We start from the raw sequence: 55136 nt of genomic DNA on the forward strand, positions 1-55136 counted from the left end.
GCCCAGCTGATCATTTCGCTCGACTACAACATCGTGTACGTGGCGTTGCCCGAGATCGGCGGCTCCCTGGCCTTCTCGGCGCAGACGCTGCAGTGGGTGATCAGTGCCTACGCGGTGGCGTTCGGCGGATTCCTGCTGCTGGGCGGACGGGCCGTCGACCTGTTCGGGCCGCGACGGATCTTCGTGCTGGGCCTGGTCCTGTACGCCGTGTCGTCGCTGGCGGGCGGACTGGCTACCGCGCCCGTGCCGCTGGTGGCGGCCCGCGCGGTACAGGGCCTCGGCGGCGCGCTGCTGTTCCCCGCGACGCTGACGCTGGTCACCACCGGTTTCGCCGAAGGCCGGGAACGCAACCGGGCGTTCGCGGTGTGGGGCACCGCCGGAGGCAGCGGCATGATCCTCGGGTCGCTGCTGGGCGGTGTGCTGACCGACGCGTTCGGCTGGGCGGCCGTCTTCTACGTCAACGTGCCGCTGGCGTCCGCGGCCGCCCTGCTGGCCCTGCCGCTGATCCCGCGCGGCGCTCCGCGGACGGACGGCGCGCGGCGGTTCGATCTGGGCGGGGCACTCACCGCGACCGCCGGCATCACGCTGGTGGTGTTCGCCCTGGTGCAGGCGCCCGAGGCGGGCTGGGACGCACCGACCTCGGTAGGAGCCGCCTCGCTCGGCCTGGCGTTGCTGGCGGCGTTCGCAGCAATCGAGGCCAACGGCACCGACCCCCTGCTGCCGCTGCGGCTCCTGCGCGGCCGCGACCTCGGCACCGGCGTTCTGGTCACCTTCCTCTACATGGCGACCTTCGGCACCCTGCTGTACTTCCTGACCGTCTACTTCCAGGTGGTACTCGGCTACGACGCGCTGCGCACCGGACTCGCGTTCCTGGTCCCGATGGCCGCTATCGTCGCCGGCTCCCAGCTCGCCGGCCGACTGGCGACCAGTCGCGGTACCCGCACCACGCTGATCGCCGGCCTGGTCGTTGGCGGCCTCGGCACCGTCGTCGTCGGCACCGCCCTGACCACCGGGGCCTCCTACCTGTCGCTGCTGCCCGGCCTGATCATCCTCGGCGTCGGCCAAGGCGCCGGCTACACGCTGATGTTCGGTGCGGCCACGGCAGGCACCCCCGCCGATCAACAGGGCGTCGCCTCGGCGGTCGCCTCCACCACCCAGCAGATCGGCGGCGCCGTCGGCCTGGCCGTCCTGGTCGCGATCGCGGGCGCTCACAGCGCCGGGCTCACCGGTTCCGCCCTGCGCGCCGCCACCACCGACGGGCTGCGCACCGCCGTCTTCGTCGCGGCCGCCGGGATCGCCCTGACCGCCCTGACTGCCCTTGGCTTCTCCCCGGCCCGACGGGAGGCTCCCGCCGCCGAAGCCGCCGAAGCCGCCGAGCGCGTCGCCGTCTGACACGCCACCACGACCCGTCACATGAGAAAGGCACATCGTGAACCCTCTGTATGCCCTGCGCACCGTCGTTCGCGGCCGGGTGTGGCTGCCCGGCGACCCCGGTTTCGACGCCGCCCGCCGTCCATGGAACCTGGCCGTCGAACAACCGGTCGGGGCTGTGGTCGAGGCCGCCGACGCCGACGACGTCGCCACCCTCGTCCGGCACGCCCGCACCGCCGGAGTCCCCATCACCACCCAACCGAACGGACACGGCGCCACCGGTCGTACCGACGGCACCATTCTGTTGCGTACCCGGCGCCTGGACACCCTCGAGATCGACCCGGCGACCGCCCGCGCACACGTCGGCGCCGGCGTGTCATCGGGCCGAGTACAGGCCGCCGCCGCGACGCACGGACTGACCGGACTGCCCGGCAGCTCACCGGTCGTCAGTGTCACCGGCGTCGCCCTCGGCGGTGGTCTGAGCTGGTTCGGGCGCGCCCACGGCTGGGTCGCCGACAGCGTCACCGCGTTCGACGTCGTCGACGCGGAAGGCCGCCAGAGGCGCGTCACCGCCCGCACCGACCCGGACCTGTTCTGGGCCCTGCGCGGCGGCGGTGGCGACTTCGCGATCGTCACCGCCCTGGATCTGGCCCTTCACCCGGCACCCCGTCTGTACGGCGGCCGCGTCCTGTGGACCGCCGAACACGCCCCGGCCGTACTGGATGCCTACCGGCGGATCACCGCCACCGCGCCGGACGAGCTGACCGTCTGGCTCGACCTGCTGCACTTCCCCGGCTCCGCCCCGATGGTCGCCGTGGACGCCACCCACCTCGGCGACGAGGGCGAGGCACGTAAGCTGCTGACCCCGCTGGACCGGCTTCCCGCGCCGCTGGCCGACGGAAGGCGGGTCATGGCAGTCTCCGAACTCGGGACGATCACGGCCGAGCCCACCGATCCCGGCGCGGGCCTCTCCCGCGGCGAACTGCTCACCGAGTTGGACGACACAACGGCCAAGACCCTGCTGGCCGACCCGATCGCTCCCCTGCTGAGCGTGCAGATCCGGCACCTCGGCGGCGCGTTCACCCGCCCGTCCGACAGCCCGCACGGCCCGTTGACAGAGCCCTACGCGCTCTACCTGTTCGGCATCCCGGGCACACCGGCGCCGGCCGAGGCCGTCGCGGCCAGACAGAACGCGCTCGCCGACGCTCTACCCGTCAGCGGCCGCAAGCCGTTCAGCTTCCTCAACCCCGGGGAGACCGCGGCAGACGCCTTCTCCCACACGGCACTGGGGCGCCTACGCGACGTCAAACACCGCCACGACCCACACCACCTCTTCCGCAGCAACTTCCCCGTCCTCACATGAACGTTCCCGCCACACCGCGACCCCCGGGGATTGGCGTCAGACTGGGCCCTACCGGGTGCTTAAGCGGCTGGGCGGGGGCCGGATGGGGCGGATGTTCCTTGGCCGTTCCCGTTGTGGCCGACTGCACCCCCGAACAGCAAGAACGGGAGCGCAGGCCCCGGCCTCGACCGACTGAGACATCTCCACGATCACGCCGGAGAACACCGCTGCATAGGCCGAGGCGGGGATCAGCACTACCATGAGCGAACGATCAGACAGACGTTCGTCTCACCGTTCCGTCCCCTTGGGACGGACAAAGGCCAGCGTCAATGAGAAAGGGACACGACGAAATGCGAGTCTACAACCGGCTCGCAGCTGGGCGAGTCGCACCGAGATAATCGTCGCCGGGGTAGCGGTATCGCTCCACGCGCACCTTCTCGCCGGCCGCGGTGCGTTGATCATATGTCCGCTGCCGATGTAAAGCCCGACATGGTGCACGTTCGACGGGGTTCCGTAGAAGACGAGATCTCCCGGCAGTAGTGGCGCGTCAGCCGGTACCCGCGGTCCTGCGTTGTACTGATCCTGCGCTACCCGCGGCAACGTGATTCCCGCCGCAGCGTACGCTGCCTTGGTCAACCTCGAGCAGTCAAAACCGCCACTGACCAGTGGCTCTCCCGAGGGAAGTTCAGTCAACGAGGGACCGTTGCCGCCCCACTCATAGGGGAGTCCGAGCTGGCCTTGGGCGTAGTTGATCGCCTGCAGGGGCGGCGGCGGTCGGAGTGGTGTCGGCGCCGAAGCCTGTGTCGCTGGTGTACGTCTGGGCGTGGGTGAGGACTTGTGAGACGTACGAGTCGTCGGGGTTGTAGGTCTTGATGGCGCCGGGGATGTTCTTGCCGGCTCGGGTGCCGGAGTCGCATAGGTACGCGGCGGCGGCGTAGATCGCGTCCTGCTTGTTGTACGGCGAGGGCGGGGTGGCTCCGCCCTTCGGCGGCGGGTGTTTGGCGATGACGCTCTGGAAGGTGGGTAGCAGGAACTGCATGGGCCCGCGGGCCCCGGCCTCGATTTTAGTGCCCCTGGGGACGCCGGGAAGTGTCGAGCGGCCATGGTCCGATTCCCGCTTGCCGATGCCGGCCAGGACGGACCAGTCCAGGCCGGGACAGGTGGCGGCGGCGTCCATGTAGAGGGAGAGGTAGTCGGATGGGATGTCGGTGAGTACGGCCCTGCTGGGCTTGCTGCCGCTGCTGCCGAAGGCGGACAGCAGGCCGCCGGCCCCGGCGCTGCCGAGGACGGCGACCAGCATCAGCAGTCCCAGGGCCGCGGCGGCGATCTTTCCCATGGCCGCTCACCCCTGTGGGCGACGGTCCGGCGGGCCGGGCGGGAGCGGGGACGGCGGCAGGAGCCCGTTGACCAGGTCGCCGTTGGCCTCTGCTGGGTCGCTCGATGAGTTGCCCAGCGGTGGCAGTTGCGGCCAGGCGCGGGTCAGTTCGGCGAGACGTAGGCGTCGGGTGGAGGGCTGCCGGACGTCCAGCGGCTGCCAGCGGGCCGCCGTGGGGTCGTTGTCCTGGCCGTCGAGGAAGTCCGCGCTGGAGGTAGCCACCGGTACCAGCGACGGATCGTCGAGATCGGCCAGAGCGGCTGCCAGCGCGCGGCGAACCCGTGCCTCCCGGCGGGTCGTTGGCACCCAGACCAGAACGGGCGTGGTGATGCCGGTGGTGGCGGCCAGCTTGGCGTAGCCGGCGAGTTTGCGGCCGAGGCGGTCCGGGCGTTCGGTGCCGAAGTCGAACTCCAGGAACCACTCCAGCGCCGCAGGCGTGGGGCTGTTCTCGTGCCAAAGGCCGTAGACGTCGGGGCGGACGATGTCGCCGAAGTGCCTGGCGCAGCGGGTCTCCGACCACCAGGCGGTGAGTCGGCCGGACGTGTCCGGGCGGCGGGAGCGGGCGACGAGGGCGCGGAAGAAGCCGTTGGTGCCGACGGTGTGGGCCAGGTGCAGGGAGTAGGCGATGCCGGTCGCCCGGTCGAGCCGGTAGTCCAAGTCCCGCAGTTCCAGACCGTCCTCGCGGGCGAGCAGGGCGGCCCCGGCGAGGTCGAGGACGTAGTGCATGGGGGCGGTGCCGTAGGTGACGAAGGGCTGGAACCGGTCGATCAGCCGCCACCGGTACAGCCGCAGCAGCCGCATGTTGGCTGCCCGTACCGACGGCCAGGCCATCTCGACGATCTGGTGGGTGGTCAGGACCCGGTGCTCGTAGAGCATGCGGGCTAGCCACCGGTCCCGCTCGGTCAGGCGGGTGGCGAGGTGGGCGACGTAGCCGCTGGTGATGGAGGTGCGATGGCTGGGGCGTTGGGGCTGGTGCCCGCGCAGGGAACGCTGCGGTGTGGGGTTGGTGATCAAGGCGGTGCACCTCCGGAGAGAGGCAAGGGATCGGGTCGTGGAGTGGCGGTCCGGCTGGCCGCCGCACGCGATGGGCGGCGGGCGGGAGTCCGGGCGCTCAGGTGGGGCGGCGCGGGTCCGTCGCCTGCTCGCCGGTCGCCTTGCGGGTTGAGGCCGGCTGGAGGCGGGCGTTGCGGCGGGCGGCGGCGCGGATCTGCTTGGCCCGGCCCGGGACCGGCGGCGGCAGCGGTTCGGTGACCGCGGTGAAGGCGGGGGCTTCAGCACCGTGCAGCACCGTGCGGATGACGGCGTGGAAGGCGTCGAGGTTCGACAGATCGTGCGCGGTCACCCGGGGCTCGGTGTGGCGGGCCAGGTGGCGGGCGTCCTCGGGCGATGCGTTGAAGAAGATCTTGGTGCGGGCGTTGGTGCTGACGCCCTCCTCCAGTTCCTTGGGCAGCTGGCGCAGGTACTGATGGGCGAGCGTCATGGACAGCCGGTAGCCGCGGGCCTCGGCGAGCATGTCCTCCAGCGCGTAGGGCAGGTTGAGGAAGTTGTGCGCCTCGTCCAGGTACATCCCGGCGTCCGGGCGCTGGCCCTGGGAGATGTGGGCGCGGCGGGTGGTGGCCTGCCAGGTGCGGGCGACCACGATGGAGCCCATCAGGTGGGCGGTCTCGGTGCCCAGGGCGTCCTTGGCGATACGGACCAGGCAGATCCCGCCGTCGAGGACGGTGGCCATGTCGACGGTGGAGGTCCCTCCGGCGAGGGCGGCGCGGACGAAGGGGCGCAGCAGGAAGCCGCGGAGCTTGTTCATCAACGGGGCGGTGACCTGGGCGCGGGCCGGGCCGGACAGGGCGTCGTACCAGGACCAGAAGCCCCGCAGGACGTCGTCGTCGATCTGGTCGACGGCGCGCTGCCGAAACGAGGGGACCGCCAGCAGTTTGGGCAGGTCGGTCAGGACGGGGATGCCGCCCTGGGCCCGCAGGGTGAGCAGCCCGGCACGCAGGATGTCGTCGGTGCGCGGTCCCCAGGGGGCTCCGACAGCACGGCCGATCCGTGAACTCCTCCGCAACGCGGACGAGTTCACGGATCGATCGCCGCGAGCCCGGCAGGCCGATCTTCAGACCTTCGTCAATTAAGCCCGCGTCAGGCCGTATTGAGCCGACGCCGCCGCAGAACAAGATCCCTCGCATATCCCATGTCCCCGCCGGGACACGGGATATCACCGGTGTGGAATAGCGTAGATCGCTACTGCTAGTGTTCATTCAGTCACAGTAGGCAATCAGCCTCGACGTACATGTAGTGAAAGACCGAGGGTTCCATGCGCAAGCTTCAGCAGGTCATGATCGTCGCGGCGGCGGCCGGCAGCCTGACCGCCGTCGGTGCCGGTGCCGGTGCCACGGCCGCCTACGCCGACGGTGGCGGGCACGGCCACAAGTCCGACCGGCCGCACGTGTCCCACAAGCAGGCCCCCACCCGGGCGCAGGTGTCCGTCACCGACCTCTACCGGCCGTACCAGGAGTGCAGCCCGCAGACGGTGGCCGAGGGCGACCTCCCGATCGGCCTGCTCGGTCTCGCCGAGACCTTCGACACCACCTGCGGCCAGTTCAACAACGCCTTCACCGACTGAGATCGGCGGCACAGTCGTGCACGACGCCTTCGCGGGCCCCGACGCACCAGTGCCTTCAGCAGGCCGTCCCTTCACTTCGTAAGCGAATTGGACCCCAGCGCCCCGGACATCTGCCGGACGCCGGGGTCCGCCTCTCCGACACCCCAGGACCCGGCGCGGCCGGTTCACGGCGCCCGGGGCACCCCTCACCAAGGAGACGCAACACATGTTCAACGGAAAGAAGATCGCGGCCGTCTCGGGGCTTCTCGGCGGCCTCGCCATGACCTTCGTCGGCGTCAACCAGGCATACGCGGCAGGAGGCCCGGGCGTCTGCTCACTCGACGCCGAGGGCAACATCGTCTGCACCCAGCGGATCGTGGGCCAGACGCCCGAGGGTGACGGGTTCACCGTCCGCCGGAGCGTGAACTGCCAGCCGACGGAGCCCCTGACCCTGCCCGCTCCCGGCCTGCTGAACAACGGGCAGACACGGATCGGGCCGCACATCACCTGTTCCGGCCCGACGCCCGAGGCGCCGGCCGCCGACAACAGTGACAACATCACGCCGCTGCAACGCCTGCTGGGCGGCTGAACCCGGGCTGACCTCCCGTCAGCCTCCTCAACTCACCAGCAGCGGATGGCCGGACCAGGGCGACCTGGTCCGGCCATCCGCTGTTTCGGCAAACGGGTGACCGCGCCCCACTGCCCGTGACTCCCCCTCGGGGAACCGTCGTTGCCACAACAACACCGACTCTCTCACCCCTCTCCAAGTCCACGGCAACAGGCGGACGAAAGGGGTGCCTCGGCATGAGCCGACACGACACACAGAAGGGCAATAGATCCCAAATTGCTACGGTTCGCGTGTATATGCTCACACTAAGTAGTCAAGCCAGGGCTTCACGCCCCGGAAAGAAAGGGTCAATTCAATGCGCAAGTTTCAGCGCGTTGCGGTCGTAGCCGCAGCGGTCGCAGGGCTGTCCGCCTTCGGTGCCGGCGCCGGCACGGCCTCCGCCCACGAGGGCGGCTGGGACGGACCGGACATCACCGCGGTGGCCACCTCGCAGGCCAACGCCGTGGCCACGTGGGGCGCTCCGCACGGAAAGCACTCCGCTCCGCACCGGGCTGCCGCGCCGGAGGCCGCTCCCCAGGCCGCGCCCCAGCCTGCTCCACAGGCCGCCCCCCAGGCCGCTCCGTACGCTCCCCAGTACGCCGCGCCGGAGGGCTTCGGCGAGTACTCCGCTCCTTACATCGCCAAGTAAAGAAGCGCCGAGGGTTCGATGCGCGAATTTCAGGGCACTGCGATTGTCGTCGTGACGACGGCGGGGCAGGTGGCACCGCATTCCGCACCACATTGAGCCCCCAGGCCGTTTCGCAGGCATATCGCCTCGGAGCGTCACGGCAGGCGCATCGAATTCCATCGGAACACTTTATGCACATCGCACGATGTGAAGGCAGCCCGGACGCGCGGCAGACCCACCAGGGTGCGCGCCCGGGCTGCAGCAATGCCATCGCCGGACGCAGCTGATATCGCGCCGGGCGATGGCTCTGGCATTTCGGATCCGCAAAGGAACGCAGCACATGATCGGTCGACAGAAGATCGCAACCATCTCGGGGCTCGTCGGAACCCTCGCCGTGATCTACGGCGGCGCCGGGCAGGTGTACGCCGCAGTGCCCTCGCATGATTGCAAGACCTCCGCCCAGGGTGACATCACGTGTGTTCGCAAGAGCGAGACCGCCCGCAAGGGCAAGGACGGCACTGTCGTCCAGCAGAAGCACGACTGCTCGACGGTCGAGCGGCCGCGCCTGGTGTTCCCCCAGCACGGGATGGGGAACAGCGGCACCACGAGGGTCGGGCCGGTCGTGGACTGCTCCAACAAGGTGGAGCTGCCCAAGGGGTTCAAGCTGCCTAAATTCGATTTCTGAAGCGCGATCGAAAAATGCCGGACCGGGATTGCTCCCGGTCCGGCATTTTTCAGGGGAAGGGATCAGCCCTTACTGCCCTTACTTGCCACCGAAGGTGTTGTTGCAGCCCATGGACGAGCCCAGGCCGGTCTCCTGCGCGCCCGGGTTGCCCTCACCGTTCAGCAGGTTGCCGGCCGCACCGTCGAGGATGCCGACCTGGCCGAGGATGCTGACGTTGGCGTCGTGCGACCTGCAGGTCGTGCTCTGCGCGACGTTGAGGGTCGGGCTGCTCTTGCGGCCTTCGTGGTGGCTGCCGTGGTGGCCCCGATCGCCCGAACTCCAGCCGCCCGGGCCCCCGTCGGCGTGGGCGGTACCGGCGCCCAGGAGCCCGACGCTCCCGAGGGCGGCGACCAGAACGGCGGCCTTGCGGAGCTTGTGCATGTTCATCTCCGATGGAGTGAAGTGGTGCGATCTGTAACAGATCGACTTCGTACGGTTACAGAGGGTAATAGGAAGAATTTTGGAGCACTCAGCGGCACGCCGAATTCAGGGAATTCTCACCGCCTTGGCCGATGCCGGAGAATTCCCTTTACTCAATAATAAATAGCAATATCAGTGCGCCACGGAAAAGGCCCCGGCACCGAGCCTGACGCTCGGTGCCGGGGCCTGTTTTCCGGCTGTCGGCCGCCTGTGCGACCGTCGCGCGATTAGAACGCGCTGTTGTTGCAGCCCATGGACGAGCCCAGGTGGGTGTCCTGACCACCGGCGTTGCCCTCGCCGTTGAGCGCGTTGCCCAGCAGGCCGTCGAGGATGCCGACCTGGCCGAGAACGTCGAGGTTCAGGTCGTGCGACTTGCAGTTGGAGCTCTGCAGGACGCTGAACTTGCCCCCGTCCTTCTTGCCGTGACCGTCCTGGCCGTTGGCGCTGGCGGTGCCGGCGCTCAGGATCCCGACGCTGCCGAGGGCGACGACCACGACGGCGGCCTTGCGAAGCTTGTGCATGTCATCTCCGGTGGAGTGAGAAGTGGGTGCGATCTGTGAAAGATCGACTTCGTACAGTTACGGGAGATTAATACGAAGTATCCCAAGATGCCCGGCGACGCGCCGGGTTTCGTGATCGCGTGGCGGAAGCACCCTGACGCCGCATCAGATACGAACGGGCCCTTGACGAGGTCGATCCTCGAAGGGCCCGTTGCGGGTCGATCAGCTGCCGTTCGGTCTGCTCAGGCGGACGGCCGGCGTTGCTGCCCTAGCGCGTGGTGGTGGCGCGGGCGTGGGCGAGGGAGTTCGCCTGGCTGTTGGTCTGACCGCAGTCGATGCCGCGGTTCTCGGCGGCGGCGAGTACGGCGACCGGAACAGCCGCGTTGAGCAGGGACTGCGGGCTGCACTCCTGGGACGGGCGGAAGAGGTTGGTCTGGCCCACCTCACCCTGTCCCGGGCCCGTGTGCGGGGCCGCCTGCGGGGAGATGTTCGGGCTGAGCTTCGGGTTGAACTGGGGGTTGACCTGCGGGCTGACATCGGCGCCCCGCGTCGGGAGCGCCATCCGCCGCGGGGCCGACGAGCCGGAGTTCTGCGACGTGGCCTGGGCGGAGGTCATCGAGGTGGCCTGGGCGTCCTGCTGCGAAACGGGCGGCGGAGCACCGTTGTACGCCACAGGGGCGGAGTGGCTGGGGCCGGCACCGACGGTGGACAGACCTCCGGCTGCTGCGACGACGAGCGCGACCTGCTGAAGCTTGCGCATGAAACCTCGGCCCTTCATTGACCTGTGCACGGAACGTATTGCGTTGCTGATGACCAGTGCGGCTGTTGCTGGAACGAGCCAAGTGCGGCGTCAGTCACGTGAGTCGGGGTGTGGTCACCCATTTGCTGCGACCAAAAAACAGAACCGATAATCCGACCGATGGCAAATGAGTGACGGCGTTTCTCACCCCGTGACCAGGCCGGGGGAAATTTCGTTGCCAGCTGAGAGAGGGCAGCGATCATGAATTCAGAGAGGGCAGTTGGGATCGGCTGTCGGCTCCAGCGTGAAGTCCACATGACAGCCCAGGAGTTACCCCTGTTAGGGCGCAGCACGAACATCAGACTGAGCGCACGCAAGACTGCACTGAATACAACGGATTTTCCCTGTACAGGTAATGAAGGGCCGAGGGGTTCCATGCGCAAGCTTCACAAGGCCGCGCTCGTCGTAGCAACGGCCGGCGGTCTGTCCGCCATCGGCGCCGGCGTCAGCCATGCCGACTCTCCCGGGTACGGCGGTGTCAGCGCGGCGCCTCCTCCCCCGTACTACCCGGCACCTCAGTACTACGCCCCGGCGCCCGCGCCCCAATATCAGGCGCCTCCGCCGCAGTACTACGCACCGGCACCCGCCCCCCAGTACCAGGCGCCTCCGCCGCAGTACTACGCGCCCGCGCCCGCCCCCCAGTACCAGGCGCCCCCTCCGCAGGCCACGGCGGTGGCCCGTTCGCAGGGCACGGCGGAGGCCAGCGGTCCGCATTCCTACGCCCAGCCGGCGCCCCAGTACGCACCTCCGGCGCCTGCCCCGCAGCACAGCGGCCAGGCCTCCGCCGTTGCCGCGGCGACCGGCAACGCGCACGCCTCCAGCTCGCCGCACGGCTCGCAGCACGCCCCCGCCCGGCAGCCGGAGGTCGTGCCGCAGGTCTCCCCGCAGACGGCGCCGCAGGTCACTCCGAAGGTGGCCCCGCAGCTCGACGTACCCCAGTTCTTCGAGCCGGAGCCCGCGCCTCGCGTCGCCCCGCAGGTGAACCCGCAGTTCAACCCTGAGGTGAACCCGCTCATCAACCCGCTGATCGCGCCGACCGGCGGCACACCGCAGGTGCCCGGGCTCGGCCTCGGTCAGGTCGCGGCGCCGCCCGTGGGTCAGTTGGGTCTGCCCCGACTCGGCTGATCGCCTCACCGCAGTTCGTCATTCCGCCCGTTCAGTTCATCCGCTCGTTCAACGGAGAAGAAATGCGCAAGCTTCAGAAGGCCGCTCTCGTGGGCGCCGTCCTCGGCAGTGTCGGCTCCTTCGGCGTCAGCCCTGCCGTCGCACACGGGCCGGGCAACGACTTCGACGTCAACCAGAGCATCGAATGCCGCTCGCACGACATGAACATCGACATCCTCGGCAGCATCGGCGCCATCAACGGCGCGCTGGGCAACGCGCTCAACGGCGAGGGGAACCCGGGTGCGCAGCCCACCGACCTCGGTTCGGACATGGGCTGCAACAGCGAAGCGTTCTGAGCAGACGGTTCGAGGCGATCGGCCTCGCAGTCCAACGCCCGCACCATCACGGTGCGGGCGTTGGACGAGGAAGGGTATGGCGACCTATCGCATGAGACTGTCCTGTGCCGACGAGATGCTGCTGTTCAACGGGTGTCCGGGAGTTGTCGGTCTGGCGGCGGTCTTCGCCGGTGAGCAGCCCGATGTGGCGCAGGTGCGGGCGCGCGTCACCGAGCGGTGGGCAGGTCTGGAGCGGATGAACTGTGTGCTCGACCGTCCGCAAAGCAGCGGCGGGCGCGCGCGGTGGGTCGTACCGGGGCCGTTCGACCCCGATGTCCATGTCGTCCTGGCTCGGCACAAGTTGGACGACCTGTGGGCGCGGAGCGTGGACCAGCCGCTGGTCGGCGGGGTGCCGCCCTGGCGGCTGTACGTGGTTCCGGACGCGGCGTACGGCGGTTTCGCCCTGGCGCTCGTGGCGCAGCATGTGCTGCTGGACGGGCGCTCGCTGGCCACGTTGATGCGTTCGTTGATGGACAGTCCCAAAGCGGTGAGGGCGTCTGCCCGGCCGGCGCCGCTGTCTCGTGCCGGGCTGCGAGCGGTGGGCCGGGAACTCAGGGTGATGACGGCCGTGGGACAGGCCCTGCCGATGCCGTCGCCGGGGCGGACGTACTCCTCGGTCGCGGTGAGCGCGCTGTCGGCGCACACGGTCCGGGCCGCCCGTCGGCAGCCTGCCGACGGGCGGGGCTCGACGCTGAACGAGCTGCTGGTGGGCGCGGTGGCCGGGGCGATGCGGGATCGGTACGGTCCGGTACGGCGGTGGCGGCAGCGGGATGAACCCGTGTACACGGCCGTGCCGTGTGATCTGCGCAGCCGGGCCGATCCGGGCGAACTGGGCAACGCCCTCACGGTGATTCGGGTGCCACTGCCCGTCGACGTGGACGGGCCCGTGGCGCGGCTGCGGGCGGGTCAGGCCGCGCTGGCCGCGGTTCCCGCACGGGCCGCCGTGCACGCCACGGTGCTGTTTCCCGCGGCTGAGGCGGCACGGCGGACCGGCCCTTGGGTGACCAGGCTTCTCACCAACCGTGGTCGCCACTCCTGCTTCGCGGCGACCGCGACGACGGCCGTCAAGTGGCCCGGCGGATCGAGCACGTTCCAGGGCCACGCGCTCGTGCGCACTGTGGGGCTGCCGCCCCTGCACCACCCGGGCACCGCCAGCTTCGCCCTGGCCCAGGCAGGGGACGCGGTCACGCTGACCGTGGTGTGCAACCTGCGCCCGAACGACGCGAGACGGCTCGCCGACGCGGTCGTCACGGAGTTTGAGACATGGGCTCGGACGGCGACGCCATCACTGTGAGCAACAGGAAACGGAGACAGTTGCATGGACGTGGAACACGTGGACGTATGGGAAGCGCTGCGCCCGCTGTGCGCGCGGGTGATGTCGGTGCCGGTGGAGGCGGTCGTGCCGCAGGCCCGGCTCGTCGCCGATCTGGGCGCCGACAGTCTGGACATCACCGAGCTGCAGGCGGCGTCGGAGGACGAGTTCGGGGTGTCCCTGCGTGGAACCGACACCTCCGGGGTGTCCACCGTGGGTGATGTCGCCGACCTCATCGTGAGGCTGCGCACCCACGCCGGCAACGGCCCCCTCGCCGCCCGGTGACGCCCCGCCACGCCGTCGCCGTCACGGGCCTGGGGGTTCGCTGCGCGGCCGGAGCGACGCCGGCGGCGCTGTGGGCGAGTCTGGTGGAGTGCCGTTCGGCGATCTCGCTGCACGCCTTCGACGACGAGGGAGCCGTCGTATATCCGGCGGGTCCGATGAGCGACTTCGACCCGAGTGGACAGCTGACGCCCAAGGAGGTGCGGCGGGCCGACCGTTCGGTGCAGTTGGCGGTGTGTGCTGCCGTGGACGCCGTGGAGGATGCCGGAGGGCTGCATGTGCCGGCCGAGCGGCGGGCCGTGGTCACCGGGACCGGCTACGGCGGGGTGATCAGTCAGGAGAACGGCATCGGGCGGCCCGATGTGCTGTACGCGTCGCGGCTGATGCACAACGCGGGGGCGTACTGGGTCAGCGCCAAGCTCGGTATCACCGGCCCCAGTCTGACGGTCTCCACCGCGTGTGCGTCCGGGACGCATGCGGTGGGTGAGGCGCTGCAGATGATCCGGGTGGGGGGCGCGGACGTGGTGGTGGCGGGGGGGCACGAAGCTCCGCTGACTCCTACGACCGCGCTGGCCTTCGGCCGGTCCGGCGCGATGGTCACCGAGTGCGAGGATCCCGCGGCCGCGTCACGGCCGTTCGACGAGGGGCGGCGGGGCTTCGTCCTCGCCGAAGGGGCGGCGTTCCTGGTGCTGGAACGGCTGGACCTGGCCCGCGCGCGGGGCGCCCGGATCTACGCCACGCTCACCGGGTACGGACGCACCTCCGACGCCTACCACCTCACGGCACCGCATCCCGACGGCGCCGGTGCCCGGGCGTGCATGGAGCAGGCGCTCGCCGACGCGGGCACGACGGCCGACGCCGTCACCCATGTCAACGCGCACGGCACCGGCACCCAGTTGAACGACCTCGCGGAGGCGCAGGCCATCACCGCCCTCTTCGGTCCCGGTGGGGTGCCCGTGACCGCCCCCAAGGCGGTGACCGGCCATGCGCTGGGGGCGGCGGGAGCGGTGGAGGCCGTGATCGCGGCCTGGTCGGTGCGTGAAGGGCTCGCGCCGCCGACCGCCCATCTCACGCGGCTGGACCCCCGATGCGAACTGGACGTGGTCACGGCCGAGCCACGCAAGATCCCGGACGGCCCGGTGATCAGCAGCAGTTTCGCGTTCGGCGGCCACAACGCCTGTGCCGTGTTCGACTCACCCGACGGTTGATCACCCAAGGCGGGGGCCCGGGCAGCTGCACCACCAAGGAAAGAGGCTGTGGAACATGAGGCTGTCGGCCTTCGACGAGGGGCACCTCCGCAATGGGCTGCCGGGGACGATCGGCATCGCCGCGGTGTTTCCCGGAACGCCGTTCGACCTGGAGCAGGTGCGGTCCCGTGTCCGCGGGCGATGGGGCGATCTGGACCGGATGAGCCAGGTGCTGCAGCCTCCCGCCGGGCCGGCGGCGCTGTCGGGCCACCGGTGGTCGGCCGCCCGGCCCTTCGATCCCGCCGCGCACATCACCGCCACGGACCAGGACCTGGACTCTCTGCTGACCGTCGGCGTCGGGCACCCGTTGCCGCCCGAACGGCCCCTGTGGCGGCTGCTGGTGGTCCCGCACGCCACCCCGGCGGGCGAGCACGCCATCGTGCTGCTCGCCCATCACGCGCTGCTGGACGGCAGATCCCTGGAGACGCTCTTCCGGATGCTGATGGACGACGCCGCACCGCCGTCCACGCTCGGACCGGCTGCGGCAGCGGGGCGCCCGCGCATCAAAGCGGCCACCGTGTTCCGGGAGTTGCACCGCATCGGGGTCCCCAGCCAGCCCCTTCCGCCGGCGCCCGCCGACGGCATGCGGCCGTCGGTGGCCATGGTCGGACTCGACCCGCAGACCATGCGCACGGCCCGCCGCCAGCCGTCCGGCGGGCGGGGAGCGACGCTCAACGAGCTGCTCCTGAGCGCCTACGCCGGCGCCCTCCGCGCCTGCTACGGGCCCCTGCGGTCCTGGCCGAAGGGACCGACCCCCCTCTACGCCACGGTGCCGGTCGACCTGCGGACCCGGCACAGCGCAGGGCAACTCGGCAACGGCGTCACCGTCCTGCGCATCCCGTTGCCCGTCGACATCGCATCGCCGGTGGACCGTCTGCAGGCGTGCCAGGATCTGGTCGCCGCGCTGCATCACCGCTGCGACGCCCACCGCGCGATCCTGCCCGCACTGCAGGCCTCCGCGCGGACCGTGCCGTGGCTGGCCGAGGTGATGGCCAAGCGCCTGGCGCGCCCCGAGATCACCACCAGCCTGTGCACCGCGTTCAAATGGCGGGACAGCCCCAGCCAGTTGTACGGCCGTCCCCTGGCGCGCATCGTTCCGCTGCCGCAGCTGTCCCCGCCGGGCACGGCGAACCTCTGCCTCGTCCACACCGCCGACGCCTACACCCTGACCGTCGTCAGCCATCTGCGTGCCGGTGACGCCGAGATGATCGGCGCTGCCGTGGCCCGGGAGCTGCAAGCGGTGGCGGCGTCCGGCGCCCCCGCCACGCGTCGTACGGAGCCGCGGCTCAGCGCCCCGACTCACGCTCCGCCCGCTGCCACGCCGCCTCCCGCAGCAGCCGCAGACCGTTGAGGCCGACCAGCACGGTCGACCCCTCGTGCCCCAGCACACCGAGCGGCAGCGGCAGGGTCCCCGCCAGGTCCCAGGTCACCAGCGCCGCGATGAACACCCCGGCGACCACCAGGTTCTGCACCACCAGCTGCCGCGCCCGCCGCGAAAGGGCGATCACCGCGGGCACCGTGGTGAGTTCGTCGCGGACGATCACCGCGTCCGCCGTCTCCAGCGCGAGATCCGAGCCCGCGCGCCCCATCGCGACGCCGGAGTGGGCGGCGGCGAGAGCGGGGGCGTCGTTGACGCCGTCACCCACCACCATCACCGTGCGGCCGGCGGCCTCCAGCTCCTTGACCGCGGCGACCTTGTGCTGCGGGAGCAGCCCGGCTCGTACGTCGTCGATGCCGACCTCGGCGGCCAGGTGGGCGGCGGCGCGCGGGTTGTCGCCGGTGAGCAGCACGGGCTTGGTCCCGGTGAGGGTCGCGAGGGAGGTGATCGTGGCCGCCGCGTTCGGGCGCAGGCGGTCGGCGATGCCCAACACCCCGGCCGGGGTGCCGTCGACCGTCACCAGGACCGCCGTACGGCCCTCGTCCTCCAGTCGTGCGACCAGGGCGGCCGTGTCATCGGTGTCGTTCAGCAGGCGCGCGGGGGCGCCCACGGCGACGATGCGGCCGTCGACTGCGGCGGTCACCCCGACGCCCGGTGTGGAGTCGAAGTCCTCGGTCTCCGGCAGCGTAAGGCCGCGTTCGCGGGCCGCGGCCACGATGGCGCGGGCCAGCGGGTGTTCGCTGGGGTGCTCGGCGGCTGCGGCCAGGGTGAGCAGGGCGGATTCGTCGAGGCCGGAGCCCGGCAGCGGGGTTACGTCCGTGACGCGCGGGGTGCCCTCCGTCAGGGTGCCCGTCTTGTCGAGGGCGACCGTGTCGACCTGGCCCAGGCGTTCCATCACCACCGCCGACTTGACCAGCACGCCGTGGCGTCCGGCGTTGGCGATCGCGGACAGCAGCGGCGGCATGGTGGCCAGGACGACCGCGCACGGCGAAGCGACGATCATGAAGGTCATCGCCCGCAGCAGTGAGCCGGTGAGCGCGGCGCCGAGGGCGAGCGGGACGAGGAAGACGGCGAGGGTCGCGGCGACCATGCCGACCGAGTAGCGCTGTTCGACCTTCTCGATGAACAGCTGGGTGGGGGCCTTGGTCTCGGAGGCCTCCTCGACCATCCTGACGATCCTGGCGATCACGGAGTCGGAGGCGTCCCGCTCGACGCGGACGCGCAACGCACCGGTGCCGTTGAGGGTGCCCGCGAAGACCTCGTCGCCGGGCTCCTTGGCGACCGGCAGCGGTTCGCCGGTGATGGTCGCCTGGTCGACCTCGCTGGCTCCGTCGAGCACGCGGCCGTCGGCGCCGACGCGTTCGCCGGGGCGTACGAGGACGATGTCGCCGACCGTCAGTTCCTCCACGGAGACGGTCTGTTCGCCGCCGTCGGCGGTGAGGCGGGCCGCGGTGGCGGGGGCCAGGTCGAGCAGGCCGCGGACCGAGTCGGCGGTGCGGGCGGTGGCCAGGGCCTCCAGGGCGCCCGAAGTGGCGAAGATGACGATGAGCAGGGCGCCGTCCATGACCTGGCCGATGGATGCGGCGCCGAGGGCGGCGACGATCATCAGCAGGTCGACGTCGAGGGTCTTGTCCTTGAGTGCCTTGAGGCCTTCCCAGCCGGGCTCCCAGCCGCCGGTGGCGTATGCCAGGGCATAGAGCGGGCCCCAGGTCCAGGCGGGGGCGCCGGCCAGCTGGAGCGGCAGCGCGAGCAGGAACAAGGCGGTGGCCGCGGCGGCCCAGCGGGCCTCGGGGAGGGCGAGGACGCGGGTGCGGCGGCGTATGGCTTCCTGTGGCCGCGTCGGCGAGGTCCGGTCCGCCGTCGGCTGGGTGAGGGTGGAGGGCATGGGCGCGGGTGTCCTTCACGAGGGCATGACGAGTTGGCGGTCGGCCATGAGTCCGGCGCCGCTGCTTTCACCGTACAGGATTAGATGAAGACCCATTCATACGTTCATGGATGGGCGTCCGTAGGATGAAGGCCATGGGCCACGGAACGGACGCCAAGACCTCTGCCACGTCACGGGAACGCCTCGAAGCCGTGGGCGCCGCGGACGTCGCCACCACGCTGCAGGCCCTCGCCACTCCGTCACGCCTTCGGATCCTGGCCCGGCTGCAGGAGGGCCCGTGCGCGGCCACCGAGCTCGCGGACGCCGTGGGCATGGAACAGTCCGCCTGCTCGCATCAGCTGCGGCTGCTGCGCAACCTGGGGCTGGTGACGGGTGAGCGGCGCGGCCGTTCCGTGATCTACGCGCTCTACGACAACCACGTAGCCGAATTGCTCGACCAAGCCCTCTACCACGTGGAGCATCTGCGGCTGGGGTTGCGGGACACTCCGGCGGGGGTCCTCGAAAATTTCGGCGAAGTTCACACCGGTCCAGGTACTGACAGACCAGGTGAACGCCAGGTACCGTCCTGACCCAGTTCACCTATGTGGACTACACCACAACGGAACCACCCGTAGTGGCACCACCTTCCTACAACGGATCGTCCGGCACGTTCCTGCCGGTAGAAGGGGGCCCATTCACCATGGCCACTGTCTCGTTCGAAAAGGCGACCCGGATCTACCCGGGCACCGAGAAGCCCGCCGTCGATGGTCTGGACATCGAGGTCGGGGACGGCGAATTCCTCGTCCTCGTCGGTCCCTCCGGCTGCGGCAAGTCCACCTCGCTCCGGATGCTCGCGGGGCTCGAGGACGTCAACTCCGGCGCCATCCGCATCGGCGACCGCGACGTCACCCACCTCCCGCCGAAGGACCGGGACATCGCCATGGTGTTCCAGAACTACGCGCTCTACCCGCACATGACGGTCGCCGACAACATGGGCTTCGCGCTCAAGATCGCGGGCGTCAACAAGGCGGAGATCCGCCAGAAGGTCGAGGACGCGGCGAAGATCCTCGACCTCACCGAGTACCTCGGCCGCAAGCCGAAGGCCCTCTCCGGCGGTCAGCGCCAGCGTGTCGCCATGGGTCGCGCCATCGTGCGTGAGCCCCAGGTGTTCCTCATGGACGAGCCGCTGTCGAACCTCGACGCCAAGCTCCGCGTCTCGACGCGTACGCAGATCGCGTCGCTCCAGCGCCGCCTCGGCATCACCACCGTCTACGTCACCCACGACCAGGTCGAGGCCATGACGATGGGCGACCGGGTCGCCGTGCTGAAGGACGGTCTGCTCCAGCAGGTCGACTCGCCGCGCAACATGTACGACCGCCCGGCCAACCTCTTCGTCGCCGGCTTCATCGGCTCCCCCGCCATGAACCTGGTCGAGGTCCCGATCACCGACGGCGGTGTGAAGTTCGGCAACAGCGTGGTGCCCGTCAACCGCGAGGCGCTCAGCGCCGCCGCCGACAGGGGTGACACCACCGTGACCGTCGGTGTCCGCCCCGAGCACTTCGACATCGTCGAGCAGAACGGCGGCGCCGCGGCGTCCCTGGCGAAGGACACCGAGGACGCCCCGGCGGGCCTCGCCGTCTCCGTGAACGTCGTCGAGGAGCTGGGCGCCGACGGCTACGTCTACGGCAGCGCCAAGGTCGACGACAACCTGAAGGACCTGGTCGTCCGCGTCAGCGGGCGTGCGGTGCCGGAGAAGGGCGCCACGCTGCACGTCGTGCCGCGGCCGGGCGAGACCCACGTGTTCTCGACCTCCACGGGCGAGCGTCTCTCCGACTGACGCCTTCCGCCGAGGACAGGAAGTACAACCCCGGGTAATTCACCCAGGTTGACGAAGAGGGCCCCGCAGAGCGCTGCGGGGCCCTTCTCGTTGTCGACAAATACCCCGGCAGACCGGTCATTTCGAGCGCCGTACGTCAACGCCGTACCCGATTCGAGGCACTTCTCTATCCCCCGAACCGGTGACTGAATGTCGCCAAATCATTACCGGACGCTACCCTCACTCGCGTGAAGCACTCCACTACCCAACAGACGCGACGCGGCCGGGGCCCCGCCCGCCGGATCGGCCGCTCCCTCGCCCTCGTCCTGCCCGTCGTCCTGGTTCTCTCCGGGACCCTCGCGGTCACCCGAGTCAACTGGTCGGGGACCTCCTCGAACTCGGTGCTCACCGCGTCCTCCGAGGACCTGGCCGCGCCCGCCAAGAAGCGCGCCCCCCAGGACGTGCTGCGCCGGCAGCTCCTGACCGAACTCCAGGAGAAGGACCCGGGCATCGCCCTCACCCACCTCCAACAGGTGGTCAACGAGCGCCCGTCGCTGGCCAAGCACTGCGCCTCCCTCGCCCGCGACCTCGGCCGCGCCGCGGTCCGCGTCTACGGCGCGAACCGGGCCCAGTCCTTTTCCCGCCCGGTCTGCGACACCTCGTTCGCCTCGGGGGTCGCGGGCGCGCACAGCTGAGAGTCAGTGGTTGCCGCCAGAAGCGGCCGGCGGGACGCGACGTACAGTTCGGTCATGACCGATCCGAACGTCGCGTCCCGCCCCGTTCAGGCCGTCGTCCTGGCCGGGGGCCAGGGCTCCCGGCTGCGCCCCTACACCGACGACCGGCCCAAGCCGATGGTCGAGATCCCCGGTACGGGGACGCCGATCATCGGCCATCAGCTTGTCTGGCTCGCCGAGGAGGGCGTCACGGACGTGGTGGTCAGCTGCGGCCACCTCGCCGACGTCCTGCAGAAGTGGCTGGAGTCGGCGGAACTTCCCGTGCGGGTCACGACCGTCGTCGAGACCGAGCCGCTCGGGCGCGGCGGGGGCCTCAAGTACGCCGCCGCGCACCTTCCTCATCCGGAGCAGCACTGGTACGCCACCAACGGCGACATCTGGACCCGGTTCTCGCTGCGTGACATGGCCGACTTCCACGCCGAGCGAGACGCCATAGCGACGCTCGCGCTGGCCCGGCCGCGGATTCCGTGGGGGGCCGTGCAGACGGACGGGTTCGGTCACATCACGGACTTCATCGAGGCGCCGCCGTCGACGTTCGAGATCAATGCGGGGGTCTACGTGTTCTCTCCCGAGTTCGCCGGGATGCTGCCGGAGCGGGGGGATCATGAGCGGACGACGTTTCCGCGGTTGGCTCGGGAGCGGCGGCTGGCGGGGTTTCCGCTTCCGCAGGGGGCGTATTGGCGGGCCATTGATACGGCGAAGGACTTGACCGAGGCTGCGGAGGAACTCCGTGGGCTGCGGGGTGGGGGCGTCTAGGTCTTCGGTTGTCTGCGGGTCGGTGAGGGCTGAGCGCGCAGTTCCCCGCGCCCCTGACGGGGCGCTGCAGTCCCCGTACGTCAGTGGGGTCCCGCACGTGTCCGTGCGGGACCCCACTGACGTCGTAGCAGCCGGTGAGCTAGCCCAGCAAGCCGCCCACCAAGCCCGGTTCCTCGGGGGTGGAGTCCCCGCCACCGCCGGCGCCGCCCGGGGAGCCCGTGGTGCCGCCCGAGGTGGGGCCGGTGCTGGTGCTGGGGGCCTCGTCGGCGGGGGAGGACTGTTGGGGTGGGGCCTGGCCGGCTGTGCCCTGGGTTTGGCTGGGGGAGCCGGGGACGGTGCCGGTGTCTCGGGTGGCGCCGGGGGTGGCTGCGGCGCCGGAGGGGCTGGCCGTGCCTGAAGTGGCGCCCTGGGTGGGTGGGTTGGAGGCGCTCGGGGTGCGTTCCTGGGCGCTGGTGCCGGGCTTCTGCGGGAGCGGGGAGCCCGGGAGTTCGTTGCGGGGTGCCTCGCCGGGGCCGGGAACGACCACACGGTCGGCGTCGCGGACGGCGCCGCCGAGCAGGGAGCCGACGAGCAGGGTGAGCCCGATGACGACGGTGGTGACGAGGGCGCCGCGGCGCAGGACGTACTGCCGCAGCTCCCAGATGTCGGCGCGGGGGCCGAGGCGGCGCCAGGCGCTGCCGCCGAGACGGCCGTCGATGGAGTAGACGGGGGCGCCGGCGATGATCAGCGGGGACCAGGCGGCGAGGTAGATGATGTCGGGGGCGTCGTAGGCGGGGACGCTCTTCCAGCTGACGGTGACGAGCAGCGCGGCCGACAGCAGCGCCCCGACGACCGCGGCGACCCGCTGCCAGCAGCCCAGGACCGTGAGGACACCCACGATGACCTGGAAGAAGGCGATGACCAGGCCGGAGCCCACGGGGTGTTCGAGGGCGAACTGGCGCAGCGGCTCGGCGACTTCCCACGGGTGCAGGGTGTTGAGCCACTTGGTCATGGAGCCGCGTTTGCCACCGTCGAAGTAGACGGGGTCGCAGAGCTTGCCCATGCCCGCGTAGATGGAGATGAAGCCGAGGAAGATGCGCAGCGGGAGCAGTACGACGCCGAGGTTCATCCGGCGGCCGGGGTAGTAGGCGTGCCGGGCCGGGTCGTCGCCGTGGCGCTTGCTCGGCGCGTCGGTGTCCGGCTCGTCGTCCTCGTAGCCGTAGTCCTCGTCGAACCGCTCGCGCTCGTAGGCGGGTTCGTCGTAGGCGCTGCCGGCCGAGCGCATCTGGGGCAGGAGCCGGGTCTCGCCGGCGTCGGGGCCGCGCTGGGCGCCGACGATCGGGGTTTCGAGGGTCTGCTCCGTGAGGTCGTCGCCGTAGCCGTGCCGGTAGCCGCCCTCGTCGATGCGCGGGATGACCTGAGTGGCTCCGGCGGCGTCGGAGGCGGGCTCCTCGCCGTGCCGGACGCTGCCGCCGCGCACCGCCTGGAGCAGCCGGTGCGCGCCGGTGTCGTCCGGGTCGGACTTCCCGCTCCAGACGACGGGGGCGCGGCGGCGGGTGCCCGGGGCGGAGGCGGCGGGGATGCGGGCGGTGTCCTCGGTGGCGCGCAAGTGCCGTGCGACCCGCGGGGATTGAGTCCGCCGGGTCGAGGCTCCCAACTGCACGCGGAAGCTCACATGATTGACGATGACCTGCGCCGGATCGCTCGGCACCTTCACCATGCTCAGCGCGGGAGCGTCGTCGTATCCCGACGAGCGGTCCCCCGTGGGTGTGCGGGGTGTTCTGGTGTCCACACTCAACTAACCGAGTGACATGGAGTTAGGACACTGCTTTGACTCGCCGGAAGTGTCCGGACCGCGTCAAGGTTGTCCTGGACGCCAGGATTACCCCGCACGGGCGAGCCCGTGGACGGGTGTTCAGCCCCGGCGCCGGGCCGCCTCGTACAGCACGATGCCCGCCGCCACACCGGCGTTGAGCGACTCGGCGCCGCCCGGCATCGGGATCCGTACGCGGAAGTCGCAGGTCTCGCCGACGAGTCGGGACAGGCCCTTGCCCTCGCTGCCGACGACGATGACGAGCGGGCCGCCCAGGGCCTCCAGCTCGCCGATTTCGGCCTCGCCGTCGGCGGCGAGGCCGACGACCACGATGCCCGCCTTCTTGTACGACTCCAGGGCGCGGGTGAGGTTCGTGGCGCGGGCGACCGGGGTGCGGGCGGCGGTGCCCGCGGACGTCTTCCAGGCTCCGGCGGTCATGCCTGCCGCGCGGCGCTCCGGTACGACGACGCCGTGGCCGCCGAAGGCGGAGACGGAGCGGACGACGGCACCGAGGTTGCGCGGGTCGGTCACGCCGTCGAGGGCGACGATGAGCGGGTCCTCGCCCGCGTCGGCGGCCTCGGCGGCGAGGTCCTCGGGGTGGGCGTACTCGTACGGCGGGACCTGGAGGACCAGGCCCTGGTGGTTGAGGCCGTTGGTCATACGGTCCAGCTCGGGGCGCGGCGCCTCCATGAGGTTGATGCCGCCGCGCTCGGCCGCGAGCTGGAGTGCCTCGCGGACGCGCTCGTCGTTGTCGATGAACTGCTGGACGTACAGCGTCGTCGCGGGCACGCCCTCGCGCAGTGCCTCGAAGACGGGGTTACGGCCGACGACCAGCTCGGACGTCGACTTGCCGCCACGGCCGCGGGGCGCGGGACGCCGTACCGACTGCTTCGCCTTGGCGCTCGCGACACGGTTCTTCTTGTGGCCCTTGCGCATCTCGGCGGGCGGGGTCGGTCCCTTGCCCTCCAGGCCCTTGCGCCGCTGGCCGCCACTGCCGACCTGCGCGCCCTTCTTGCCGGACATGCGACGGTTGTTGGCTGCCATGACCTACCTGTCTGTTCTCGGAGCACGCCGGAGCATGCGTATGTGCGTATATGCAGTGTGCCGCCCGGACGGCCGGGCGGCACAATCGATCAAGAAAGGCTCAGCGCGGACCGAGCGTCCAGCGCGGGCCCGTCGGGCTGTCCTCGATGACCAGGCCCGACTGGTTGAGCTGGTCGCGGATGGCGTCGGCGGTGGCCCAGTCCTTGCGGGAGCGGGCCGCTTCACGCTGGTCGAGGACCAGGCGTACGAGGCTGTCGACCACGCCGTGGAGGTCTTCGCCGCGGTCGCTCTCGCCGGCCCAGTGCGGGTCGAGCGGGTCCAGACCGAGGACGCCGAGCATGGCGCGGACCTCGGCGAGGCGGGCCACGGCGGCTTCCTTGTCGTCGGCCGCGAGCGCCGAGTTGCCCTGCCGGACCGTGGTGTGGATGACGGCGAGCGCCTGCGGGACGCCCAGGTCGTCGTCCATCGCCTCGGCGAAGGCGAGCGGCACCTCGGGGGCGGGGTCCACGGCTCCGCCGGACAGGTCGACGACGCGCTGCACGAAGCCCTCGATCCGCGCGAACGCCGACTCGGCCTCGCGCAGGGCCTCCTCGCTGTACTCGATCATCGAGCGGTAGTGCGGGGTGCCGAGGTAGTAGCGCAGGACGATGGGCCGCCACCGCTTGACCATCTCGGAGACCAGCACCGAGTTGCCGAGCGACTTGGACATCTTCTCGCCGCTCATGGTGACCCAGGCGTTGTGCAGCCAGTACCGGGCGAACTCGTCGCCGTAGGCCTTGGCCTGGGCGATCTCGTTCTCGTGGTGCGGGAAGATCAGGTCGAGTCCGCCGCCGTGGATGTCGAAGGCGGAGCCCAGGTACTTGTGGGCCATCGCCGAGCACTCCAGGTGCCAGCCGGGGCGGCCGCGTCCCCACGGCGTCTCCCACGTCGGCTCGCCGGGCTTCGCCGCCTTCCACATGGCGAAGTCACGCGGGTCCCGCTTGCCGGTCTCGCCCTCGCCGGAGGGCTGGAGCAGGTTGTCCAGCTCCTGGTTCGACAGCTGGAGGTACTCCGGGAAGGACCGCACGTCGAAGTAGACGTTGCCGTCGGCCTCGTAGGCGTGTCCGCGCTCGATGAGGCCGCGCATCATCTCGACCATCTCGGTGATGTGACCGGTGGCGCGCGGTTCGTACGTCGGCGGCAGGCAACCGAGCGCCCGATAGCCGTCGTTGAACGCCCGCTCGTTCTCGTAGCCGATCGACCACCAGGGGCGGCCCTGGTCGACCGCCTTGGTGATGATCTTGTCGTCGATGTCCGTGACGTTCCTGACGAACGTCACGTCATAGCCGCGGTACTCGAACCACCGGCGCAGGATGTCGAAGTTGAGCCCGGAGCGGATGTGCCCGATGTGCGGTGCGGCCTGCACGGTGGCGCCACACAGGTAGATCGAGACACAGCCCGGCGTGAGCGGGGTGAAGTCACGGATCTGCCGGGCGCTGGTGTCGTACAGGCGAATAGTCACGGTGTCCAGGGTAGTAGGCGGTGAGGGGTGTACGGGAACGTTGTCGGGTGCGGGTCCGTGGGGGCTGGTCGCGCCCACGCGGCGGAGCCGCACATCGATACAGCCCCGCGCCCCTGAGTCGGACCAGTCAGCCCTTCTTGACCACCAACGCCGTTGCCACTGCCATCAGCCCCTCGCCCCGCCCCGGAAACCCGAGCCCGTCCGTCGTGGCCCCCGACACCGACACCGGTGCTCCCGCCGCCTCCAAAAGGATCTTCTGCGCCTCGTCCCGGCGCTTGCCGATCTTCGGTCTCGGCCCGACGACCTGGACGGCGATGTTGCCGATCCGGAAACCCGCCTCGCGGACGATGCGGGCGGCCTCTGTGAGGAGGGTGATTCCGGAGGCGCCCGACCACTCGGGGCGTCCGGTGCCGAAGTGCTGGCCCAGGTCGCCCAAGCCGGCGGCCGAGAACAGGGCGTTGCATGCCGCGTGGGCGACGACGTCCGCGTCGGAGTGTCCGGCCAGGCCCGGGCCCTCGCCCTCCCACTTCAGGCCGGCGCACCACAGGTCGCGGCCGTCCTCGAAGGCGTGGATGTCGGTGCCGATGCCGACCTGGGGAAGCGGTGCCTCAGAAGCCATCGTTCAGCCTCCTGCGGGCGAGGACCGCCTCGGCGAGGACGAGGTCCAGGGGGCGTGTGACCTTGAAGGCTTCCTCGTGGCCGGGCACGACGACGACCCGCGACCCCAGTTGCTCGACCATGCTCGCGTCGTCGGTGACGTCGTCGGTCACCGTCTCGTGCGCCCGGACCAGCGTCGCCCGGTCGAAGCCCTGCGGTGTCTGCACGGCGCGGAGACGGGAGCGGTCCGGCGTGGCGACGACCGGCTCGGGGTCGCCGGGCGTCGGGGCCGGCTCGACCTGCTTGACGGTGTCGGCGAGCGGAAGGGCGGGCACCACCGCCGGCGCGCCTTCGCGTACCGCCTCGATCACGGCGTCCACCGTGTCCACGGGGACGAGCGGCCGGGCCGCGTCATGCACCAGCACGATGTCGTACTCGGGGGGCAGGGCGTCCAGGCCCAGCTTCACCGACTCCTGGCGGGAATCGCCGCCGGGCACGACGAGGAAGTCCGTCCGCTCCGGCAGCGCATGGGCGTCCAGCATGGACTTGACCTCGGCGGCGCCGTCCGGCGGAGCCACGACGACCACGAGGGAGACGGCGCGGGACGCGGCCATCGCGCGCACCGCGTGGATCAGCATGGGGGTGCCGCCCAGCGCACGGAGTGCCTTGGGGGCGCCCGGACCAAGGCGTACACCCCGGCCGGCGGCAGGAATCACCGCGGCAGTGCGTGCGGACGCGGGCGAAGGGCGCGAATCGTCAGACATCGGTTCCTGTCAGGTTTGTGTGCTCGGCCTACTTGGGTATGGCCACACCGTGCCGGGCGCGACGCCTTGACCGGAACCCTTCCGTGACCCTGGTCGAGCCAGCTGCCCGGGCCCGGCACGCCAAGTACGGGGGTCCCCTTCCCCGGCGTATGGAATGCGTACAACATCACCGCACGGTGTCTGCGGTAGCGCTGGGCGCGAACATGCCGCAGCGCCCGGCGACAGGAGATACGTCATCGGGCACCGCGGCATTTCCATGTACTGAGGCAGTACGGCGTGGTTGTCGCCTGCGTCAGGACGCGAGGACCTCGTCGAGCAGGGCCTCGGCCTTGTCCTCGTTCGTGTTCTCCGCGAGGGCGAGTTCGCTCACCAGGATCTGGCGGGCCTTGGCGAGCATGCGCTTCTCGCCGGCGGAGAGTCCACGCTCACGCTCACGACGCCACAGGTCACGTACGACTTCCGCGACCTTGATGACATCGCCGGAGGCGAGCTTCTCCAGATTTGCCTTGTAACGACGAGACCAGTTCGTGGGCTCCTCGGCGTACGGCGCGCGCAGCACCTCGAAGACCCGGTCCAGCCCGTCCTGACCGACCACATCACGCACGCCGACGAACTCCGCATTGTCCGCTGGCACACGCACCGTCAGGTCACCCTGGGCGACCTTCAGCACCAAGTAGGTCTTGTCCACGCCTTTGATCTGGCGAGTTTCGATGGCCTCGATCAGCGCGGCCCCGTGATGGGGATAGACCACGGTGTCGCCAACCTTGAACGTCATGTGACAGGTACCCCTTCCGTGGCTATCCAGAGTAACACGGAAACGGCGGGTTCTGAATGGCGTTTTCGCAGGTCAGGGCATATCTCGGGGCTTGACAACAGCAACAGGAACGTGCTTCGCGGGCCGAGCGGAAGAAGGTATTCGCAGGTCGGAGCGGCTCTCCGGGGGAAGTGAAACGCGCACGTTACACACATCCGGAGCCACCTCCAAGTGGACGAACGTCCCTATATGTCCGGTTCCAAGTGATCGACTTCCGCTACTCCGTTCGGTGCCTGGGGTGGGGTACGTGACGAATCCGGAATTGATCACAGGAATCACAGGAGACCGGCTCGGACGGTCGGTGATCAATTATCAGGGCGGCCGTGCATTCCTTCACGGAAAGTTTGCGCACCGGTGGTTCAACTGTGCCGACGCTATGTCGGCGCGTTGTCGAGGCGTTGTCAGCCGATCGATCTCGGCCACTTATGTGAATGGCCGACGAGCGCCGGTGCAAAGTGACTCGTGAGTCACTTCCGCGGGTACGCCGACTGCCGCCCGGTGAGGGAAGCGGCGCCCTTGGGGAGGGTCGGGTGCGGTCGCGCGGGAACGGGTCGGTAGCCTAAGGCCGCTGACAGACACTTAGGGCGGCTTTACGCGCCCGCCTCGTTCGAGTCAAGGAGTTGCCGCCGCCGTGAGCAGCAGCCTTCGACGCGGCGCCCTCGCCGCCGCCGCCATCGCGTTCTCGATCGCCTCGCTCTCCGCGTGCGCGGCCGGCAACAACGCCCAGACCCTGGAGGTCAAGCCGGACAACGCCGCCACGACCGTCGGGGACATCAAGATCCAGAACGCCGTCGTCATCACCCAGCCCGACGAGGAGTCGACCGGCCCGGCAGCGGTCGCCGCGACCCTGTTCAACAGCGGCGCCAAGGCGCAGACGCTCGACTCCATCACCGTGGACGGCGCCGGCCCCGCCAAGCTGACCGCGGCCAAGGGCAAGAACCTGTCCATCCCGGCCGGAGGCTCGCTGGTCCTCGGCGGTGAGAACAACGCCTCCGCCGTACTCACCGGCAGCCGCGAGGCCATGAAGGACGGCGACGCCCAGAAGGTCACCTTCACCTTCTCCACGACCGGCGACGTGAGCCTGGAGGCCTTCGTCGTCCCGGCCGAGAGCTACTTCTCCAGCTGGGGCCCGACCGAGGTCCCGGCAGCGCCGGGCGCCTCCCCGACCGCCTCCGAGAAGCCGGGCGAGGGTGCCTCCGGCTCGCCCACCGGGTCGCCGACCGGCAACGCCACCCCGACCGACGCCGCCTCCGCGAGCGCCACGCCCACCGGGTCCGCCTCGAACGAGGCCGCCGGCCACTGAGCAGCCGTACGAGAAACGAAGGGCGGGACCTCCAGCGAGGTCCCGCCCTTCGTCGTCGTACCAACGCGGTTTACGGCTCGAACTTGTAGCCCAGACCGCGCACCGTCACCAGATACCTGGGCGCGCCCGGGTCCGGTTCGATCTTGGCGCGGAGGCGCTTGACGTGGACGTCGAGGGTCTTGGTGTCGCCGACGTAGTCGGCGCCCCAGACACGGTCGATGAGCTGCATACGGGTGAGGACCCGGCCGGCGTTGCGCAGGAGCATCTCCAGGAGGTCGAACTCCTTGAGGGGGAGGTCGACCTTGGAGCCGGAGACCGTCACGACGTGGCGGTCCACGTCCATGCGGACCGGGCCCGCCTCCAGGGCGGCCGGGGTCACCTCCTCCGGCTCGCCGCGGCGGCGCAGGACGGCCCGGATACGGGCGACCAGCTCGCGCGACGAGAAGGGCTTGGTGACGTAGTCATCGGCTCCTATTTCCAGGCCGACCACCTTGTCGATCTCGCTGTCCTTGGCGGTGACCATGATCACCGGGACGTTGGAACGACCGCGCAGCTGACGGCAGACCTCGGTGCCCGGCAGGCCGGGCAGCATCAGGTCGAGGAGGACGAGGTCGGCGCCGTTGCGCTCGAACTCGTCGAGTCCGTCGGGCCCGGTGGTCGCGACGGCGACCTCGAAGCCCTCTTTACGGAGCATGTACGACAGGGCGTCGGAGAAGGACTCCTCGTCCTCGACGACGAGCACACGGGTCACGGAAGGACCTCCGGGGCGGGAAGCGGTTCGTACTGGGATGAATCAGATGAGTCAGGGGACGGGACGGCGGGTGCGGACTGTCCGGCCTCGTCGTCGAGGGCGGAGTGGTGCGTCGCACGGTCGCGGGCGACACCCGCCTCCGGCAGCCGCAGGGTGAATGTGGAGCCCTGTCCCTCGGAACTCCACACCGAGACCTCCCCACCGTGCGAGGCGGCCACGTGTTTGACGATCGCCAGCCCGAGGCCCGTACCGCCGGTGGCACGGGAGCGGGCGGGGTCGACGCGGTAGAAGCGCTCGAAGACGCGCTCCTTGTCCTTCTCCGAGATGCCGATGCCCTGATCGGTCACGGCGATCTCGATATGGGCGCCGCCGGACGCGGTCACCTTGCGGGCGGCTATGCCGACGCGGGTGCGGGCGGGCGAGTAGTTGACGGCGTTCTCGACGAGGTTGCCGAGGGCCGCGGCGAGCTGGCCGCGGTTGCCCCAGACATGCAGGTCGGCGGTCCCGCCGGCGGCCATGGTGATCTGCTTGGTGCCGGCCGCGTGCCGGCAGCGGTCGATGGCCTCGGCGACGAGTTCGTCGACGCGGACCGGCTCGGCGTCCTCCAGCGGGTCGTCGTTCTGGACCCGGGAGAGGTCGATCAGCTCCTGGACCAGGTTGGTCAGGCGGGTCGCCTCTATCTGCATACGGCCGGCGAAACGCTCCACGGCCTCCGGGTCGTCCGAGGCGTCCATGACGGCCTCGGAGAGGAGGGAGAGGGCGCCCACCGGCGTCTTCAGCTCATGGCTGACGTTCGCGACGAAGTCGCGCCGTACCGCCTCGATGCGTCTGGCCTCGGTGAGGTCCTCGACCAGGAGCAGTACGAGGCGGGAGCCGAGGGGCGCGACGCGCGCGGAGACGGCGAGGGCCTCGCCCCGGCCGGTCCCTCTCCTCGGCAGGTCCAGCTCCACCTGGCGTATCTCTCCGTCGCGCCGGGTGTCGCGGGCCATCTGCAGCATCGGCTCCACGGCGAGCTTGCCGCCGCGGACCAGGCCCAGGGCGTACGCCGCCGAGCTGGCCTTGACCACGGCGTCCCCCTCGTCGAGGACGACGGCCGAGGAGCGCAGCACGGACAGCACCGTGTCGACGCCCGGCGGCAGGACCGGGTCGGTGTGCAGAGAGGTTCTCGTGGGTCGCTTCTGGTCGCGTTCGCTCCAGCGGAACGCCAGCATGGCGATGACACCGGTAAGTACACCGGCGATCGCTGCCGCTGCGGCGACCGCCGCGTTCACGTCCATGCATCCAGGTTAGGCATGGGATAGTCCATGGCCACAGCCATCGGAGTGCGACCTCGAACACTCGTCGCCCAGAGTTCACCTTGGAGCTAGGGTTGGTTCATTTGGGGTGGCGAAAACGGACGCGTACGGGCCGGAACGTGGAAGCGTGGGGTGCGAAGCGCCGGTTTCAGCAGGACCTGATGCACCGGGCCCGGCCCCCGGCAGCCACTGAAACAGACGTACGAGAGGAACCCTGATGCGGGACGCGTACCACGAGGAACTCGACTCGATCGGTGACGGTCTGGTCGAGATGGCCCGGCTGGTCGGATCAGCGATCGGGCGCGCCACGACGGCGATCCTCGACTCCGACCTGAAGCTGGCCGAGAGCGTCATCGAGGGCGACAAGAAGGTCGACGAGCTCCAGCACGACCTGGAGGCCCGGGCCATAGCCCTGCTGGCGCGCCAGCAGCCGGTGGCGACGGACCTGCGCATTGTCGTCACCTCGCTGCGGATGTCGGCCGACCTGGAGCGCTCGGGCGACCTGGCCCAGCACGTGGCCAAGCTGGCCCGGCTGCGCTTCCCGGAGCGCGCGGTCCCCCACGACCTGCACGCCACCATCCTGGAGATGGGCCAGCTCGCCCAGCGCCTGATGGCGAAGGCCGCCGAGGTCATCATCACCAAGGACGTCGACCTGGCGATGCAGCTCGAGCAGGACGACGACGAGATGGACCTGCTGCACCGCACGCTCTTCCAGCACCTGATGGACGAGAAGTGGAAGCACGGCATCGAGACCGCCGTCGACGTCACCCTGCTCGGTCGCTACTACGAGCGGTACGCCGACCACGCCGTGGCCGTCGCCAAGCGCGTGGTGTACCTGGTCACCGGCGAGCACGCGGACGAGCTCCAGCCCGACATCCAGCCGGACATCCAGCCGGTGACGGGCACCGAGGGCTCCTGAGAATTCGCACGGGGGCGTGCGCCAGAGCCTCCGTGCGCCGTTGATGCGACCGGCTGGGCGGGCATGGAATGGGCACAGGCTCCAGCCTTGAGGAGGGACCATGGCCGAATCCCCCAGCATCTCCGGTACGACACCCGACCCCACCCAGGAACGTCCGACCGAGCAGCCCGCCGAGATCAAGAGCCTGACCTTGATCGGCGCGTGCGGCTGTGGCTCGGGCTGCCAGTGCGGATGCCAGTCCGGCAATCCGTGCCAGTGCGGCTGATCGACCCGTTCTTCGCAGGGGCCCCGGCATCGCGCCGGGGCCCCTGCGCTGGTTGGTACTGCCGTACGGGCGCAGCATGGAAGAAGAGCAGGCGCAGCGCACGGGCGGAGAAGGAGGTGCGAGGCCATGGCTCAGTTCATGGACGTACACACCGGGATGAAGGGCATTACGGCCGAACAGCTCAGGGAGGCCCACCAGGCGGACCTCGCCATCGAGAAGGAAGAGGGCGTCCACTTCGAGCGGGCCTGGGCGGACCCGGAGTCCGGCATCGTCTACTGCCTCTCCGAGGCGCCTTCGGCCGAAGCGGTCCAGCGCATTCACGAGCGGGCGGGGCACAAGGCGGACGAGGTCCACAAGGTTCCGCTGTCGATCTGACCGCCTGATCGCAGCTGTTCGCGCCACCACGGGACACCGGGCGAGGGTACGGGGATGACCTTCGCCCGGCTCCATCTCCTTCTTTTGTCGGGCCTCACATCACCGGTGCCCCGATGGCGAGCAGGTTTCCCTCGCTGTCCCGGAACCAGGCACCGCGTTCGCCGCGGGCGCCGGTGCTCGGGTAGTTGCCCTCGACTTCGAGGATCCCGTCCACGGTCCGTCCGCCGCCGTACAGCGCGGGCATCTCCACGTCCTCGAACTCCACGCCGCGCGCCTTGAGTTCGGCGACGACCGCCTCGATGTCGTGGACCTTCCACGCCATCTGGGTGAAGGTGCCGGGCGGGGATCCCGTCGACTCGAACACGACGAACTCCACACCACCGCTCCGGTACTTCAGCCCGCCGGGCCGCTCCTCCACGGGCTCCAGCCCGAGCCGCTCGGAGTAGAAGCGCCGCGCCCGCTCCAGATCCTGCGCGGGCAGCCGGGTCGCCGGGGTCGCACCGGCCAACAGATTCGTGTGTTGCGCGTCCACTGCGTCCATACGTCCACTGTGCCGCGAGCGGGGCGGGAATGCCGTACGAACGGGGTGGGGCTACCTGCACTCGCGACTCGGTAGGGCACTGCTCACCGCTTGGGACCAGGCGCACGCCGCCCTCCCCGACCCCGAGTGGCGCCATCTGCAGGACGAGATCGTCCACCCGCGCACCACCGAGGCGTTTCAGCGCCTGTGGCACGCAGAGGGCTGGGAGAGTGAGTCGGCGATCTCCCAGCCCTCACGCCTCTTTACGCGCGGGTGCAACTCGGCAGGTGCCGAGCCTGGACCCAGCCCCAGCGGCGGGCGTCAGGTGAGTAGCCGAATACCCATTGGGCCGGGTCGTACGGCCTGCCGTCAGCGCGGCGGCAGGTGGTGCGGGTGATGTGGAAGACCCAGCCCTTTCCGGCGTTGCCGATGGCGAACTTCACGGGCCCGTTGCGCAGCGTCCCGGTCGTTCCGACCTTCACGCTGCCCCTCTTGCGTCCCGGGTCAGGCGTGATGTCCACGAGCTTGACGCGATTGTCACCGCCGGTCGCATGGCGGTGCCGCAGTGCCGGTGCGTAGCCGTTCGGGTCGGGCCGGTTGGCCAGGTCCCGGGGGTGCGCCACCCGAGGGAACTTCCGTGCGACAGGGTCGACCAGACAGCTCTTCCTGATCCACCCCCACCAGGGCGCGGTCTGTGCCCGTTGCCGTGCACCGTCACGGACGAGTGCGTAGCCGCCCGCGGTGTACCGCACGCCGACGATCCTGCTGGCCGTTGACGGGCCCGCCGGCCAGGTCCGGTCGTTGACGCCGCGATGCGGATAGTTCCAATGAACAGCGCATGCCGGGCCGTCGGCCTTCACCTTGGTGGCGTTGGTGTAGTGCACCTTGGGCAGCTGATTCGGCTCCGCCTGAGCCGTCGGACCAACGACGCCGATCGCGAGTGTCGTCACCAGAACGGCCGAGCCGGCAACCGCCGCAGCCCTCGCTTTGCTCCACGCCTGTATGCGCATGGGGAAGCCCCTTCGTCAGGTCCGTGAGTGTTGGCGACCTTCGCCGCGCAGGATCTTCCCGAAGGCGAAAAGCACGTGCCGTGTGCGGAGAACGGGGTCATCCGAATAGGTGAAACGGGGGCCACAGAAGAGCCCCCAGGGTTCTTATGGCACGAGCTCAGACATCACGGCATGCGGAAGCGAAGGGTTGGCGGCCGCCGCTTCTACGACGAGCCAGTCGTCGTCGCCCAGCAGGTCGGCCATGGCCGTGGGCGGCAGGGCGGGATGGGCGGCGGCGATACGCCTTGCCCGCTTGTCCGCCAGGCAGGCGAGCAGGGCCACGGGGGTTGCCTTGCGATGCCGGGCTATCTCGCGGAACGCCTTGTGCGCCGGCGGTTGATGCCGGGCCAAGTACTCCAGCAGTGCCGGCGACGCGTCCGGGTTGGCCGCCACTTTGGCAACGACCTGGACGCCATGGTGGTCGACCATGGCGCGCAGCCGGGTGTCGGAGAGGCCCGGGTGAGGGGCGATGGACTTGACCACTTTCGCGTCGGGGTCGGCGGCCAATGCGTCGACGATCTCCGCCGGTAGATCGCGTCGTTCGGCCAGGAGCATGCGTAGGGCCGGATGCCGTGATTCGGCCAGCTTCTTGACCTCGTCCGGTGATGCGGCAGCGATCCTCGGCAGAAGGGTTGAGCCGATCTTGGTCGCAGTCGCCAGAGAGGGGAGGAGGCCGAGCGGCACATCGGGGTTGTGCGCGAGGCTGCGTCGTACATCTGGATCACGGTCCGCAGCCATCCCGTGCATCAACGCCTCACCGATCACAGGATTTTCGGCGAGTTCGGCCCGGACACCCGGAGACGGATCGGCGGCCAGCCGTGCGCAGACCGGCCGTGGCAGATCGGAGCGGGCGGCGAGTTGCCGACGCAGCAGCGGGGAAGGGTGGTCGGCAAAGCCGACGACGGATTCGGCAGGTGTGGCGGGGTTGCGCAGCGCTTCCTCGTGGAGTCGGTGAACGGTGGACTGGTGCGAGCCGTCGCACGCGGCACCGGGCAGCAGGTCGCAGTCGGGGCGAGGACAGTGCGGACCATGTACGAACGGCGTCGCCTCGCGGTCGCATACGAGGCACCGCTGGGCCGGTGGCAGCCCCTCACCCGTGATCAACATCGCCAGTACGACCGGTGGCGTCGCCTCGTTGGCTGCCACCGCGCTACGCACCTCTGCGTGCGGATGCCGCGCGAGCCGGGTGGCCGTGTCCGGTGTTGTCCACAGAGCGAGCTCGGCGACGACTCGGACGTCCGGGTCGGCGGAGAGCGTCTTGACCACATCGGGCGGAAGGCCCGGGCAGCCGGCCAGCTTCTCCCGGCGCTCGACGACGGGATCAGTGGCGAGCAGGCGTGCCCATTCCGGTCTGCCGACGCCCTCGTCGAGCAGGGCAAGTGCGGCGTGTGGTTGTGTCACCGGGTCGATATCGGCGGCTGTCAGCTTGCCCTTGTACGCCAGCGGCACAGCGGTCTCCTCACCGAGTCCAGCCAGTGCGACCGCCTGCGCATGGCTGAGGTCCTCGCGGCTGGCGAGCGCTGAGGCGACATCGGCGTCCGCCATCCCGATCAGCCGGTCGACCAGCTCGGTCGGCAGGGCCGGATTGGCGGCGAGCCCGCACAGGACATGGTGCACGGGAGCATCCTGCCCGGAGGATGCTCGAAGGGCTCGTGGATTTCTGCCTGCGGGGTCACCGGTACTCCGCTTCCTGCGTGAGCGATGAGTTCGGGCGGCGGATCGGGTCTGCCCTGGCATGACTCGAATCATCGCCGACATCTCGGTGTCCCTCGACGGCTTCGTCACCGGTCCCGACCCCGGCCCGGACAACGGTCTGGGCACCGGCGGTGAGGCCCTGCACACCTGGGCGTTCTCCGACGACCCCGACGACCGCCGGGTCCTGGGCGAGGCGACCGCCCGCTCGGGCGCCGTCGTCCTCGGCCGCAAGCTCTTCGACGTGGTCGACGGGCCGGGCGGCTGGGACGACAGGACCGGCTACGGCGCCGGCGAGGTCGGCAAGCCCGCGTTCGTCGTCGTGACGAGCTCGCCGCCCAAGGCGGTGCGGCTCACCGACCTCGACTGGACCTTCGTCACCACGGGTCTGCCCGACGCTGTCACCGCCGCGCGCGAGCGCGCCGAGGAGGCGGCGTCGGACAGCGGCAAGGATCTCGACGTGGTCCTCATGGGCGGCGGCGCCACCGTTCGCTCGGCGCTCGCCGCAGGGCTGGTCGACGTGCTGACGCTGCACCTCGCACCCGTCGTGCTGGGCGCCGGGACGCCACTGTTCACCGGCGGGCCACCGCGCATGCTGGCGCAGCGGAGCGTGACGTCGACATCGACGGCGACACACCTGACCTACGACGTCCTGCGGTGATCCGATGACCACCATCAACATCGGCGTCGATGAGATCGCCTTGGGTATCGAATCGTTCGGTGACGACGACGCGCCGCTCGTCCTGCTCGCGGGCGCACCGACGATGCTCTCCTGGCCCGACGCGCTGTGCGAGCGCCTCGCCGCCGGCGGGCGCCGCGTGGTGCGCTACGACCTGCGCGACAGCGGAGAGTCGACGACGGCGGACCCGGAAGCGCCCGCCTACACGCTGCGCGACCTCGCCGCCGACGCGGCGGCCCTCGCTGACGCGCTCGGCGGCGCCCCCGCGCACCTCGCGGGGATCGGCGTCGGCGGGATGGTCGCCCAGGTGGCCGCGCTCGACCACCCGGGCGCGTTCTCGGCGCTCACCCTGGCCGGCACCCGCGCGGTTGCACCCGGCCCGCCCGACGACGACCTCCCCGACCATGACCGGGCGACGATGAGCCGGCTGTTCGCGCATCCGATGCCCGACTGGACCGACCGCGAGGCGGTGGCCGGGTTCGCCGCCGCCGGCGCGGAGATCCTCGGCGACGACCCCGTCGCCGCGCGCGCGATCGCCGCGCGCATCTGGGACCGCACGCCCGGCACCACGTCCCCGGTCCAGCTGGCCAACCAGCTGGGCATGGTGTTTTCCAGGCTCGACTGCACACCCCGTTGGCGCGAGCGCCTGCCCGAGATCGAGATTCCCACGCTCGTCGTCCACGGCCGCCGCGACCGGTTCTTCCCCGTCGGCAACGGCGAGGCGCTCGCACGCGAGATCCCCGGGGCACGGCTGCTCGTCCTCGAGGAGGCTGCCACCGCGATCCCCGATGCGGCGGTGGACGAGGTCGCCGAGGCGATACTCATGCTCGGGTAGAGGACGGCGCGGCGTACGGCGTACGGCGTACGGCCCAGAGACGGCCCACGCCACCACAAAGCCCCCTACCAGCGGACAACCCGCAGGCAGGGGGCTTGATCAGTCAGGGTTACTTCTTCTTGCCCTGGTTCTTGACCGCCTCGATCGCCGCCGCAGCCGCCTCAGGGTCGAGGTAGGTGCCGCCGGGGTTGAGGGGCTTGAAGTCGGAGTCCAGCTCGTAGGAGAGCGGGATGCCCGTCGGGATGTTGAGGCCCGCGATGTCCGCGTCGGAGATGCCGTCGAGGTGCTTGACGAGGGCGCGCAGCGAGTTGCCGTGGGCCGCGACCAGGACCGTACTCCCGGTGAGGAGGTCCGGGACGATGCCGTCGAACCAGTACGGGAGCATGCGGACGACGACGTCCTTGAGGCACTCCGTCTGCGGGCGCAGCTCCGGCGGGAGCGTGGCGTAGCGCGGGTCGGAGAACTGGGAGTACTCGGCGTCGCGGTCCAGCGGCGGCGGCGGCGTGTCGTACGAGCGGCGCCACAGCATGAACTGCTCCTCGCCGAACTCGGCGAGCGTCTGCGCCTTGTCCTTGCCCTGGAGGGCGCCGTAGTGACGCTCGTTCAGGCGCCAGGTGCGGTGGACCGGGATCCACAGGCGGTCGGCGGCCTCCAGCGCGAGCTGCGCGGTGCGGATCGCGCGCTTCTGGAGGGACGTGTGCACGACGTCGGGCAGCAGACCGGCGTCCTTGAGCAGCTCACCGCCGCGGACTGCCTCCTTCTCGCCCTTCTCGTTGAGGTTGACGTCCACCCAGCCGGTGAACAGGTTCTTCGCGTTCCATTCGCTCTCGCCGTGGCGGAGGAGGATCAGCTTGTACGGTGCGTCGGCCATGCGTCCGAGCGTAATCGAAGGCTTTGATCGCTTGTGCGTCCGCCCGAAGAGCGGACGGTTGACGGGATCTGTTAATTCAGTGGCCCCGCGCGACAGCGTCCTCGTAAGTTGTGCTCACCGCCTGAGCCGCTTACAGCCAGCTGACTGCCGTGGGGGACCCGATGTCGCTCGCCTCTCTGAGACGCGCCGCCCGAGAAACCGTTTCCGGACTCCCCCGCGAGTTCTGGTGGCTGTGGACCAGCACCCTCGTCAACCGGCTCGGCGGCTTCGTCGCCACCTTCATGGCGCTGTACCTCACGCTCGACCGCGGCTACTCCGCCTCGTACGCCGGCCTGGTCGCCGCGCTCCACGGGCTCGGCGGAGTCGTCTCCTCCGTCGGCGCGGGCGTGCTGACGGACCGGCTCGGGCGGCGGCCGACGCTGCTCGTGGCGCAGGCGTCCACGGCCGTCTCCGTCGCGCTGCTGGGGTTCATGCACCACCCCCTCGCCATCGCCGCCGTCGCCTTCCTGGTCGGCATGGCCAGCAACGCCTCCCGGCCCGCCGTGCAGGCGATGATGGCCGACATCGTCCGCCCCGAGGACCGCGTCCGGGCCTTCTCCCTCAACTACTGGGCGATCAACCTCGGGTTCGCCGTCTCCTCCATGGCGGCCGGCTTCATCGCCGAGTTCAGCTACCTCGCCGGCTTCCTCATCGAGGCGGGCATGACCATGATCTGCGCCATCGTGGTCTTCCTGAAGCTGCCGGAGTCCCGCCCCGAACGCACCGCGGCCGAGAAGGCGGCGGACGACACCGGCCTCGGCACGGTCCTGCGCGACGGCCGCTTCATGGGCGTCGTCGGCCTGTCCTTCCTGGTCGCCCTGATCTTCCAGCAGGGCATGGTGGGCCTGCCGGTGGCGATGGGCGAGGCCGGCTTCACCCCGGCCGACTACGGCCTGGCCATCGCCGTCAACGGCGTCCTGATCGTCGTCCTCCAGATCCCGGTCACCCGCTACATCGAACACCGGGACCCCGGACGCCTGCTCGTGATCTCCGCCCTCCTCGCCGGCTACGGCTTCGGCCTCACCGCCTTCGCCGGCTCGGTCGGCGTCTTCGCCCTCACCGTCTGCGTCTGGACCCTCGCCGAGATCGTCAACGCCCCGACCCAGACCAGCCTGGTCGTCCGCCTGTCTCCGGTGCATGGGCGCGGGCGCTACCAGGGCATGTACACCATGTCCTGGGCGGTGGCCTCCCTCGTCGCCCCGCTGATGTCCGGCGTCGTCATCGACCGGTGGGGCGCGGAGTGGCTGTGGGGGCTGTGCGCGGTCATCGGGACGGCGGCGGGGATCGGGTACGGCGTCCTGATGCGGCGGCTTCCGTCACAGGACCCGGCGCCGGAGGCGTCCCCTGCGAAAACAGAGGTCAGCACGGCCTGACTCACGGATGCATCCGCGCCCCCTTCACCGCCTTGTCCACCGCGTTCCGCGGCCCGTACACCGCCAGCCCCACCAGGTCCAGCTCCCCCGTCGGCACGGCGCGCACCGCCGCCCGGTTGTCGCGGTCGTTGCCGGTGGTGAAGAGGTCGGAGGTGAAGACCGCGCGCGGGAGGGAACGGGACAGCACGCGCGCGTGGGCTGCCGTCAGGGTCTCCTTGGTGGCCTCGAAGACCAGGACGGGCTGACGGAACATCGGCAGGTACAGGACGCCGTCCGCGTCCTCGTAGGGCTCGCCGATCACCTCGGGGAGCTGGGCGCCCAGGCCGCTGACCAGGAACGCGGTGACGTTCAGGCGCTGCCAGGGCTCCAGGTCGTCGCGCAGGAGGACGGCGATCTTCGTGTCGAAACGGAGGGGTTGCTCGCTCATGCAGTGAGACTGCCGATCGTCGTACGCCATCGTCTTGTACGTTCTTTGCATGGCCACCCGGCGTGACGTCTCCGCCTGGCGCCCGCACGTCCCGGGCGTCGTCGAGGTCTTCCACGCGCACTTCACCGAGTACGCCTATCCGATGCACGTTCACGAGGCCTGGACGCTGCTCATCGTGGACGACGGCGCCGTACGGTACGACCTCGACCGGCATGAGCACGGCACCCCGCACGACACGGTGTCCCTGCTGCCGCCGCACGTCCCGCACAACGGCTCCCCCGCCACCCCGCACGGCTTCCGCAAGCGCGTCCTGTACCTCGACGCGACCCGTCTCACCGACGACCTCATCGGACCCGCCGTCGACTCGCCCGACCTGCGCGATCCCGTGCTCAGGCAGCGTGTGGGCCAACTGCACTCCGCGCTCGCCCGCCCCGGCGACGAGCTGGAGGCCGAGAGCAGGCTGACGCTCGTAGGAGAACGGCTGCGGACCCATCTGCGGGCGCGTTCGGCCGTCGGGGAGCGCCGTGACCCCGCCCTCGCCGGCGACCTGCGCGCACTCCTCGACGCCCGGGTCACCCAGGGCCTCACCCTCGACGAGGCCGCCCGGCTGCTGCACGCGCACCCCGCCCACCTGGTACGGGCGTTCAGCACCGCCTACGGCATCGCCCCGCACCAGTACCTCAACTCCCGCCGTGTCGACCGCGCCCGCGCCCTGCTGCTGCGCGGCGCGAGCCCGGCCGAGACGGCCACCGCGACCGGGTTCTACGACCAGGCCCATCTGACACGGCACTTCAAGAAACTGGTCGGCGTGCCCCCAGGCCGCTATCGCCTCAGCGCGCGCTGAGCGTCGTACAGATTGCGCGGTCGTACGGCGTCCGTGGTGCCGTACCGGACCTTGAAATCAGTCAGTGGGTCGCTCGATCAGATGCATGAACGCATCCAGATTGCGGGTGGATTCGCCGCGCGACACCCGCCACTCGTACTCCTTGCGGATCGCGGACGCGAAACCGAGCTCCAGGAGGGTGTTGAAGGAGCCGTCCGCCGCCTCCAGGACCTGGCCGAGCAGCCGGTCGATCTCGTCAGGGGTGACGGCGGAGAGGGGGAGCTTTGCGGTGAGGTAGATGTCGCCGAGGGGATCGACGGCGTAACTGACGCCGTACAGCTTGAGGTTGCGCTCCAGGAGCCAGCGGTGGACTCCGCCCTCGTTCTCGTCGGGATGGCGTACGACGAAGGCGTTGAGGGAGAGGGAGTGGCGGCCGACGAGGAGGGAGACGGTCGTGGAGAGCTTGCGGGTGCCGGGGAGCTTCACGACGTAGTTGCCGGGCCCGGGGCTCTCCCACTCGAGTTCGGCGTCCCCCAGGAAACCCTCGATGACCTGCGCTGCCTTCGGTGCCTCAGCCATGGTGGGAGCGTACGCGACGGCGGTACGACTGGGTCGCCGCCGTGTAGACGTCCGCCGTGGCGGCGGCCGCGGTGTCCCAGCCGAAGAACTGTGCGTGCCGGGCGGCTGCCGCGCCCATGCGTCCCGACAGCGCGGGGTCGTCGGCGAAATCGCCCAGCACGCGCGCGTAGTCGACGGGGTTGTGCCCCTGGACGAGGAATCCGGTACGTCCGTCCCGTACCGCCACCGGGAGGCCGCCGACCGAGGCCGCGAGCACCGGCGTGCCCGCCGCCTGCGCCTCGATGGCGACCAGGCCGAAGGACTCGCTGTAGGACGGCATGACCAGCACGGAGGCGGCCCGGAACCAGTCCGCGAGCTGATCCTGGCCGACGGGCGGACGGAACCGTACGACATCCGCGATCCCGAGCCGGGCAGCCAGCTTCTGCAGGCCCTCGGGCTTGGCGAGGCCGCTGCCGCTGGGTCCGCCGACGACGGGGACGAGGATGCGGGAGCGCAGCTCGGGGCGCTCGTCGAGGAGGACGGCCACCGCGCGCAGCAGCACGTCGGGCGCTTTCAGGGGCTGGATGCGGCCCGCGAAGAGCGGGATCAGGGCGTCCTGCGGGAGGCCGAGGCGGGCGCGGGCGGCGGCGCGGCCTTCGGCGGGGCTGAAGCGGTCGAGGTTGACGCCGGGGTGGACCACGGCGACCTTGTCGCGCTCGGCGGCGTAGTGCCGTACCAGCTCCTCGGCCTCTTCCGCGGTGTTGGCGATGAGGCGGTCGGCGGCGGCGACGATCTGGGTCTCGCCGATGACGCGGGCGGCGGGCTCGGGGGTGTCGCCGTCGGCCAGGTTGGCGTTCTTGACCTTGGCCATGGTGTGCATGGCGTGCACCAGGGGGACGCCCCAGCGCTGGGCGGCGAGCCAGCCGACGTGGCCGGAGAGCCAGTAGTGCGAGTGGACGAGGTCGTAGTAGTCGGGGCGGTGGCCGGCCCAGGCCTGCATGACGCCGTGGGTGAAGGCGCACAGCTGGGCCGGGAGGTCTTCCTTGGCGAGGCCTTCGTAGGGGCCCGCGTCGACGTGCCGGACGAGCACTCCGGGGGCGAGTTCGACGGTCGGGGGAGGGCGGCGGTGGTCGCCCGGGTGAAGATCTCCACCTCGATGTTGATGGCGGCGAGGCGCTGCGCCAGCTCCACGATGTAGACGTTCATGCCGCCGGCGTCGCCGGTGCCCGGCTGGTGGAGCGGTGAGGTGTGCACGGAGAGCATCGCGACACGGCGGGGACGGCGGCGCAGCCGCGGGTGCGCGGCCGGGGAGCGCCGTCCGAGCCTGCTGACGTACTGGCTCACGTGGCGTTCCTCCTTGGTCCGGGCATGCCTTCGGGAGGACGTGCGGGCCCTCCAGAGGAGGAACACCGGACGATGGCACTCCATTTCCGGTTTCGGGTTCTTTGCCGAATCATTACCGGTGGTCGCTCAACCGTTCGAGGCTGAAGCGCGTTCGCATACCCTCGTAGCCATGACATCCCGCGCAACCGCCCGCCCCGTGGGAACGGTGACGCGCGGGACCACGAACCCGAACCGGCTCCGCCGCATGGACCGCTGGATCGCGGCCACGCACGGCACCGAACTGCGCCGCGGCGCCGAACCCGTCGCGGTCGACCTCGGCTACGGCGCGGCCCCCTGGACGGCCGTCGAACTGCTCGGCCGCCTCCGTACGGTCGCGCCCCGCGCGCGTGTCGTCGGCGTCGAGATCGAACCGGCGCGGGTCGCGGCGGCACGGCCGTACGAGCGCGAGGGGCTGGTGTTCCGGCACGGCGGGTTCGAGATCCCCATCCCCCAGCGGCCGTTGCTCGTCCGCGCCGCCAACGTGCTGCGCCAGTACGACGAGGACGAGGTCGCCGCGGTCTGGGAGCGGCTGTGCGCCCGGCTCGCGCCCCGGGCGGACGGCTCCGGCGGCGGACTGCTCGTCGAAGGCACCTGCGACGAGATCGGGCGGCGGCATGCGTGGGTGGCGCTCGGTCCGGAAGGGCCGCGCACGGTCACGTTCGCGGCCCGACTCGGCTCCCTGGAGCGGCCGTCGGACCTCGCGGAGCGCCTCCCGAAAGCGCTCATCCACCGCAATGTCCCCGGCGAACCGGTCCATGCCTTCCTGCGCGACTTCGACCGAGCCTGGGCCGCCGCCGCGCCCTACGCCTCCTACGGCGCCCGCCAGCGCTGGATGCGCGCGGTGCGGGATCTGACCGCCGACTGGCCGGTGGCGGACGGGCCGGTGCGCTGGCGGCAGGGTGAAGTGACCGTGCGCTGGGCGGCGTTGGCGCCCAGGTTCTGACGGTTCGGGGACACAGGACCTGACGGCTTGGGGCACAGGACCGGACAGGTTTCCCTCTCGTTTCCCCGAGCGGCCGGGCGACCGGGAACGATCTCTGGGAGTCGTTCGTCACAAAGGCGGGGAGATCGTCGTAGCAGCGGTCGAATGGGGGAGAGAGTCACTGCCTCTGTCGTTTTGTGCCCTGTCGTGGCACGATCCCCGGGTGTCCGTAAGTTACTGACGGTAAATCAGTTTGGGGGCAGTGGTATGGGTACGGGCAAGCGGGGCCTGATCTCGGCGGCCGTGACCGTGGTCTGCGCGGTCACCGTGCTGGCGGCAGCACCCGGCATGGCATTCGCCGCACCGACCCCCACGCCGACTCCCTCGGCGTCCGCTTCCTCGACTCCGGTCACGAACGCGCACCTTGAGGTCGTCCGCGAGAAGATCGACAGGCTCTACCGCGAGGCCGCCGTCGCCACGGACGCGTACAACGCCGCCGAGGAGAAGGCCAAGCAGCAGTCCGCGGATATCGTCGACCTGGCCAACAGGATCGTCCAGGGTCAGGCGAGGCTGGACGACCTCAAGAAACGCGCCGGCGCCGCGGCCCGCGCTCAGTACCGCAGCGGCGGGCTGCCGGACGAGGCGCAGTTGATGCTCAGTGACGACCCTCAGGAGTTCCTGGACGGCGCGGGCCGCGTACTCCAGGGCGAGCGCGCCACCAAGGCCCTGATACAGGAAATGACCCGCACCCAGCAGGACTTGGAGCAGTACGCCAAGGACGCCTCCGCCCAGTGGAAGAAGCTGGAGGCCAACCGCAAGGCCAAGGCGACCGCCCAGAAGAAGATCAAGAAGCAGATCGCGGCGGCCGAGAAGCTCGAGTCCGAGCTGGAGAAGGACGAGAAGAAGCGCCTCGCCGAGCTGGAGCGCCAGGCCGCGTACGAGGCACAGACCGCCTGGCTCGACACCGGCGTCCTCGACGACGTCCAGGGCAAGGCCACCGAGGCGGGCAAGAAGGCGGTCGCGTACGCGACGGCCCAGATCGGAAAGCCGTACGAGTGGGGCGCCGAGGGCCCGAAGACGTACGACTGCTCGGGCCTGACCTCACAGGCCTGGCTGGCGGCCGGCGATGCGATCCCGCGCACCTCGCAGGAGCAGTGGAAGCGGCTGAAGTCGGTCGACATCAAGGACATGCTCCCCGGCGACCTCATCATCTACTTCGACGACGCCAGCCATGTCGCGATGTACATCGGCGACGGCGCGATCGTCCACGCCCCGCGCCCGGGGCGGACGGTGACGATCGCGGGCGCCGGGTCGATGCCGATACTCGGGGTGGTGCGGCCGGGGGCGTAAACGTCCCGTATGCCCCATGCATCACCGCACGTCCGTTTCGTGACCCGCGCCACGTGACCTGCCCCACCTGACACGACAGTTCAAACCTCCGCGGACGTGACCTTCGTCATCCCCACCTCGTGGTCGCCCTGTCCAACTGCGGTACGGAAAGCGGCATATGACAGCGGCCGAGTGCCGAGCGGCGTGCGTCACACCATTCCTTTACGGCGTCGACTACCGCTATGGTCCCGGTCGGTGGGAGGACTTCCTCGTCCTCCTGCCATGCCCTCGGGGGGAGGGAAGGAACCCAACACAATGCCCGTACCCGTACCGCGGCAGAGAGCTATCCCGGCCGTGGAGAGTGGTCAGGCGCCGGCCGCGTCCACAGTGCGCGGCCCCTCCAAGCAAGAGGCCCCGCGCACGGCAGAGCCGGTCGACAACCCGAGCGGCAGTGCCGCGAACAACCTGACCCTGCTGGTGATCGAGGACGATCCCGGCGGCTCGCCGATCGTGCCCGAACTGCTCGATTCCTCCGGCAAGCCGATCCGCATCCGCACGGCCCGCAATCTCACCGAGGCCGAGCGGCTGCTGACCGATGACGTCCACTGCATCCTGCTCGACCTCGCGCTGCCCGCGCCCGGCCGGGCCGGTGACGACGACGAGCTGGCCGTACTCAAGCACGTCCTGGAACTCGCACCCCGGCACGCCGTTCTCGCGCTGACCGCGTCCGGCGACACCGAGCGCGCCGCCGAGGCGGTCCGGGTGGGCGCCCAGGACTACCTCTTCCGGGATGAACTCGACGGCCGGCTGCTGAGCAGGGCGATCCGGTACGCCGTGGAACGGAAGCGTTCCGACACGGCCGAGCGGCGGCTTGCCGAGGGCCGGATGCGGGCGCAGGAGAACCGGCGCCTGGAGCGCGGCCTGCTGCCGACGCCACTGCTGGAGGGTTCCTCGCTGCGGTTCGCCGCCCGATACCGCCCGGGGCGCTCGCGTGCGCTGCTCGGCGGTGACTTCTACGACGTCGTCCGCACGCCGGACGGCACGGTGCACGCCATGATCGGCGACGTGTGCGGGCATGGCCCGGATGAGGCGGCGCTCGGTGTGGAGCTGCGCATCGCCTGGCGGGCGCTGACCCTGGCGGGGCTGTGCGGGGATGAGCTGCTCGGCACGTTGCAGCAGGTGCTGGAGCATGAGCGCTCCGACGAGGAGATCTTCGCGACGCTGTGCACGGTGGATATCGCGCCGGACGGACGGCGGGCGGGGTTGTGCCTTGCGGGGCATCCGGCGCCGCTGGTTGCTCGGCCGGGGCGGCCTGCGCGGTTGCTGCCGTATGACAACAACGGGCCTGCGCTCGGGCTGCTGCCCGGTGCGCGGTGGCCGCGGATGCAGGTGGAGCTGGGGCGGGAGTGGAGCCTGATGCTGTACACCGACGGGCTGATCGAGGGGCATGTCGGTGAGGGGCGGGAGCGGCTCGGTCAGGACGGGATGGTGGATCTCGTCCGTCGCCAGCTCGGGGAGGGCTTGCGCGGGGAGGCGTTGTTGACGGCCGCGGTCAATGAGGTGCGGCAGCTCAATGGTGGTGAGCTGACGGATGACGTTGCCGTGTTGCTGTTGGATCGGGCCGGCTGAGCGGGAACTCGCCGTTCAGCTCCGCTTGTACGCCGTCTACCGGTCCGTTGTGGCTGGTCGCGCCCACGCGGCGGAGCCGCAAATTGATACAGCCCCGCGCCCCTTTTGGGGCGCTTCGCTCACCGTCCGCCGTTGTACGGGCCGTACGGGCCGTCGCTGCTCGAACCCCTCCTCGGGCGGCCGCCTCCGGGGAGGCTGCGGATCGCCGGGCGGACGTCGACCATGTACACGATCGTGGCGATGAGGCCGATGATCGGCAGGAACGACAGGATGTTGAAGATCAGGTTCACCACGAAGGCAAGCCCGAGGATGATCAGCCAGAACGGCTTGGTCTTCTTGTCGGCCGCGCGATAGGCGTCCTCGCGGCGCGTAGCCGCGTCGAAGAGAGCGAAGCCGCTGAAAAGGATCAGGGCGACGCTCAGCAGCCACATGAACCCTGCGAACCCCTGCATCAGCACAACGTCCACCACCCGACTCGGTTAGTCCCTACGCGGTCACCGTACCCGTAACCGGAAAGCCGCTACCCGCAGAACGGGCCGAGCACTCAAGGAGTGCCCGACCCGTTATCGCACGGCGGACGGAACGACCCGCCCGTCTCCGCCTGCCCTACTTGGCCGGCGGCGTCGTCTTCTTGGCCGTGGCCTTGCGGGCGGCCGGAGCCTTCTTCGCGGTGGTCTTCTTCGCCGGGGCGGGCTCGGCCTTGGCCTCGGCGGGCTTCGCCTCGGCCTTGGCCTGGCCGGCTTCCTTGACCTCGACCGGCTCGGCCTTGGGCTCGACCGCGACGGCGAGCTCCTCGATCCCCTCGGCGGTCTCGCCGCGCCAGGTCTTCACGGCCTGCTCGCCGCGCTCGGCGACCTTCTCGTAGGTCTCGCGGGCCTTGACGGCGTACTCGGCGGCGACGCCGACCGAGCGCAGCGCGATGTCCTGGGCGGTCTCGCCGAGCTTCTTCAGGTCGGCGTCGAGGGTGCTGCCGAGCTTCTTGATGTCGGCGTCCAGCGAGCCGACGAACTCGTTGACCTTGGTCTGGACGTTCTCCTGCGTCCCCTTGACCCGGGCGCCGACCTCCTTGGCGCGGGCGGTGGCCTGCTCCTGGACGGACTTCGGGTCGGTGTTGCGTACGGCGTCGATGCGGGCCGGCGCCTCGGCGCGCAGCTGCTCCACCAGGGAGGGCACCTTCTTGGCCTGCTGGAGGGCCAGGTCGGCGGTGCCGGCGGCGAAGTAGAGCGGGGTCGGGTCGCTGAGGGTCTTACGGAGGTCTTCGGTGATGGCCATGGTGATGGTCCTCCCGGGTCGCGTGCGCTTGAGGGTTTTGGGTCCCGCGGGTCAGTCGGCGTGGTGCTGGGTCACGTCAGCCTGCCGACTGCTGCGGGGCGGCGTCGCTGCCGCCGGCCTTGCGGGTGCCGCGTACGGCGGTGTCACTGTGTCGGGCGTCGTCCTGAGCGTCGTCATCCTGAGCGTCGTCCGCTATGCCCCGAGGGTCCGCGTCCATGTCCTGAGGGTCCGCGTCGGCCGCCCCGTCGCGGCTTTCCTCCACCGTGGCGCCGGTCTCGAACCCGTTCTCCTTGCGGAAGGACTCGTAGACCTGGAGCAGCACCTGCTTCTGCCGCTCGTTCAGCGTGGGATCGGCGAGGATGACCGCACGGGTCTCCACCTCGTCCCGGTCCCGCTCGGCGTCGAGGATCCCGGCCCGCACGTACAGCGTCTCGGCGGAGATCCGCAGCGCCTTGGCGACCTGCTGCAGCACCTCCGCGCTCGGCTTGCGCAGCCCGCGCTCGATCTGGCTCAGATACGGATTGGACACCCCGGCGGCGTCGGCGAGCTGCCTGAGCGACAGCTGCGCATTGCGCCGCTGCTCGCGCAGGTACTCACCGAGATTGCCGACGTTGAGCGATGCCATGTCCCCACCTTGCAACACCTCCGCTAACTATTGCAAGCACCCGCTTGCAATAGTGCGCCACACCACGCCCGTTCGGCCCAACTAGGCGGCCTGACTGATGTCCGGTCTCTGCCGACCTGGCGAATGTCCGCTGTAGTTGGCGAGCTGCACGCCGGTCGTCTCGGCGAGCTTGGCGAAGTTGGCGAACGTCATACGCAATGGCGCAACAACGCAGAGGTGCACGCGGACGGCGTGTCCGTCGCGGACGCCATCAGCAACGAGTAGCCCGGCTCCATGCGGCCCGGGCTACCCGTTGAGTCGACTGGCTATCGAGATTGACAAGCCCAAACCGTCGGTCAGCGTGAGCACCCGGGCCTGAGGAGGCCGTGGTCCGCGAGTTGGACCGTTTCCGCCTCCCTTGCTTCCTATGGATTCAGGGCAGCCAAGTGGAGGGTAGGACGACTGGCCCAGAAGCAGTGCCGACGGCAGCGAGCAGCCCAGAGGGCGCAGGACCCGTCGCGTTGGTGAAGGACACCTCACCGTCGCCGAAGAACCTTGCGCTACGAAAGGACACCTCGCCGTTGGAGAACCTCGTGTCGCTGAACGACACCTCACCGCCGGAGAACGTCGCGTCGATGAAGCCCACCCTGCCGCCGGAGAACGCCGCCCCGACGAACGACACCGAGCCGCTGGAGAATTTCGCCTTACCGAACCACACCATGCCGCCGGAGAACACCGCACGACGGAACGACACCTCGCCGCCGGCGAACACCGCGCCGAGGAAGGCCACAGAGCCGCCGTCGAACGCCGCATCGCGGAACGACGTCGTGCCGCCGGAGAACCTCGCGTCACCGAACGACACCTCGCCACCGGAGAACGTCGCGCGGTCGAAGGACATCGTGCCGCCGGTGGACACTGCGCCGTGGAATGACACCGTGCCTCCGGAGAACGCCGCGCGTCGGAACGACACCGCGCCGTCGGAGAACGCCGCGGCGAGGAAGGACACCCTGCCGCCGGAAAACCTGGTGTTACCGAACGACACCAAGCCACCGGAGAACGTCGCACGGTCGAACGACACCCTGCCGCCGGAGAATGTCGCGTCGTTAAAGGACACCCTGCCGCCGGAGAACCTTGCGCCCTCGAAATCCATGTTGCCGTCGATGGTGACGCCAGTGAGATCGAGGTCACAGCCTTGCCAGGAGCGGTGGGTTCCCTTAGGGCGTCGGTAGTGGTCGCCGATGAGGCGCAGGATTGTATGCCGGACCTTGCGGAGGGCCAGGTAGCGGTGGTGTTCTTCCTGGTGTGCGGGGTCGTCGCCCGGGTCTGGGGTGAAGGGGAGCTGGAGGTAGGCGCACAGAACATCGATGCATGTCTGGCGCAGATTGTCGTCGGGGGCGTCATCGGCGAGGCCGGCCAGGGCATGGACGCCACCGAGGCGGACGGCCGGAGAGTCCGAGCCGAGCTTGTCGACAGCCTGGGAGAAGCGCTCGGTGTGGAGCCGGGTGGCTTCGCGGTGAGCACCAGCCTCGTCGACGCGCTGACGGCGGTAAGCGACGACCAGGGCGACGAGCGCGCCGACCCCAGCAACCACTCCGAAGGAGAGCTTCACCAAATCGAAGAGCGTCTTCGCGTCGAGCTTCGCTGTGGTGTCGATCTCCTGGAAGTCCAGTAGGTACACAAAGCCGTAGAAGACGCCTCCGGAGACGAGGACCGCGGCCACGAAGGTGACGGACAAAGCCCGGCCGACCCTCCACAGTCGCAGCTCTCGATCATGCGCAGTTGAGCGCGGCCGCCGGTTCAGTGTCATGACGATGGAGACAAAGCTTCGAAACATGCGGTTGCAGAGGATACGAGGACGATTCCGCCCCCTGCTCGTCATGCGGCCGGGGCCTAAACACCCAGCCGGCGCCAGCGGGGGGGCAATCCGGGTGCAAATTACGTGATACCAAACTGCACTCTCTTCGCGGTTCTTACTCAACCCCCAATGTCCGTTCGAGCTGGCGAGCCGTGCATCACTCGTCTCGGTGAACTTGGCGAAGTTGGCGAACGGGTTGGTCGGGGGCTCGTCACCGTAGCTGTGTGGGTGCTGTTTTGCAGGTGGTGGCCGGAGGCGCACCGGCGCCGGGGGACGGGTTCGAGGTGGCGTACGTGGACCGCCTTGGGAGCGAGCACCACGTAGATCTGTACGACGCCGCCGAGGTGCGGTTCGAGGTCTGCCGTCCGGTGAGGTCGTTTCCGTCGTGGAAGGGGCAGCACAACTATCCGGGGCTGTGGTGGTCGTCGACGTTGGGCCAGCATGTCGGTTACGAGTCCTGGCTGGAGCGGGATCACGCGATGCTGCTGGACTTCGACCGCCGGGTCACGGGGTTCGCGTCGCAGCCGATGTGGCTGTTCTGGATGGCGGGCGGCCGTCGCCGGTCGCATGCTCCGGACTGGTTCGCGCGGCGGGCGGACGGCACCGGGCTGGTAGTGGACTGTCGTCCGCTGGACCGGATCAAGCCGCGGGACGCCGAGGCGTTCGCGGCGACCGAGCGGGCTTGCCGCGAGATCGGATGGGAGTTCCGCCTGGCCGGGGCTCCGGACCCCGGTGGAGCTGGCGAATGTCCGCTGGCTGGCGGGCTACCGGCACCCACGGCACCGGCTGGCCCCTGTAATCGACCGGCTGCTAAACGTCTTCGCCCGGGAGACGCCCCTGCGGGTCGGTATTGAACGGGTCGGCGATCCGATCGCGGTTCTGCCGGTGCTGTTCCATCTGCTGTGGTCGGGCTGCCTGGTGACGGACCTGTCGGTGGTGCTGGGCGAGTACGCCCTGGTCCGGCGGACGGAGGCGACGTGATGACGGCGGGGGTGTCCAGACCAGGAGTGATTCGGGTCGGTGACCGGGTGCTCTTCGAGGAGGGCGAGCACACGGTGGTCGGTATCGAGGGCGTCACGGTGCGCCTGCACGGCGCCGACGGCCGGGACCAGGCCCTGCTGCTGCCCTTCCTGCTGGCCTCGGACGGGTTCGCACTCGTCGGCCTGTCCGGTGACGAGACGGAGTTCGCGTCGGCGGGCGTGCTGGAGTCGCTGCCGCCGGAGGCGGTGGCCGAGGCCCGGTTCTGGGAACGGCATGTCTCGGAACTGGAGTGCGGACTGCCTGCGGACGCCGCACCGGGAACCCGTCCCCGGCCGGAATACGACCCGGCCCACACGATCCTGGCCGAGCGGGAGCGGGCGAAGTCCGCTGAGATGGCCACGCTGGGGCGGCCGGTGGGTCGGCGCACCTTGCAGCGGATGCGGGCCCGCTACCGGGCCCAGGGGCTGCTGGGGCTGGTGGACCATAGGGCGATGCGGTCCTCGTCCCCGACCGGACGGGCCGACCAGCGAGTGATCGACGCGATCGTCCGCGCGATCGGTGAAGAGACCGACACCTCCACCGGCACCCGGTCGCGGCTGATGCGGCGGGTCGAGCAGCTCCTGGAGGCCGGGCACGGGGCCGGGGGCGGTGGCGATGCCGTCCAGGGCGGCCTTCTACCGCCTGGTCGAGCAGCTTTCCACAGGGCGGCACACCTTCAGCGCGGCCACCACCCGGCGGCAGAACGCCAACCGGCCCACAGGACCGTTCACCCCGACCACGGCCAGCCGGCCGGGCGAGCAGGTCCAGATCGACACCACCAAGCTCGACCTGATGGCCGTCCTCGACGACGGCACGGTCCGCAGGCCGGAGCTGACGATCGCGGTCGACATCGCAACGAGGACGATCTGCGCGGCGGTGCTGCGGCCGGAGAGCACGAAGGCGGTGGACGCCGCCCTGCTGCTGGCGAAGATGCTGGTGCCCGAAGTCATGCGCCCCACCTGGCCGCAGGCGCTCGCCGCGTCGGCGTCCCGGCTTCCGCACGCCCGGCTGCTGGAGATCGACGCCCGGTTCGAGCACGCCGCCGCGAAACCGGTGATCATCCCAGAGACCATCGTCACCGACCACGGCGCCGTCTATCTCTCGCAGACGTTCACCGACGCCTGCCAGCGCCTGGGCATCTCCGTCCAGCTCGCCCATCCCGGCACCCCGACCGACAAGGGCGTCGTTGAGCGCACGTTCTCCTCGATCAACACCCTGTTCTGCCAGCACGTCGCCAGCTACACCGGACGGGACGTCAGTCGGCGCGGTGTCGACCCGGCCCGCAAAGCGGCCTTCAGCCTGCCCGAACTCGACGACCTGCTCCAGGAATGGGTCATCCACTGGCAGATGCGCCCGCACGACGGCCTGGTACGCCCCTTCCTGCCCGGCCGGTCCCTATCGCCCAACGACGCCTACGCGCTCCAGGTCGCCACCAGCGGCTATCTGCCGATGCCGCTGGGCCCGTCGGACTACATCGAGCTGCTGCCGGTGACCTAGCGGGTGATCAACGACTACGGCATCCGCATCGCCCACCGCACCTACGACGCACCGGAGTTGGCCGCCTACCGCAGGCAGTCCTCCGGTGTCGCGGTCCAGCGCGGCAAGTGGGAGGTCCACTACGACCCGCACGACCTCAGCCACGTGTTCGTACGCAATCACCGCGCGAGCGGCTGGATCACCGCCGACTGGACGCTGCTGCCGCTGGTCGCCCGTCCGTTCTCCGACGCGCTCTGGCGCCAGGCCCGGCGCCAGGTCGTCGAGCGCGGCCTGGACGGCGACGACCAGACCGCCGTCGCCAGGGCGTTGGACGCCCTGCTGCGACGCGCCGGACGCGCAGCGGGCGAACCGCCCGGCGACGTTCCGCCGCCCCGGACGGCCACCCCGCTGCGACCGGCTGCCGAACCCAGTGAGGACGGCATCGACAGCGAGGAGAGCGCTACGACGGAGCTGGCCAAAGTGATCCCGTTCGGTGTCTTCGACCCCTTCAGCGAGGAGGACTACCGGTGACCGATGGAGACCCGGCCGACCGCGAGTTCCCCCTGACCACGAAGGAGGGGTGGAGCCGCTTCGTCCAGCACGTCCCGGTCACCGCGCCCCAGCTGGACCGCCCCGCGCTGCTGGCCCTCAGCGACATCGAGCGGGAGCTCTACGACGAGGCCAGAGCCGAGCACCACACCCAGCTGTTCGTCGCGAAGACCCCAACCATGATGGAAGTGATCCGCACCGGCCGGGAGCTGACCCTCCTCAACCGCCGCCAGGTCTCCGCCCGCCGCGGCCTGATCGTCTCCGGCGAGGCCGGCACCGGCAAGACCACCGCGATCACCCAGCTCGGCAAGGCCCACGAACAGCACATCCGCCGCCAGCTACCCGCCGACTGCGGGCCCCGGCTGCCCGTCACCTACGTGACCGTCCCCCCGGCCGCCACCCCGAAGATGCTCGCAATCGAGTTCGCCCGGTTCCTCGGCATCCCGCTGCTGAGTCGCATGAACCAGACCGAGATCACCAACACGGTCTGCGAGGTCCTGGCCAAACTGCGCTGCGAACTGGTCCTGGTCGACTTTACCGACCGCAGGTAGAGCCGCCCGTGATGTCCGTCTGGGCCTGTGACGTGGGTGTCATGGGCTCGTTTACCGACTGGGACCGGGACGTCGGTCATGTTCCGGAGTCGGTACGGAGGACGAGTGGTACGGCACGTGGTGGTCGGGGACTTGAGGGTCCAGCAGATCGAGCGGAAGGACGGGCGGCGGTCATGGACGATCGTGTGGCCCGAGGGCACCGTTCATCCGGAGGCGGACCGGTTCCTGCGTGAGCACGAGGGCTCGGGGACGCAGAGGACATACGCGTACTTGCTGGTGGACCATCTGCGGTGGCTGGAGCGCGAATGCCTGGGCTTCGGAACTGTCCAACTGCGGGACCTTGAGCGGTACATGGGTCTCGTGGGCGCCGAGGTCCGCATGCCCCTCGGCGAACCGTGGCGGTTGGGCAAGCGCCCCTACGGGCGGTCCGCGCTGTCGACCGCCGCCGCCTGCTTGAAGGGCTTCTACCTGCACCAGGCGTCCCTCGGTATCAACAGCGAGCTCGGCAAGAAGCTCGACAAGTCCCGGCTGCCCTCGCGAGTGGACCGCCGTCGCTCGTTCCTCGGACACGTGAAGTCCTCGCTGCCCACGAACTCGCTCGCTCCGAAAGGCCCGCACCGCAGGCACCCGAAGATGCTCCCCGACGGCGCCCGGGAGAAGCTGCTGGAGGTCGTGAACGCCGCCCGGGACCGGCTGGTGGTGACCTGGCTCGCCGACGGCGGGCTCCGGATCGGCGAGCTCTGCGGGCTGCACTTGGTCGACCTGCACCTGCGCGAGAACGCGGCATGCAACGAGTGCCGCACCCCGCACGTTCACGTCTGCCACCGTCCCGGCAACCCGAACCGGGCCGAGGCGAAGACCAAGGAGCCCTGGAAGGTCGAGGGCGGGACGGTGACCGGCGGGCTGATCAAGCGGGTCAGCCCGGCGATGGTGCACACCTACTTCGAGTACGTCACCACGGAGTACCCACGCGGCGCCGGGCACGGCATGCTCCTGGTTCAGCTGCA

At 70.1% G+C, this 55136-nt stretch carries 58 protein-coding genes and 1 pseudogene (2 of these 59 cut by a window edge); 32 read left to right on the forward strand and 27 right to left on the reverse strand.

The genetic code is table 11. The features are described 5' to 3' along the window. Both QQY66_RS21565 and QQY66_RS21570 read left to right on the forward strand, forming a co-directional pair. On the forward strand, positions 1-1392 hold the 3' portion of the coding sequence (locus tag QQY66_RS21565; protein ID WP_301981986.1) for an MFS transporter. Its footprint begins 69 nt before the window's first position; the window shows 1392 of its 1461 coding nt (coding positions 70-1461); the start codon falls outside the window, past its left edge; it ends in the stop codon at positions 1390-1392. A 37-nt stretch (positions 1393-1429) separates the two neighbouring features. After that, positions 1430-2734, forward strand: a complete 1305-nt coding sequence (locus tag QQY66_RS21570; protein WP_301981987.1) for an FAD-binding oxidoreductase — start codon at positions 1430-1432, stop codon at positions 2732-2734. Positions 2735-3001: 267 nt separating this feature from the next. On the opposite strand, the gene QQY66_RS21575 is transcribed toward QQY66_RS21570, so the two are convergent. From QQY66_RS21575 to QQY66_RS21590, 4 genes are all read right to left on the reverse strand, one after another. Then, positions 3002-3406: a C40 family peptidase gene (locus tag QQY66_RS21575; protein ID WP_367666988.1), complete on the reverse strand. Its 405-nt coding sequence runs from the start codon at positions 3404-3406 to the stop codon at positions 3002-3004. Between the two features lie 22 nt (positions 3407-3428). Further along, complete coding sequence (locus QQY66_RS21580) at positions 3429-4049, reverse strand: hypothetical protein (RefSeq protein WP_301981988.1); 621 nt, start codon at positions 4047-4049, stop codon at positions 3429-3431. 6 nt (positions 4050-4055) lie between these two features. Beyond that, positions 4056-5102 carry a replication-relaxation family protein gene (locus QQY66_RS21585; RefSeq protein ID WP_301981989.1) on the reverse strand — a complete coding sequence of 349 codons (1047 nt, stop codon included), beginning with the start codon at positions 5100-5102 and terminating at the stop codon, positions 4056-4058. A 97-nt stretch (positions 5103-5199) separates the two neighbouring features. Next, positions 5200-6165 (reverse strand): type IV secretory system conjugative DNA transfer family protein, encoded by a 966-nt coding sequence (locus QQY66_RS21590; protein WP_301981990.1) that lies wholly within the window; start codon positions 6163-6165, stop codon positions 5200-5202. A 234-nt stretch (positions 6166-6399) separates the two neighbouring features. Here QQY66_RS21590 and QQY66_RS21595 point away from each other — a divergent pair, with 234 nt between their 5' ends. From QQY66_RS21595 to QQY66_RS21610, 4 genes are all read left to right on the forward strand, one after another. Further along, positions 6400-6708 carry a hypothetical protein gene (locus QQY66_RS21595; RefSeq protein WP_155058054.1) on the forward strand — a complete coding sequence of 103 codons (309 nt, stop codon included), beginning with the start codon at positions 6400-6402 and terminating at the stop codon, positions 6706-6708. A 205-nt stretch (positions 6709-6913) separates the two neighbouring features. Next, on the forward strand, positions 6914-7276 hold the full coding sequence (locus tag QQY66_RS21600; protein WP_301981991.1) for a hypothetical protein: 363 nt from the start codon (positions 6914-6916) through the stop codon (positions 7274-7276). 334 nt (positions 7277-7610) lie between these two features. After that, positions 7611-7943: a hypothetical protein gene (locus tag QQY66_RS21605; RefSeq protein ID WP_301981992.1), complete on the forward strand. Its 333-nt coding sequence runs from the start codon at positions 7611-7613 to the stop codon at positions 7941-7943. A gap of 319 nt (positions 7944-8262) precedes the next feature. Continuing rightward, complete coding sequence (locus QQY66_RS21610; RefSeq protein ID WP_301981993.1) at positions 8263-8607, forward strand: hypothetical protein; 345 nt, start codon at positions 8263-8265, stop codon at positions 8605-8607. A gap of 78 nt (positions 8608-8685) precedes the next feature. Here the strand turns inward: QQY66_RS21610 and QQY66_RS21615 are convergent, their stop codons facing one another. The 3 genes from QQY66_RS21615 to QQY66_RS21625 all read right to left on the reverse strand — a co-directional run bounded on the left by QQY66_RS21615 (position 8686) and on the right by QQY66_RS21625 (position 10326). Continuing rightward, a complete protein-coding gene (locus QQY66_RS21615; RefSeq protein ID WP_301987443.1) occupies positions 8686-9027 on the reverse strand; it encodes a hypothetical protein in 342 nt (113 codons plus the stop codon). Positions 9028-9293: 266 nt separating this feature from the next. Next, positions 9294-9587: a hypothetical protein gene (locus QQY66_RS21620; protein ID WP_301981994.1), complete on the reverse strand. Its 294-nt coding sequence runs from the start codon at positions 9585-9587 to the stop codon at positions 9294-9296. A gap of 247 nt (positions 9588-9834) precedes the next feature. Then, positions 9835-10326, reverse strand: coding sequence for a hypothetical protein (locus tag QQY66_RS21625; RefSeq protein WP_301981995.1), 492 nt, complete (start codon positions 10324-10326; stop codon positions 9835-9837). A 414-nt stretch (positions 10327-10740) separates the two neighbouring features. Between QQY66_RS21625 and QQY66_RS21630 the strand changes: the two genes are divergently transcribed. The 6 genes from QQY66_RS21630 to QQY66_RS21655 all read left to right on the forward strand — a co-directional run bounded on the left by QQY66_RS21630 (position 10741) and on the right by QQY66_RS21655 (position 16056). Then, positions 10741-11490, forward strand: a complete 750-nt coding sequence (locus tag QQY66_RS21630; RefSeq protein ID WP_301981996.1) for a hypothetical protein — start codon at positions 10741-10743, stop codon at positions 11488-11490. 62 nt (positions 11491-11552) lie between these two features. Then, entirely contained in the window at positions 11553-11825 is a 273-nt protein-coding gene (locus QQY66_RS21635) for a hypothetical protein (RefSeq protein WP_301981997.1), read from the forward strand. Between the two features lie 76 nt (positions 11826-11901). Continuing rightward, the gene (locus tag QQY66_RS21640) at positions 11902-13158 is read left to right on the forward strand and encodes a wax ester/triacylglycerol synthase domain-containing protein (RefSeq protein WP_301981998.1); all 1257 of its coding nucleotides are present in this window, start codon (positions 11902-11904) and stop codon (positions 13156-13158) included. Positions 13159-13182: 24 nt separating this feature from the next. Then, complete coding sequence (locus QQY66_RS21645) at positions 13183-13461, forward strand: acyl carrier protein (RefSeq protein ID WP_301981999.1); 279 nt, start codon at positions 13183-13185, stop codon at positions 13459-13461. Beyond that, positions 13458-14666, forward strand: coding sequence for a beta-ketoacyl synthase (locus QQY66_RS21650; RefSeq protein ID WP_301982000.1), 1209 nt, complete (start codon positions 13458-13460; stop codon positions 14664-14666). The genes QQY66_RS21645 and QQY66_RS21650 overlap by 4 nt, the downstream gene beginning before the upstream one ends. A gap of 55 nt (positions 14667-14721) precedes the next feature. After that, positions 14722-16056 (forward strand): wax ester/triacylglycerol synthase domain-containing protein, encoded by a 1335-nt coding sequence (locus QQY66_RS21655; RefSeq protein ID WP_301982001.1) that lies wholly within the window; start codon positions 14722-14724, stop codon positions 16054-16056. Here the strand turns inward: QQY66_RS21655 and QQY66_RS21660 are convergent. Further along, entirely contained in the window at positions 15992-17968 is a 1977-nt protein-coding gene (locus QQY66_RS21660; RefSeq protein ID WP_301982002.1) for a heavy metal translocating P-type ATPase, read from the reverse strand. The genes QQY66_RS21655 and QQY66_RS21660 overlap by 65 nt on opposite strands. A gap of 134 nt (positions 17969-18102) precedes the next feature. Here QQY66_RS21660 and QQY66_RS21665 point away from each other — a divergent pair, with 134 nt between their 5' ends. From QQY66_RS21665 to QQY66_RS21680, 4 genes are all read left to right on the forward strand, one after another. After that, complete coding sequence (locus QQY66_RS21665; protein WP_301982003.1) at positions 18103-18537, forward strand: helix-turn-helix transcriptional regulator; 435 nt, start codon at positions 18103-18105, stop codon at positions 18535-18537. Positions 18538-18647: 110 nt separating this feature from the next. Continuing rightward, positions 18648-19784 carry an ABC transporter ATP-binding protein gene (locus QQY66_RS21670; RefSeq protein WP_301982004.1) on the forward strand — a complete coding sequence of 379 codons (1137 nt, stop codon included), beginning with the start codon at positions 18648-18650 and terminating at the stop codon, positions 19782-19784. Positions 19785-20011: 227 nt separating this feature from the next. Next, positions 20012-20458, forward strand: coding sequence for a hypothetical protein (locus QQY66_RS21675; protein ID WP_301982005.1), 447 nt, complete (start codon positions 20012-20014; stop codon positions 20456-20458). A gap of 54 nt (positions 20459-20512) precedes the next feature. Beyond that, positions 20513-21253 (forward strand): nucleotidyltransferase family protein, encoded by a 741-nt coding sequence (locus tag QQY66_RS21680; protein ID WP_301982006.1) that lies wholly within the window; start codon positions 20513-20515, stop codon positions 21251-21253. Between the two features lie 139 nt (positions 21254-21392). Here QQY66_RS21680 and QQY66_RS21685 read toward each other — a convergent pair whose 3' ends face one another. The 6 genes from QQY66_RS21685 to QQY66_RS21710 form a co-directional block, all read right to left on the reverse strand. Next, complete coding sequence (locus tag QQY66_RS21685) at positions 21393-23024, reverse strand: DoxX family protein (protein WP_301987444.1); 1632 nt, start codon at positions 23022-23024, stop codon at positions 21393-21395. Positions 23025-23147: 123 nt separating this feature from the next. After that, the gene (gene rlmB, locus QQY66_RS21690) at positions 23148-24089 is read right to left on the reverse strand and encodes a 23S rRNA (guanosine(2251)-2'-O)-methyltransferase RlmB (protein WP_301982007.1); all 942 of its coding nucleotides are present in this window, start codon (positions 24087-24089) and stop codon (positions 23148-23150) included. A 100-nt stretch (positions 24090-24189) separates the two neighbouring features. Continuing rightward, on the reverse strand, positions 24190-25590 hold the full coding sequence (cysS, locus tag QQY66_RS21695) for a cysteine--tRNA ligase (RefSeq protein ID WP_301982008.1): 1401 nt from the start codon (positions 25588-25590) through the stop codon (positions 24190-24192). 127 nt (positions 25591-25717) lie between these two features. After that, a complete protein-coding gene (ispF, locus tag QQY66_RS21700; RefSeq protein WP_301982009.1) occupies positions 25718-26209 on the reverse strand; it encodes a 2-C-methyl-D-erythritol 2,4-cyclodiphosphate synthase in 492 nt (163 codons plus the stop codon). Next, positions 26199-26951: a 2-C-methyl-D-erythritol 4-phosphate cytidylyltransferase gene (gene ispD / locus QQY66_RS21705; RefSeq protein WP_301982010.1), complete on the reverse strand. Its 753-nt coding sequence runs from the start codon at positions 26949-26951 to the stop codon at positions 26199-26201. Before ispD ends, ispF begins: the two co-directional genes overlap by 11 nt. 292 nt (positions 26952-27243) lie before the next feature. After that, positions 27244-27726, reverse strand: coding sequence for a CarD family transcriptional regulator (locus QQY66_RS21710; protein ID WP_003953493.1), 483 nt, complete (start codon positions 27724-27726; stop codon positions 27244-27246). Between the two features lie 670 nt (positions 27727-28396). On the opposite strand from QQY66_RS21710, the gene QQY66_RS21715 reads away from it, so the two are divergent. Next, a complete protein-coding gene (locus QQY66_RS21715; RefSeq protein WP_301982011.1) occupies positions 28397-29068 on the forward strand; it encodes a copper chaperone PCu(A)C in 672 nt (223 codons plus the stop codon). Positions 29069-29138: 70 nt separating this feature from the next. Here the strand turns inward: QQY66_RS21715 and QQY66_RS21720 are convergent, their stop codons facing one another. After that, entirely contained in the window at positions 29139-29819 is a 681-nt protein-coding gene (locus QQY66_RS21720; RefSeq protein ID WP_015659563.1) for a response regulator transcription factor, read from the reverse strand. Next, positions 29816-31096 (reverse strand): cell wall metabolism sensor histidine kinase WalK, encoded by a 1281-nt coding sequence (locus QQY66_RS21725; protein WP_301982012.1) that lies wholly within the window; start codon positions 31094-31096, stop codon positions 29816-29818. Before QQY66_RS21725 ends, QQY66_RS21720 begins: the two co-directional genes overlap by 4 nt. A 235-nt stretch (positions 31097-31331) precedes the next feature. Between QQY66_RS21725 and phoU the strand changes: the two genes are divergently transcribed. The 3 genes from phoU (at position 31332) to QQY66_RS21740 (ending at position 32673) form a co-directional block, all read left to right on the forward strand. Further along, positions 31332-32033: a phosphate signaling complex protein PhoU gene (phoU, locus tag QQY66_RS21730; protein WP_301982013.1), complete on the forward strand. Its 702-nt coding sequence runs from the start codon at positions 31332-31334 to the stop codon at positions 32031-32033. A gap of 100 nt (positions 32034-32133) precedes the next feature. Next, entirely contained in the window at positions 32134-32298 is a 165-nt protein-coding gene (locus QQY66_RS21735) for a hypothetical protein (RefSeq protein ID WP_301982014.1), read from the forward strand. A 126-nt stretch (positions 32299-32424) separates the two neighbouring features. Next, the gene (locus QQY66_RS21740) at positions 32425-32673 is read left to right on the forward strand and encodes an SCO4226 family nickel-binding protein (protein WP_210577794.1); all 249 of its coding nucleotides are present in this window, start codon (positions 32425-32427) and stop codon (positions 32671-32673) included. Between the two features lie 94 nt (positions 32674-32767). On the opposite strand, the gene QQY66_RS21745 is transcribed toward QQY66_RS21740, so the two are convergent. The 3 genes from QQY66_RS21745 to QQY66_RS21755 form a co-directional block, all read right to left on the reverse strand. Beyond that, positions 32768-33214, reverse strand: a complete 447-nt coding sequence (locus tag QQY66_RS21745; protein ID WP_301982015.1) for a VOC family protein — start codon at positions 33212-33214, stop codon at positions 32768-32770. A 242-nt stretch (positions 33215-33456) separates the two neighbouring features. Then, on the reverse strand, positions 33457-34203 hold the full coding sequence (locus QQY66_RS21750; RefSeq protein ID WP_301987773.1) for a hypothetical protein: 747 nt from the start codon (positions 34201-34203) through the stop codon (positions 33457-33459). A 144-nt stretch (positions 34204-34347) separates the two neighbouring features. After that, positions 34348-35859, reverse strand: coding sequence for a hypothetical protein (locus tag QQY66_RS21755; RefSeq protein ID WP_301982016.1), 1512 nt, complete (start codon positions 35857-35859; stop codon positions 34348-34350). A gap of 118 nt (positions 35860-35977) precedes the next feature. Between QQY66_RS21755 and QQY66_RS21760 the strand changes: the two genes are divergently transcribed. Next, positions 35978-36595 (forward strand): dihydrofolate reductase family protein, encoded by a 618-nt coding sequence (locus tag QQY66_RS21760; protein ID WP_301982017.1) that lies wholly within the window; start codon positions 35978-35980, stop codon positions 36593-36595. A 4-nt stretch (positions 36596-36599) separates the two neighbouring features. Beyond that, entirely contained in the window at positions 36600-37448 is an 849-nt protein-coding gene (locus tag QQY66_RS21765; RefSeq protein WP_301982018.1) for an alpha/beta fold hydrolase, read from the forward strand. A 109-nt stretch (positions 37449-37557) separates the two neighbouring features. On the opposite strand, the gene QQY66_RS21770 is transcribed toward QQY66_RS21765, so the two are convergent. Then, entirely contained in the window at positions 37558-38319 is a 762-nt protein-coding gene (locus QQY66_RS21770; protein WP_301982019.1) for a phosphoglyceromutase, read from the reverse strand. A 161-nt stretch (positions 38320-38480) separates the two neighbouring features. Here QQY66_RS21770 and QQY66_RS21775 point away from each other — a divergent pair, with 161 nt between their 5' ends. Continuing rightward, the gene (locus QQY66_RS21775; protein WP_301982020.1) at positions 38481-39731 is read left to right on the forward strand and encodes an MFS transporter; all 1251 of its coding nucleotides are present in this window, start codon (positions 38481-38483) and stop codon (positions 39729-39731) included. 1 nt (position 39732) lies between these two features. Here the strand turns inward: QQY66_RS21775 and QQY66_RS21780 are convergent, their stop codons facing one another. Further along, positions 39733-40158: a DUF2000 domain-containing protein gene (locus QQY66_RS21780; RefSeq protein ID WP_301982021.1), complete on the reverse strand. Its 426-nt coding sequence runs from the start codon at positions 40156-40158 to the stop codon at positions 39733-39735. 49 nt (positions 40159-40207) lie between these two features. Here QQY66_RS21780 and QQY66_RS21785 point away from each other — a divergent pair, with 49 nt between their 5' ends. Beyond that, positions 40208-41002 (forward strand): AraC family transcriptional regulator, encoded by a 795-nt coding sequence (locus QQY66_RS21785; RefSeq protein ID WP_301982022.1) that lies wholly within the window; start codon positions 40208-40210, stop codon positions 41000-41002. A gap of 57 nt (positions 41003-41059) precedes the next feature. Here the strand turns inward: QQY66_RS21785 and QQY66_RS21790 are convergent, their stop codons facing one another. Together QQY66_RS21790 and mshA are read right to left on the reverse strand one after the other, a co-directional pair. Continuing rightward, positions 41060-41560, reverse strand: a complete 501-nt coding sequence (locus tag QQY66_RS21790) for a YbjN domain-containing protein (RefSeq protein ID WP_301982023.1) — start codon at positions 41558-41560, stop codon at positions 41060-41062. Continuing rightward, positions 41553-42883 (reverse strand): annotated as a pseudogene (gene mshA / locus QQY66_RS21795) (D-inositol-3-phosphate glycosyltransferase). The gene QQY66_RS21790 and the pseudogene mshA overlap by 8 nt, the downstream one beginning before the upstream one ends. 169 nt (positions 42884-43052) lie before the next feature. On the opposite strand from mshA, the gene QQY66_RS21800 reads away from it, so the two are divergent. The 3 genes from QQY66_RS21800 to QQY66_RS21810 all read left to right on the forward strand — a co-directional run bounded on the left by QQY66_RS21800 (position 43053) and on the right by QQY66_RS21810 (position 46802). Next, entirely contained in the window at positions 43053-43865 is an 813-nt protein-coding gene (locus tag QQY66_RS21800; RefSeq protein WP_301982024.1) for a class I SAM-dependent methyltransferase, read from the forward strand. A 246-nt stretch (positions 43866-44111) separates the two neighbouring features. Beyond that, positions 44112-45194 (forward strand): C40 family peptidase, encoded by a 1083-nt coding sequence (locus tag QQY66_RS21805; RefSeq protein ID WP_301982025.1) that lies wholly within the window; start codon positions 44112-44114, stop codon positions 45192-45194. A 294-nt stretch (positions 45195-45488) separates the two neighbouring features. After that, complete coding sequence (locus tag QQY66_RS21810; RefSeq protein WP_301982026.1) at positions 45489-46802, forward strand: PP2C family protein-serine/threonine phosphatase; 1314 nt, start codon at positions 45489-45491, stop codon at positions 46800-46802. Between the two features lie 119 nt (positions 46803-46921). Here the strand turns inward: QQY66_RS21810 and QQY66_RS21815 are convergent, their stop codons facing one another. From QQY66_RS21815 to QQY66_RS21830, 4 genes are all read right to left on the reverse strand, one after another. Beyond that, entirely contained in the window at positions 46922-47254 is a 333-nt protein-coding gene (locus tag QQY66_RS21815) for a DUF2516 family protein (protein ID WP_301982027.1), read from the reverse strand. 154 nt (positions 47255-47408) lie between these two features. After that, the gene (locus tag QQY66_RS21820) at positions 47409-48074 is read right to left on the reverse strand and encodes a hypothetical protein (RefSeq protein ID WP_301982028.1); all 666 of its coding nucleotides are present in this window, start codon (positions 48072-48074) and stop codon (positions 47409-47411) included. Positions 48075-48150: 76 nt separating this feature from the next. Beyond that, complete coding sequence (locus QQY66_RS21825; RefSeq protein WP_301982029.1) at positions 48151-48699, reverse strand: helix-turn-helix domain-containing protein; 549 nt, start codon at positions 48697-48699, stop codon at positions 48151-48153. 412 nt (positions 48700-49111) lie between these two features. Then, positions 49112-50398, reverse strand: a complete 1287-nt coding sequence (locus QQY66_RS21830) for a pentapeptide repeat-containing protein (protein WP_301982030.1) — start codon at positions 50396-50398, stop codon at positions 49112-49114. Between the two features lie 503 nt (positions 50399-50901). On the opposite strand from QQY66_RS21830, the gene QQY66_RS21835 reads away from it, so the two are divergent. The 5 genes from QQY66_RS21835 to QQY66_RS21850 all read left to right on the forward strand — a co-directional run. Continuing rightward, a complete protein-coding gene (locus QQY66_RS21835; RefSeq protein ID WP_367667087.1) occupies positions 50902-51387 on the forward strand; it encodes a TnsA-like heteromeric transposase endonuclease subunit in 486 nt (161 codons plus the stop codon). A gap of 781 nt (positions 51388-52168) precedes the next feature. Further along, a complete protein-coding gene (locus QQY66_RS50430) occupies positions 52169-53050 on the forward strand; it encodes a hypothetical protein (RefSeq protein WP_367666989.1) in 882 nt (293 codons plus the stop codon). A 3-nt stretch (positions 53051-53053) separates the two neighbouring features. Further along, entirely contained in the window at positions 53054-53560 is a 507-nt protein-coding gene (locus QQY66_RS50435; RefSeq protein ID WP_367666990.1) for a Mu transposase C-terminal domain-containing protein, read from the forward strand. Then, positions 53557-54129: an ATP-binding protein gene (locus tag QQY66_RS21845; protein ID WP_301982031.1), complete on the forward strand. Its 573-nt coding sequence runs from the start codon at positions 53557-53559 to the stop codon at positions 54127-54129. Before QQY66_RS50435 ends, QQY66_RS21845 begins: the two co-directional genes overlap by 4 nt. 105 nt (positions 54130-54234) lie before the next feature. Next, a protein-coding gene (locus QQY66_RS21850) for a tyrosine-type recombinase/integrase (RefSeq protein ID WP_301982032.1) crosses the window boundary here: on the forward strand, positions 54235-55136 show its 5' portion. Its footprint extends 277 nt past the window's final position; only the first 902 of its 1179 coding nucleotides appear in the window; the start codon lies at positions 54235-54237; its stop codon lies off the right edge, out of view.

This window comes from Streptomyces sp. DG2A-72, assembly GCF_030499575.1.
In the GTDB taxonomy this organism is placed as follows: domain Bacteria; phylum Actinomycetota; class Actinomycetes; order Streptomycetales; family Streptomycetaceae; genus Streptomyces.

Coding starts and splice junctions, on each gene's coding strand:
- QQY66_RS21645 (WP_301981999.1), top strand. CDS start 13,183: ATGGACGTGGAACACGTGGACGTATGGGAAGCGCTGCGCCCGCTGTGC.
- QQY66_RS21595 (WP_155058054.1), top strand. CDS start 6,400: ATGCGCAAGCTTCAGCAGGTCATGATCGTCGCGGCGGCGGCCGGCAGC.
- QQY66_RS21665 (WP_301982003.1), top strand. CDS start 18,103: ATGGGCCACGGAACGGACGCCAAGACCTCTGCCACGTCACGGGAACGC.
- QQY66_RS21740 (WP_210577794.1), top strand. CDS start 32,425: ATGGCTCAGTTCATGGACGTACACACCGGGATGAAGGGCATTACGGCC.
- QQY66_RS21615 (WP_301987443.1), bottom strand. CDS start 9,027: ATGCACAAGCTCCGCAAGGCCGCCGTTCTGGTCGCCGCCCTCGGGAGC.
- QQY66_RS21655 (WP_301982001.1), top strand. CDS start 14,722: ATGAGGCTGTCGGCCTTCGACGAGGGGCACCTCCGCAATGGGCTGCCG.
- phoU (WP_301982013.1), top strand. CDS start 31,332: ATGCGGGACGCGTACCACGAGGAACTCGACTCGATCGGTGACGGTCTG.
- QQY66_RS21610 (WP_301981993.1), top strand. CDS start 8,263: ATGATCGGTCGACAGAAGATCGCAACCATCTCGGGGCTCGTCGGAACC.
- QQY66_RS21775 (WP_301982020.1), top strand. CDS start 38,481: ATGTCGCTCGCCTCTCTGAGACGCGCCGCCCGAGAAACCGTTTCCGGA.
- QQY66_RS21640 (WP_301981998.1), top strand. CDS start 11,902: ATGGCGACCTATCGCATGAGACTGTCCTGTGCCGACGAGATGCTGCTG.
- QQY66_RS21760 (WP_301982017.1), top strand. CDS start 35,978: ATGACTCGAATCATCGCCGACATCTCGGTGTCCCTCGACGGCTTCGTC.
- QQY66_RS21600 (WP_301981991.1), top strand. CDS start 6,914: ATGTTCAACGGAAAGAAGATCGCGGCCGTCTCGGGGCTTCTCGGCGGC.
- QQY66_RS21790 (WP_301982023.1), bottom strand. CDS start 41,560: ATGGCTGAGGCACCGAAGGCAGCGCAGGTCATCGAGGGTTTCCTGGGG.
- QQY66_RS21765 (WP_301982018.1), top strand. CDS start 36,600: ATGACCACCATCAACATCGGCGTCGATGAGATCGCCTTGGGTATCGAA.
- QQY66_RS21820 (WP_301982028.1), bottom strand. CDS start 48,074: ATGGCCATCACCGAAGACCTCCGTAAGACCCTCAGCGACCCGACCCCG.
- QQY66_RS21825 (WP_301982029.1), bottom strand. CDS start 48,699: ATGGCATCGCTCAACGTCGGCAATCTCGGTGAGTACCTGCGCGAGCAG.
- QQY66_RS21725 (WP_301982012.1), bottom strand. CDS start 31,096: ATGGACGTGAACGCGGCGGTCGCCGCAGCGGCAGCGATCGCCGGTGTA.
- QQY66_RS21660 (WP_301982002.1), bottom strand. CDS start 17,968: ATGCCCTCCACCCTCACCCAGCCGACGGCGGACCGGACCTCGCCGACG.
- QQY66_RS21785 (WP_301982022.1), top strand. CDS start 40,208: ATGGCCACCCGGCGTGACGTCTCCGCCTGGCGCCCGCACGTCCCGGGC.
- QQY66_RS21750 (WP_301987773.1), bottom strand. CDS start 34,203: ATGCGCATACAGGCGTGGAGCAAAGCGAGGGCTGCGGCGGTTGCCGGC.
- QQY66_RS21745 (WP_301982015.1), bottom strand. CDS start 33,214: ATGGACGCAGTGGACGCGCAACACACGAATCTGTTGGCCGGTGCGACC.
- QQY66_RS21630 (WP_301981996.1), top strand. CDS start 10,741: ATGCGCAAGCTTCACAAGGCCGCGCTCGTCGTAGCAACGGCCGGCGGT.
- QQY66_RS21710 (WP_003953493.1), bottom strand. CDS start 27,726: ATGACGTTCAAGGTTGGCGACACCGTGGTCTATCCCCATCACGGGGCC.
- ispD (WP_301982010.1), bottom strand. CDS start 26,951: ATGTCTGACGATTCGCGCCCTTCGCCCGCGTCCGCACGCACTGCCGCG.
- QQY66_RS21800 (WP_301982024.1), top strand. CDS start 43,053: ATGACATCCCGCGCAACCGCCCGCCCCGTGGGAACGGTGACGCGCGGG.
- QQY66_RS21605 (WP_301981992.1), top strand. CDS start 7,611: ATGCGCAAGTTTCAGCGCGTTGCGGTCGTAGCCGCAGCGGTCGCAGGG.
- QQY66_RS21670 (WP_301982004.1), top strand. CDS start 18,648: ATGGCCACTGTCTCGTTCGAAAAGGCGACCCGGATCTACCCGGGCACC.
- QQY66_RS21810 (WP_301982026.1), top strand. CDS start 45,489: ATGCCCGTACCCGTACCGCGGCAGAGAGCTATCCCGGCCGTGGAGAGT.
- QQY66_RS21680 (WP_301982006.1), top strand. CDS start 20,513: ATGACCGATCCGAACGTCGCGTCCCGCCCCGTTCAGGCCGTCGTCCTG.
- QQY66_RS21735 (WP_301982014.1), top strand. CDS start 32,134: ATGGCCGAATCCCCCAGCATCTCCGGTACGACACCCGACCCCACCCAG.
- QQY66_RS21625 (WP_301981995.1), bottom strand. CDS start 10,326: ATGCGCAAGCTTCAGCAGGTCGCGCTCGTCGTCGCAGCAGCCGGAGGT.
- ispF (WP_301982009.1), bottom strand. CDS start 26,209: ATGGCTTCTGAGGCACCGCTTCCCCAGGTCGGCATCGGCACCGACATC.
- QQY66_RS21770 (WP_301982019.1), bottom strand. CDS start 38,319: ATGGCCGACGCACCGTACAAGCTGATCCTCCTCCGCCACGGCGAGAGC.
- QQY66_RS50430 (WP_367666989.1), top strand. CDS start 52,169: ATGCCGTCCAGGGCGGCCTTCTACCGCCTGGTCGAGCAGCTTTCCACA.
- QQY66_RS21780 (WP_301982021.1), bottom strand. CDS start 40,158: ATGAGCGAGCAACCCCTCCGTTTCGACACGAAGATCGCCGTCCTCCTG.
- QQY66_RS21620 (WP_301981994.1), bottom strand. CDS start 9,587: ATGCACAAGCTTCGCAAGGCCGCCGTCGTGGTCGTCGCCCTCGGCAGC.
- QQY66_RS21815 (WP_301982027.1), bottom strand. CDS start 47,254: ATGCAGGGGTTCGCAGGGTTCATGTGGCTGCTGAGCGTCGCCCTGATC.
- rlmB (WP_301982007.1), bottom strand. CDS start 24,089: ATGGCAGCCAACAACCGTCGCATGTCCGGCAAGAAGGGCGCGCAGGTC.
- QQY66_RS21580 (WP_301981988.1), bottom strand. CDS start 4,049: ATGGGAAAGATCGCCGCCGCGGCCCTGGGACTGCTGATGCTGGTCGCC.
- QQY66_RS21635 (WP_301981997.1), top strand. CDS start 11,553: ATGCGCAAGCTTCAGAAGGCCGCTCTCGTGGGCGCCGTCCTCGGCAGT.
- QQY66_RS21805 (WP_301982025.1), top strand. CDS start 44,112: ATGGGTACGGGCAAGCGGGGCCTGATCTCGGCGGCCGTGACCGTGGTC.